Genomic DNA, 57,671 nt, shown 5'->3' on the forward strand with positions numbered 1-57,671 from the left:
TCGAAGGCTGAGTCAATTCATGAAGAACTGGAAAGTTATTTTCAAAGAAAACAAGATGTCGGAAATATTTGGTTATTAGAGAAGTCGCTCGCTCCTGGAGGCCATTCACTTCCGGAACTGTCCTACCCCTATAATGCACTTGAGCCATATATTTCTGAAGAGATTATGAGGCTGCATCATGGAAAGCATCATCTATCATATGTGAATGGCTTAAATAACGCTGAATTAAATCTAAAAAAAGCACGGGAAAGCAATGAGTTTTCTCTAATTAAGCATTGGTCAAGAGAACTTGCCTTTCATGGTTCGGGGCATTATCTTCATACGATTTTTTGGAAGAATATGAGACCGAATGGTGGGGGTACACCACAGGGACCTCTAAAGGATGAGATTGAGAACTATTTTGGGAGTTTTTCAAGCTTCCAGAAACATTTTAGCGAGGCAGCAAAACAGGTTGAGGGATCAGGTTGGACCTTGCTCGTTTGGTCCCCGATGGCAAGGCATCTCGAAGTACTGCAAACTGAAAGACACATGCTTTTAACTCAATGGAATACCATTCCATTGCTCGTTCTTGATGTATGGGAGCATGCATATTATCTACAGTATAAAAATAACCGTGCTGAGTATGTGGAAAACTGGTGGAACATCGTAAACTGGCATGATGTAGGAATGCGCTTCGAAAAAGCGGCAGATATTAAATGGACAGCAATTTAATTTATAGAAGCAATCGCTTAATCCAGCGATTGCTTTCGTTTTTTTTCTCATTAATGCATAACAAGCCTTGTCCTGCATAAAATTGTAAAAGAAATAAGGAAAAGCGGAAGCGCCCTGATCAGCCAAAGGCAAGTGCTTTAGGTCCTGACAGTGAAGTCGTTCTTTGACTTCAGTGGCATGCCCACATCACTGCTAATCATCCTTGCAGGCATGCGACGAGGTGAACAGTACTTCTTCGAATTTGCTTTGACGCAGGAGCAGATTGGAAACCTAGAGGAGCTAGGCGCTGGAGCTGGACAGTTCTCAAAGTTCAAGGGATATAATTTTTGATTCAGAAGGGGACGAGGTAAATCTAATGAGAATGATATGGAAGCTAGTTATTTTTTCCCTCGTGGTCACACTATTCATTGCTAACATTCCTCAAAAGGTGGATGCTTCCGTTTCCGTAGGTGCTGCCAGTGCGGTTTTAATGGAACAAAAAACGGGTCGAGTCCTTTATGAAAAGGATGCACACACAAAGAGAAGGATTGCCAGTATAACCAAGATTATGACGGCGATTCTAGCGATCGAATCAGGAAAAATGGATAAATATGTGAAGATAAGTGATCAGGCTGTAAGGACAGAAGGATCATCTGTTTACCTAAAACCGGGCGAAAAAATAAAATTAAAGGATTTAGTCTATGGTTTAATGCTTAGGTCCGGGAATGACACAGCTGTAGCAATTGCAGAGAATGTTGGTGGGAGCGTTGAAGGCTTTTCACTCTTAATGAACGAAAAAGCAAGAGAAATCGGCATGTATGATTCCCATTTTTCGAATCCACATGGACTCGATAATTCTCCAGAACATTATTCATCTGCCTACGATATGGCATTGCTTATGCGATACGCAATGAACAATAAACAGTTCAGAGAAATTTCCGGTACAAAGGTACATCGGGCGCCCAATCCAACAGAAGACTGGGACCGCGTATGGAAAAACAAAAATCGTTTGTTAACAAAATACAAATATTGCACAGGAGGAAAAACCGGGTATACAAAGCTCGCGAAAAGAACGCTGGTTACATCCGCAACAAAAGGAGATATGGACCTCATTGCAGTAACATTGAATGACTCAAATGACTGGAACGATCATATCGCCATGTATGAGAGTGGTTTTAAAGGCTTTGATATGGCAGAGGTTATCTCTAAAGGCAAGCTTGATATTTCTACTAATAAAATCTACAAGAACCATTTGTATATAAAAAATTCAGTTGTCTATCCAGCTACAAGTGAAGAAATGGATTTATTTAGTGTTAAATATAAATTGAACAAGCCATCTAAAAAATGGGGAGATTCGAAGAAAACCAGGAAGGTTGGTAAAGCGATGGTTTTTTTGGATGGCAAGGTTGTCAAAGAAGTACCAATCTATTATAAGGGTATCAAGGTTAATAAGGATGGTTTATTCGAATTTGTGAAAGAAATCTTTCTCTCGATTATTGGTGTGAAAACTAATGGTTAATTATATATGGGTTGGTATGACCATCATTGGTATTGTGTTTGCTTTGATCAACGGGAAAATGGAAGATGTAAATAAGGCGATCTTTTCAGGTGCGCAAGATGCTGTAACTCTTTGTATTGGTCTAATTAGTATCCTCGTGTTTTGGCTCGGAATGATGCGGATTGCACAGGAAGCAGGACTTCTAGAGAAGCTTTCTAAATTATTCCGGCCGTTGGTAAAACGCTTGTTTCCCGAGGTTCCAGTTAATCACCCGGCGATGGGATATATATTGTCCAATATGATTTCCAATATGTTTGGACTGGGCAATGCGGCTACTCCCCTTGGAATTAAAGCAATGGAGGAGCTAAAGAAGTTAAATGGCGGCAAGAATTCAGCCAGCAGGTCTATGGTTACCTTTTTAGCAATAAATACAGCAAGTATCACGATTATACCCACCACAGTTATTGCCATCAGAATGACCTACAACTCAGCATCCCCTACGGAAATAGTTGTTCCAACATTAATTGCCACTATTCTATCAGCATTAGGTGCAATCCTGATTGACCGTTATTTTTATTATCGAAGAAGCCGAAAAGGATGAAAAGAACATGGAGCTGATCTCTGGTATCTCTCTTGGTTTTATTCCTATTTTAATAGGTTTTATTTTACTCTATGCAACATTCAAACAGGTTCCTACCTATGAAAGCTTTGTAGAAGGGGGAAAGGAAGGAATCAAAATTGCTGTTTCAATTATTCCTTTCCTCGTAGGGATGCTCGTTGCCATTACGGTATTCCGGGCATCAGGTGCACTGGATGCCTTAATGAAATGGATTCGACCGGCGATGGAAGCAATCGGAATCCCTGCCGAGATTGTTCCCTTATTGTTTATCAGACCCATTTCGGGAACAGCAGCGCTGGGAATGACAAGTGATTTGATTAAAGTTTACGGTCCTGATTCCTTTATTGGCAGACTGGCATCCGTATTGCAAGGAAGTACGGATACTACTTTTTACGTTTTAACCGTCTATTTCGGTGCGGTTGGGATTAAAAAAATGGGGGATGCCTTAAAGGTCGGTCTATTAGCGGATATAGTTGGAATTGTTGTCGCCATCATTGTGGTTGCTTTTGTTTTTGGAGCAAAATAGGAATAAAATAAAAATAAAGAAAGCAAGTTCCTACGAGAGGAGCTTGCTTTCTTTATTTTGGTATATCATTAGCTTTGAAAAATGTCGAAGTTATGTCATAATTCATTAGGATGGAATAAAACTAATTGTTTTCTTATTTAATGTTTTGGCTGTGTTAAAGGACAATGTTGATTTTTTAACCCAGTTGATTGGAGCGGAAGGCGCGAAGACTCCTCGAAAATGCTATCGCATTTTCTTCGTGCGTGGGCGGATTCAAGGAAGCAATTCACTGTCCTGCGGGAGTACGGGGCAGGGGAGACCCCACAGGAGCGAAGCGACGAGGAGGCTCCCCGGCACGCCCGCGAACCGCTCGCGCCTGGAGCGGAAATCAACAGACAAATTTAACAAAACCAATGTTTAAAAGAAAAATCCCCGAGGTGAAATATAAAATGGAACGATTGCAAAAAGTAATGGCCGCAGCAGGCATCGCATCAAGAAGGAAATCGGAAGAATTAATCAAAGAAGGAAAAGTGAAGGTAAATGGGAAAATTGTTACCGAGCTTGGTTTAAAGGTCTCAGCAAACGATAAAGTAGAAGTTAATGAAATACCGATTGAAAGAGAAGAACCAGTTTATTTTCTATTGTACAAACCGCGCGGAGTAATCTCAAGCGTAAGTGATGATAAAGGAAGGAAAGTGGTTACCGACTTCTTTTCAGAATTTAAAGAAAGAATTTATCCTGTCGGGCGGTTAGATTATGATACATCTGGTCTTTTGCTAATGACGAATGATGGGGAATTTGCTAATTTATTGATGCATCCGAGGAATGAAATTGAAAAAGTATATGTTGCAAAAGTAAAAGGGATTCCACAAAAAGAAAGTTTAAGAAAATTGGAAAAAGGCATTCGGCTTGAGGATGGAAAAACCGCACCTGCAAAGGTAAAAATGCTCTCATTGGATAAAAAGAAACAAACAGCCATTGTTGAAATTATTATCCATGAAGGCAGAAATCGCCAAGTTAAAAGAATGTTCGAAGCCATTGGCCATGAGGTAATAAAATTGAAGCGTGAACGTTATGGCTTTCTAACATTAAATGGACTAAGTGCTGGTGATGCAAGAGAATTAACTCCGCATGAAGTTAAGCAGTTAAGAGCACTTGCGATGGAATCTACCAAAAAAAATTCATAGAAGTTTCACAATTGCCCGTTTTTGTTAATAATATGGCGGTGTTGGAAAATGGTATAATTTAGACAAACTGTGTTAAAAGGGGTTTTCTGGAGGGGTATAAATGAAAAAACGGCGTTTAGTGATGAGAACGATTATATTGCTTGTACTTGGGTTAGCTGTTGCTTATACGCTATATCAAAATTTAACTAAGGATGATCAGCAAAAAGTAGCAATCGGAAAACCGGCACCGGATTTTGTTTTAACCGATATGCAGGGGAAAAAGCATCGTTTATCCGATTATAAAGGACAGGGAGTATTTCTAAATTTCTGGGGAACTTGGTGCAAACCCTGTGAAAAAGAAATGCCTTACATAAATAATCAATACCAGCAATTTAAGGATAAAGGTGTGCAGGTTCTCGCGGTTGATATTAACGAGTCAAATATTGCCGTTAACCAATTTGTGGACCGATATAGTCTTGATTTCCCAATTGTCATTGATAAGGATAAACAAGTGATGAATGTCTACGGTATTGATCCGCTTCCAGCGACATTTTTAATTGATAAAAATGGCAATGTAGTAAAATATTTTACTGGTCAATTAACGGAAGACAGGGTAAGGGAATTTATGGAGAAAATTAAACCTTAAGGTTGTTGGGAGTTTTTATCATGAAAGATGCAAAATGTGAATGTGGACATGTGAATCCCCATGGAACCGTGCTATGTGAAGCGTGTGGAAAGGTATTGGATGAACAGGAGAAAGAAAAACAATTAGTTGACATGCGCTATGAGGGAAGTGCACGACGTTCACAAACCTATAATAAAACCATTATTGATAAAATATGGAATTTTTTCTCTTCTGTAAAGGTTGGGGTGTGGCTAATTGTCATAACCTTAATAGCCTCTGCAGTAGGGACGATTTTTCCACAGGAAGAATATATACCGCAAATAATGCCTGCAGACGAGTATTATCAGAAGGAATATGGCTGGTTGGGGAAATTATATTACCAGCTTGGCTTTAATGATTTATATGGTTCATGGTGGTATTTATTATTGATTGCGATGATTGGAATTTCCTTGGTTATTTGCAGTCTTGACAGGGTTGTGCCTTTATATAAAGCTTTAAAAGCTCAAAATGTTACAAGACATGAAGGTTTTTTAAAACGTCAGCGTGTTTTCGGAGTCAATCCATCCATTAATACAGATGATTTCACAAAGGTAAAAGAACATTTAAAGGCGAAGCGCTATCATGTTCGTGAAGAAAATGGGGATTTGTTAGCGGAAAAGGGTCGTTTTTCCCGCTGGGGCCCATATGTAAACCATGTAGGTTTGATCATTTTTTTAATTGGTGCAATGCTTCGTTTTGTTCCTGGAATGTATATTGATAAATCCTTGTGGATTCGTGAAGGAGAAACTGCTGTTATTCCTGAAACTAATGGTAAATACTACCTGAAGAATGAAAGATTTATCTTACAGCTATATGATAAGGACAAAGACAAAAAATTTGATCAGGCTCTTAATAGAGTCAACCAAGTGGCTAAAAATTATCAATCTAATGTTGTTCTCTACGAAAGAGTCGGCGAAAACATTCCTGGTGAAAAGCCGAAGCTAAAAAAGGTTAAAGACTATGGTATTCGTGTTAACGATCCATTATCCTTTAACGGGTATTCAGTCTATCAAGTCGATTACAAGCTTGATGAACTGCAGTCTATGTCTTTTGCGTTGACGAATAAAACGACTGGAAAATCCTATGGGGATTTAAAAATCAATCTTTATAATCCTAAGCCTGTTTATGATCTTGGTAATGGGTATTCTGTGAAAGTTCTAAGCTATTTTCCCGATTTTGAGTTTGAAAAAGGCGGAGAACCTACTACAAAATCGAGAGTACCCAACAATCCTGCATTTGTATTTCGAATGATTACACCAGATAAACCAAAAGGGGAAACGAGTTTTGTTGCAATCCGACAAAATATTGAGCCTTTTGGTAATAATAAGTATAAAATGACATTTAGAGGCATCGAGACAAAAAATGTTTCTGGTTTAACAGTTAGAAAGGATTTAACGATTTGGGCCATCATCTTGGGCGGTATTGTTTTTATGATTGGGGTTGTCCAAGGCGCTTATTGGAATCATCGTAGAATCTGGATTCAACATAAAAATGGCGAGGTATGGGTTGCAGCCCATACAAATAAAAACTGGTACGGTCTGAAACGAGAAATGGAAACGGTTTTAGCGGATACGCATTTTACCATGCCTGAGGATCAGCTGCAAAAAGATAGGACGGAGAAGGAGGAAGCATAGTTGGTATCACTTAGTAGTAATTTGCTGTTTATTGCTTTTATTCTTTACTTAATTGCTACCTTATTTTATGGAGGAGCGATTAAAGCGAAAAAAAATATAGATGAGAAAAAAGGAACCAACAAGTGGGGGAAAATTGCTGTATTTTTAACGATTATTGGTTTCATCTCTCAATTGGGTTACTTTATTCTAAGATGGATTGCTTCTGGACATGCACCAGTAAGTAATATGTTTGAGTTTACAACCTTTTTTGGTATGGCTCTTGTCGGGGCATTTATTGTTATCTATTTTATTTATCGAGCCGTCCTTCTTGGATTGTTTACCATGCCCGTAGCTATTCTAGTCATTGCTTACGCAAGTATGTTTCCGCGTGATATAACGCCATTAATACCAGCATTGCAAAGTTATTGGCTCTATATCCATGTGACCACTGCTGCAATTGGTGAAGCGATATTAGCCATTAGCTTTGCGGCAGGTTTAATCTATCTTGTAAAGGCGGTTAATCAATCGAAATCTAGTAAACAAACCTTTTGGCTTGAAATTGTCATGTTTGGTCTTGTTACCACATTGGGATTTGTTTTAGTTTCTTCCATTTTTTCCGGAATCGGTTATCATGAGAAATTCAACTGGGTTGATAAAAATAAAAATCAAGTGCAAGTTGAATACACAATGCCCGCTGTTATTGGGCCTCATAAAGGAGAATTAGTAACAAAGGGTGGTTTTGAACCGGTTGTGGAAATGCCGGCAATGATCAATGCTAAAAAAATGAACACGGTCATGTGGTCCTTTGTTGGAGGACTGATTCTTTACGGTATCATTCGCTTAGTGCTTCGAAAACGAATTGCCGCAGCTCTTCAGCCGTTTGTAAGAAATATTAAACTCGATTTTGTTGACGAAATTAGTTATCGGTCTGTAATAATCGGTTTTCCTGTATTTACACTTGGTGCTCTCATCTTTGCAATGATTTGGGCGCAGGTTGCATGGACAAGATTCTGGGGCTGGGACCCTAAGGAAGTATGGGCTCTAATTACCTGGTTGTTCTATGCCGCCTTTTTACATCTCCGTCTGTCAAAAGGCTGGCATGGTGAAAAATCAGCATGGCTTGCAGTCATCGGCTTTGTAATTATCATGTTTAATCTAGTTGCGGTTAACTTAGTCATTGCTGGTCTTCATTCATATGCTGGATAATAGATAAGAATAGATTTAATCTTATAGCCTTCACAATTGGTTAGTGAAGGCTATTTTTAATAATAATTATTATACCCTGTCATAATTTTGACACTTTTAGGAAAGCATTTCTTTTGAAAATATAGCAAAAAATAAACTCATTTTGTAAAATAACAACATGGGGGGATTATTTAATGGAAAAAGACGTAAAAATCTTAGTTGTAGATGATGAGGAAAGAATTCGCCGACTTTTAAAAATGTATTTAGAGCGTGAAAATTATATGATTGACGAAGCTGAAGATGGAGAAGAAGCTTTATCTAAAGCGATAGAGAATGATTATGACTTAATTCTTTTGGACCTTATGATGCCTGGTAAGGATGGTATCGAGGTCTGCCGTGAACTGCGGGAAAAGAAAGCGACCCCTATCATTATGTTAACGGCGAAAGGTGAAGAGATCAATCGAGTGCAAGGCTTTGAGGTTGGTACAGATGACTATATTGTAAAACCTTTTAGCCCTAGGGAAGTTGTCCTGCGTGTAAAAGCTTTATTGAGAAGATCGTCTCAAACAAGTTTTTTACAAACTGAAACGACGACAAAAGACGTTATCGTATTTCCATTTTTAACAATTGATAATGATGCACATAGAGTTACTGCAGAGGGAAAAGAAGTAAGTTTAACACCAAAAGAGTATGAATTGCTATATTTCCTGGCAAAAGCTCCCGATAAAGTTTTTGACCGAGAACAATTATTAAAAGAAGTATGGCATTATGAATTTTTTGGAGATTTGAGGACGGTAGATACCCACGTAAAACGTCTTCGAGAGAAATTAAACAAAGTATCTGAACAGGCTGCCAGAATGATTGTAACCGTTTGGGGTGTCGGATATAAATTTGAGGTTGTAAATGGATGACCTTTCTACGAAGTGTAGTAGGTAAACTATGGATTACCATTCTATTACTGGTATCAGTTGTACTGTTTATTCTAACAGTGATGCTCCTCGAATTTTTTCAAAACCAAAACATTCTTGAAACAAAAGATAAATTAACTCATTCTGCAGAAAAAATTGCCCGTGTGTTGGAAGAGCATCCGAATGATCAATTTTCGCTTGCATTGGAGATATCATGGGAAATAATCGATGACGTTACAAAAGTAGTCATTGTTAAAAATGACGATGAGATTTACTACTCACCAAATACAAAAAAAGCAACGAAATTGACCATTTCAGATATTAAAAAAGACACTGAATTGGCAAAGGTTTTTAAAGAAAATAAAACGGTAGAAAAGGTTTCGGATTTTGCAGTAGACCAAAGTGACGGTAATCAAGAAGCAAGCTATTCTATTATTGGAGTGCCGCTTCATTTACCAAATGGAAAAATGGGCGCAGTTTTCATCTATCAGTCCTTAAAGGACATGCAGGAAACAACCCATTCGACAACACGATTTATTTTACTTGTCGCTGGAGTTGCTATTATCTTAACTACTATATTTGCCTTCTTTTTATCAACGCGAATTACAGCGCCACTACGAAAGATGCGAGAGGCGGCATTTGAAGTGGCGAGAGGGAAGTTTGATACAAAGGTTCCAATACTCACCCATGATGAAATTGGTGAGTTAGCAACGGCTTTTAATCAGATGGGAAGACAATTAAAATTCAACATGAATGCACTTAACCAAGAAAAAGAACAGCTTGCAAGCATCCTGAGCAGTATGGCAGACGGGGTTATTACCTTTAATCGTGATGGTACCATCTTAATTACTAATCCACCTGCAGATCGGTTTCTTCAATATTGGTACTATGAAAAAGGCCTATCGTCCCATTCAGAGGCAATTCCATCGAAAGTCATGGAACTATTCCAACAAGCTGTTGATACCGAAAAAGAGAAAATTGGTGAAATTTCTCTTCAGGGGCGTCATTGGGTCATTTTAGTGAGTCCGCTTTACAGCAACCGGTTTATACGGGGGGCTGTCGCGGTTTTACGTGATATGACGGAAGAACGGCTGCTTGAAAAAATGCGAAGAGATTTTATTGCCAATGTATCACATGAACTAAGAACACCTATTTCGATGCTGCAAGGATATAGTGAAGCAATTGTCGATGATATTGCGGAAACACAGGAAGAGAAAAAAGAGATGGCAAAAGTAATCTATGACGAATCATTAAGAATGGGACGCCTTGTGAATGAACTTCTTGATTTGGCAAGGATGGAAGCGGGACATATTCAATTAACGGTGGAGGAAGTTAATCTTTCTTCCTTTATAAATAGGATTATTCATAAATTCCAAGGTCTTGCCAAAGAGCATGAAATCTTATTAAGTTCATATATCGGGAATATAGTCAGTCCAATTTCTTTCGACCCAGATCGCATTGAACAGGTGTTGACCAATCTGATTGATAATGCCATTAGGCATACCCCAAAGGATGGAAGAGTGACATTAAAAGTTTCCGAGGAGAATAATAGAATTGTCATGGAAGTTGCTGATTCAGGTTCTGGTATTCCTGAGGAAGATTTACCGTTTGTATTTGAACGTTTTTATAAGGCAGATAAAGCCCGTACTCGGGGAAGGTCTGGGACTGGTTTAGGACTTGCTATTGCCAAGAATATTATTGAAGCCCATCGCGGACATATTTCCGTTCATAGTAAAATCGGTCAAGGAACGACATTTTCCTTCTTTCTTCCTCGAAAACAGGGAAAAGAGTGAATATTTTGACGATTGTTCTTGATACACAAGAAACATTTCAACTCATCCAATCAAAAATGGATGAGTTTTTTGTTTTAGGCAATGTTGTTAATTTCTTACCTATAAAGATTGGAGCGCAAATCAACCGAAATCACCTCTAAGAAATTCCTTCCTTTTTAACGGAAAAAAGTCTATATTTAGAGGAATAGAAAAATATTTTGGACTTTGAGAATTGTCCAGCTCCAGCGCCTAGCCCCTATAGGATGCTTCAGCCCTGCCGATGAAGTCAAAGAGCGACTTCACCGTCAGGGCCTCCAGCACTTGTCGGGGCTTACCAAGGCGCTTATGCTTTTCTAATAAAGTTGAAACTTTTTATACATAAATGTCGACTAATCTTTTGAACGGGGAGGGGAATAGATGGACTCCGTTTTCGATGAGTTATATCATAAATATCATCATGACGTATTTCAATTTCTATTTTATATGGTTAGAAATAAAGAACATGCCGAGGATCTTGTCCAAGAGGTCTATATTCGCGTATATAAATCTTATAGCCATTTTGAGGGGAAAAGCAGTGAAAAGACATGGCTATATTCAATTGCCAGAAATGTTGCCATCGACTTTTTCCGTAAGCAAAAAGGTTGGAAGGACCGTTTATTAGAAAAGTTTGATTGGTCCACAAGTCAAGTGAGGGACGAATACCCTATTCCAGAGGAAATAACGGTTCAAAAAGAAGAAATTATGAGTGTATACAAATGTTTGGAATATTGCACTGTAGATCAAAGAGCTGTTATTATTCTTCGTTATATCCACGATTTATCAATTGCAGAGACCGCCGAAACACTTGGCTGGACGGAAAGCAAGGTCAAAACTACCCAGCACCGTTCCTTAAAGATATTAAAGAAACAGATGGATTTACTTTCTGAAAAGGAGGGATTAAAAAGTGAAAAAGTCAGAGTGGAGCGATAAGCAGCTCGAAGAACTACTACGGCAAATGCCTAAAATTAAAGATCATCGCAATCCTCGTGACATTTATCAAAACCTTTCTTTAAAAAGGCGGAAGAAGCCAGCTTGGATTTTACCCGCAATAGCTTCAGCAGCTGCAGTACTTCTCATCGTAATTTTAATTCCAAAAATTCTTGTTAGTAATCAGATTTTCATGGATCAAGCAGATGAAAAGTCTAACAAAAAAATGGAACTTTTATCAGATAAACAAGAAAAAACAATAGAGATGAAAAAAGGCGAATCTTCTTCGAAAGCATTAGATTCATCAGGGACAGAGAAGTATGGACTTATGAGAGGGATGAATCAGAATACAGCTGCATATGAAGGGGATGTTGGAAATAGAAAGGTTTTAACCTATTGGATACCAGACCATCAAGGTCAGATTTTGATTCCTGTTTCCACGATCGTCAATCGAAAGAATAATCAATCATGGATGAGCCTATTCAATGAATATATGGTTCAGTTAAAAGAGGAAAAATGGGGGTTAAGTGATTTTTACCCTATGAATGCAACGCTATCCTTAAATGCAAAGGGCGATAGTGTGAATGTAGACGTTCCGAAAGACCATCCATATGGCCAAGGGGCAAATGAAACTATTTTTGTAAACGCAATAAAAAAGGATATTTCCACGAACAGTCATGTAAAAAGAATAAGGTTTTCAACCAATCGTCAACCCGGCATTGAATTAGGGGATTATGGTCATTTGGAAGAACTTAATGCTGAAAATGAAAGGCAAAGGGCTTTTTTCCTTTTTGTTCCCAGAAATCAGGATAAACCTTTTTTAGTTCCGTCACAAGATAAATATAATACCTTAAAAGCGGCCTTTGTGGCAATGAAAAAGGATCAATCTGAAGGGGGATTAAAAGCTTCTATTTTACCTGCAATAAAATTTAAGAAGATGTTAATAAGAAAGAATACCCTTTTTCTAACCCTAAAAGAAAAATCAATGATGGAGGATTCACAGAATACGATTTATTCGATTGAGGCTTTATTATTAACGGCAAAAGAGTTTGGAATAAAATCCGTTTTCATTCTTAATGCGCCATTAAAACGGGTAGGCAACTTTGATTTAACAAAAGAAATTAAAGTGCCCCTGGCACCCAATCTCCGATCTACCCCTTAATGTATGAAAGATCAACCCAATAGGTTGATCTTTTTCAATGTATAAAAAGATAAACCAATCCAAATTATAACAAGTATGCTTTACCATTCCTCTCCCAAGGAGGTTCTAAATGGAATCTAAATAACATATGGTGTGTTGGAGAGGAACAGATTTAAGGAGGAAAGTTAGTAATGTTGGATTATGTTAAAAGGTTTTTGATTGCTGCTATTTTGGCGGTTTGTGTCAGTTTGTTATTTTTAGGGGGAAGGCATACTGAAGCTAGCATGCTAAAGGCAAACGAAGTAAAAATTGATTGGATTTGGCCAGCAGATGGTGTTATTTCTGATACATATGGAACAAGATTTGGGAAACATAAAGGGATTGATATAGCAGGAAAATTAAATTCTCCTGTTTTAGCTGTTGACGATGGAGTAGTGGTCAAATCCTACTACTCTAATACATATGGAAATGTGGTTTTTATTAAACACCCAAATCAATTTGTTACCGTTTATGCTCATTTATTACAGCGTTTTGTAACAGAAGGACAAGCGGTCAAACAAGGAAAAATGCTTGGGAAAATGGGTAGAACGGGGCAGGCTACTGGTGTTCACCTTCATTTTGAAACACATGAATCAGCCTGGACCTATGATAAAAAAAATGCTTTTGACCCTGAAAGGCTATTAGGAAAGGCGGAGGTAGGGGAAACCGTCCAAGGGGGAATTGCAAGCAGTCGGGACAGTATCGTAGCCGCAAGCTCGAATTATCTGCGTGAATCACGGATAAATGTAAATCAATATATTGTTAAGAAAGGTGACACCTTGACCTCGATTGCCAAGAAAAGCAACCTTTCCATTGAAAAAATTAAAAATCTGAATCGGCTTAAATCTGATTTAATTAAACCAAAACAAATATTGATTGTTCCTGAATAAAAAAAACCCGCAAACCAGCGGGTTTTTTTTATGCATTAAACCCTCTCTGTTCTAAAGAGGGTTAGTAGCTTAACCAATGTTAGCTGGTTTATTCAAATTTAGTTGGATTACCATCGAATGGCTCTTCAGCAACCTTGATTGAATCAGTTGGACAGCCTTCAAATGCATCCATCATGTCATCGATTAATACGTCCGGAATTTCAACAATCCCTTCGTTATCGTCAAGAGTTACAAATGCAATGCCTTCATCATCATAATCATAAATGTCTGGTGCAGCTGCCCCGCAAGCACCACAAGCAATGCAAGTCTCTTTGTCAACAATTGTGTACTTCGCCATGAAAAAAAACCTCCCAAAAAATAACAAAAATTAATATTACTCTTTTCCACTATAAATGGAAAAGCATTTCTCTTACCTATTGTAAAACTGTATGTGTAACTTTTCAATAGAAAAATGGTTACAAATCAATGGCTGTTTTAGCATGCCCAATATTCTTCAACATTTTCATGAAACCAGATTGTTCATTTCATGGTAGAATATAATAGAAAAATGACTGAAATTGTCGATGAATTCAAAAAAGTGGTGGAGCCGGATGCAATCCTTAGAAAACATTATTCTTTATTGCCTAAAGCAATTAAATGGGGAACGGACAATTTATTCCATTTACCATCTGTTAAATGGAAAAAAATCGTCACAAACTATCCAAGATGCACACCTATATTCACTTAAAAATTTTTTTCGGATTATTGAACCTTTCCCAAGAGAATCCTTTGAAAGCATCATTCAAAGGATTCTTGAAACAGGATGGATTAATCCCAGTGGCGACCATCATTTTTTACTTACACCCACAGGTGAACTTCATTTGAATAATCATCCCTTGCCTCGCTATTTGAAAGGCTGGGAATATCAACATTTTGCTAATCCTTTTTGGGAAAGACTTTCTTTACTTGTTCAGGTTATTTCCAATTTAGTTCATCAAGAAAGCCGGTATATTCCTATACAAAAAAACAAAGATACTCATTTATGGTTGAAAGAGGTTGTAAAAAAATTCAAACATTCTCGAGATGACTTAGGAAGATTGCTTTTTATAGAATTAACCGATGTCTTTGATACAACGCCGGACGTCAATCCCGATGTACTGATATATCGATTAACTGGTTATCGGCAAATTGGTTTAACAGAGGGACAAAACGCAAAAATGTTAAATATGGAAAACCCTGAGTATCATATTGAATTTATCAATATCATTCATTATTTAATCCAAACGATAGAGGCCAATTTTGAACGTTATCCACTTTTATCATCCATTTTTCATGGACGTAGGAAAAATGATTCATTAACAATCTCTGCACGAAAAACTTGGGACTTATTGAAAAAAGGGTATAGCATCGAAGAAATTGTACAGATGCGCCATTTAAAACAAAGTACAATAGAAGACCATCTTGTGGAATTTGCCTTAAATATAGATGATTTTTCAATCGAAAAATATGTAGATAAAGAATTGCAAAATAAAATCATGAATCTTGCTTTTCAATTGCACACAAGGCAATTGAAAATAATCAGGAATAGTTTGACTCAGGCAAGTTATTTTCAAATTCGCCTTGTGTTGGCAAAGTATGGTGAATTGCGATGGAATTAGAAACATTATTAAAAAAGCATTTTGGGTTTGATACTTTTAAAAACGGACAAAAGGAAGTTATTTCATCGATTTTAGCCGGCAATGATACTTTAGCTATTCTTCCTACTGGTACGGGAAAATCTCTTTGCTACCAGTTCCCAGGATATGTCCTACACGGACAAATTATTATTATTTCGCCGCTTTTATCGCTTATGCAGGATCAGGTAGAACAGTTAATGCAGATGGGTGAAAAACGTGTAGTAGCTTTAAATTCCTTTCTTTCCTCTGAAGAGAGAAAAAATGTTCTGCAAAACCTAAGGAAATACAAGTATATTTTTATTTCACCGGAGATGCTCGGTATTGATTTTATGATTCGTAAACTTCAAGAACTTTCGATTTCGCTGTTCGTTATTGATGAAGCACATTGTATTTCCCAATGGGGCTATGATTTTCGACCTGATTACTCAAGAATAGGTTATATTCGTAAGAGATTAGGAAACCCCCTTACGCTTGCCCTCACTGCTACTGCTACCAGGAAGGTTAAGGAAGATATCGTCCAATCCCTGAATCTTCAAGAGGTTGAAATAATTGAGTCCACCGTAGATCGCCCTAATATTGCCTATTATGTAGAAAAACTAGCAGATATCCCCGAAAAACAACGGCGGGTTCTGGAGCTCGTTTCAAAACTGCAAACACCAGGTATCATTTATTTTTCAAGTAAAAAAGCTGCAGAAAAAATGGCGTCATATTTGGTGGAGAATGGTGTATCAAAAGTGATGGCTTACCACGGTGGACTGGATCACGAGCAGAGAATTTTAATACAACAGCAATTTATTTACGGTCAATTAGATGTCATCTGTGCTACGAGTGCATTTGGAATGGGAGTAAATAAAGAAAATATTCGGTTTATTATACACTTTCATATGCCTATGCAGCTTGAGTCGTACCTGCAGGAAATCGGCAGGGCAGGGAGAGACGGTTTACCAAGTGTTGCGATATTTTTATACTCCCCTTGGGATGAACAGCTTCCGTTACAGCTCGCAGAAGGTGAACTTCCTTCAGAACAGCAGCTGGACTGGCTGTTCACCAGAATAAGACAAGATTTTAATACTTATCAAGATTTTTCCGATAAGAGTCATCAATTTATTGAAAATGGCGGATTTTCAGAAATTCAGTGGCGAATCATTCAAACCTTCATTAAGCAATACAAGGAAGTAACAGGACCGGAAGAATTAAAGGAAATCATCTCGGATTATGTAATGGAAAGACGTTCAATTAAAAAAAGTAATATTTACTTAATGAAAAAATGGGTGGAAACCGACACCTGCAGAAGGGAATTTATTTTAAACTATTTTGAGGAGACATCGATTCAAAACAATGTAAAGCTTTGTTGTGATTGTTGTGGGATGGATCTTTTTAATTATCAATCCTTTAATAAAAAGGATTCTAAGGACAAAAACCCAAAGAAATGGAAAGAATATCTTGAGAAAATTTTAATCAATTGTGAGATGAGTGAATGAAAAATAAGTATAATGATTTAATTAGGGGGTTAACAGATCGAGAATTATTATTCCATCTGTATATGACTCAAATTATTCTAATAACCATTTCTATTATTTTAGGTATTTTATTATTTGATCATTTTTCTTTTTTACGCTATTTCCGCCTGAATGATATTAGGATTGTAAATATAGGCCTGCCTGCCGGAATCCTGGTTGTAATCGTAGATATTACCTTAATGAAATGGCTGCCATCTTCTTTTTATGACGATGGCGGGCTCAATGAGCGTATATTTAAAAATAAAAATATACTTCAGATTATCTGGATTGCCGCACTTGTGGCTTTTAGTGAGGAATTATTATTCAGAGGGATCATTCAAACAAAGATTGGATTGATTTTTGCAAGTGTTATTTTTGCCGTGATTCACTATCGGTATCTATTTAATTGGTATTTGTTTTTTAATATAGTATTGTTAAGCTTTTTTATTGGATTTATATATGAGTGGACAAATAATTTTGCGGTTACAATTGTGATGCATTTCGTAATCGATTTTTTATTGGGGATGTATATAAAAATTAGACAAAAGAAGTATGACGAATGGGAAGGGGACGCACCATGAATCCAGAGGAACCATATAGAGATCAGGCTGAGCGATTAAAACGCCGAATTGAAAAAATAAATGAAAAGCCGGAAAATGGTGAACGGTTACCTCCAAGAGGCCAGCTTCACCGTCAAAAACCGAAAAAAACCAAGGTGAAATTAAAATATCCGATCATCCGACTATTGGTTTTATTGTTTATCCTTCTGCCAATCACCTGTTTCAGCATCATCTCTTACTATCATGGAAAAAAGATAACCGGAGCAGAGAAAGTCTCAGGGAATCAATCAGGGTATGAATCCATCAAACTGGAAACGTCACAGCAAGATAAAGAGGCTGGCTCGGACATTTCTGAGTCTGAAAAGAAGGAAGTAAAACAAGATAGCAGTGACTTAAATGCTAAAAGTGATGATAATAAAACGGAACCAGCATCCAGCCAGCTGCCGGAAAAAAGTGAAGAGCCCAAAAAACCTGAACAGAACAAAACAGTCAAGCGTCAAACTGGGCAAAATGAAATGGAAAAAAGTAAAACCGATCAGCTTAAAACGGCTGCTCCAGCTGAGAAACGTAAATTAGTTTATCATACCGTTCAACCAAAGGAAACATTATTTAGAATTGCGATGAACTATTATCATTCTAAGTCCGGGATTAACATCATTCGAGATGCAAATCATCTTCAGAATAATCAAATTTATACGGGACAGGTTCTAAAAATCCCCTTAAATAACTAACCGATCAGACAAAAAGTGATCGGTTTTTTAATATTTTAAACATAATTCACCGGACAAGTTCATATCGTTATAAGGAGAAATGGAGGGGGATGAATGGATACTCCAATCCTTAAATTACAATATACGGATGAAACCACGAAACATATTCTAGAAAATGTCCGAAAAAGAAAGAAAAAGTTTGACGATGCAAAAAAACTGCATAATTATTGGATCATGGCAACCCTTGTCGTGTCATTTATATATCTGTATTACTTCTATATTACGATAGGAAAACAATATTCTTATTCCTTTTTTGCCATGTTTTCTGTTTCAGTGAGCGATTTAAAAAATTTAATTTTATTAGCCATGACCATCTTAATGTATGGGTGGATGAATGTATTAAAGCAAAAAAAAGACAAGTTCGAGAAAGAATATCATGATTTACGATGTGAAATTGTAGATAGAAGTAAGGATTTATGGAAAAAGGAAGAACAATGGAAAAATCGCCATGTTGATTTTGAAATCATAAAAAAAACCTATGACATTAATCTCTATCATGCGAAAAAATAAGAAGCAGCCTATTGGCTGCTTCTACTAGATTAGAAAATCTTCTTACGGTCACGTTCTTCTTTAAGGATTTCTACTGCTTCTCGGAAACGCTGGGAGTGCACAATTTCCCGTTCACGCAGAAAACGAAGACTGTCGTTAATATCCGGGTCATCACTTAAATTAATTAACCATTGATAGGTAGCCCGGGCTTTTTCTTCTGCAGCAATGTCTTCATACAAATCTGCAATTGGATCTCCTTTTGCTTGGATATATTGAGTGGTAAAAGGTATCCCTGCAGCATTATGGTAGAATAATGCCCCGTCGTGATCCGCATAATGAGCACCGAGCCCGGCTGCTTTTAATTGTTCAGGTGTGGCATCTTTTGTTAATTTATACACCATTGTGGCAATCATTTCAAGATGGGCAAATTCCTCTGTTCCAATATCCGTTAAGAGGCCAATTACTTTATCGGGAATGGTATACCGTTGATTTAAGTATCTTAAGGCAGCAGCTAATTCCCCATCAGCGCCTCCGTATTGTTCAATTAAGTACTTTGCTAATGTTGGATTACAGGTACTTACTCTTACGGGGTATTGTAATTTTTTCTCATAAATCCACATGTAATCACCCTCTCTTTATCTGTTCTAAACCTGCCAAGGCCAAGGTGTATCATCCCAATTCCAAGGGTGACTGGAGTAGCTGTTGCCAAATTGCAATAGTGGGCCAAACTGGCTTTCGAAGGCTTTTTTCAAACGCTTCCTTTCTTTTGCATAGTGATTAAATTGGTTAATGGCCTCAAGATCGTCATTGTGTGTATCAAGGTAAAGTGTGAGCTCTACTAAAACAAAATCCACTGCTTGCAGCTGCTCCATCAATTGATAGTATTCAGGAGGAACCTGTTTCATGAAGGTAAGCCTCCTTTAGATTTTTCATAAGAGTTATAGTATGGGTCATAAAAATCTTTCCATAATGTCCCTGCCCTAAGGGCCTCCATGGGTGAAAATTGTGGTAAATTTGGCGGTTGAAATCCCATATATAAATGGGGAGGGGTCGAATAAGTTTTTACTGTAATCGGCTTACAAGGGTCGAATGGGCTTGCATAAGGATGATAGGTTTTGTTATGAGTATTCATATTAAACCTCCTTGTTTTAACATCATAGATAAATATATGATGTTAATTGGGAAACATGACACTAAACTTTAACAACAAAGTGGGGTTTTGGACGAGATTGTTGAACTATAATAAGGATGTAGGATTAAAAGTCTAGAGGTGATGGAATTGTTCGTAAAAAACATGATGATACCTAAGCACGAGTGTTTTACAGTTCAACATAATCAAACATTGAAACAAGCATTGACACAATTAGAAGAACACCAAATTGATGGTTTACCGGTACTCAATGGAGCAAAGTATGTAGGTGTTGTCACTCGATATGGGATATACGAAAACTTTTTTAAATCCAATCAACAGCGTGATGACTTTCTATCTACCACAACCGTAAATGAAGTTGCAACACACCATGATGATTTCTTAGAAGGTGGGGAAGTATTTGAAAAGACACTTCTGGAACTTAAAGATTTTCCACTGCTGGCAGTTGTAGATTCAAGTGGTAACTTTCTTGGTGTCGTAACACGTTCAGATGTGTTAAGTGCATTTGAAAGTGCATTTGGCGTACATCGCCCAGGTGTCCGAATAGCCTTTACTTCGGTTGAAACGGAGGGCCGAATCGCCCGCCTTTCGGAAATTGCCCATCATTTCCACGAGCACATTATCTCTCTGGTTACATTTGATGAAACCGATAAACTTGTTCGTAGAATAGTAATGAAGGTTGAAAAGAAGGATAATATAGATAAGTTTACAAAGAAACTGGAAGAGCATGGGTTTAGAATTTTAAATATTCAAGAAGATGAATAATATGGTCTTAGGAAAGAAATTATTTCCCTCTCATACATTTGTATGGGAGGGATTTTTTTGGCAGCGAGTATTTGGAAACTTTGCATAGTCTTTTTATGTGGATACCTTATAAATAAATGGATTCCAATCAACCACCCTTTTATTTTAACTGATTTCCTTATTCGATTTATCGTTAAGCCATTAGAATTTTTTGCGGGATCGATTGCATTTTTTATTGGGCTCGTTGTGAATGCTCGATACATACGTGAAACTATTTTGAAGAAAAAACATCTTCAAGAGCAAAAGCGCCGGGGATGGGAAGTACTTGCTGCATTATCAGGCTTACTACTGATTTTTTCAGTGCATTTTTATATAGGACCTGAATTGACACTTCTCTTTTTTAGTTTAAGTTTTCTTTATGGTATTATTTCCGTAGAACGTTAGAACGTGTAAAGGGGAAACTTTGAAAATGGTTATAATCATCATTGTTTTATTGGTAGGTATTTGCCTTTTGTTTTATATGATCAGAGAAGCATTTCTAAATCAAGTAAGGGAAGAGGAAATTGAATTTAGTGATTTTCCAAAATCATTTGGTAAGGTTTCTCTTTTTTTTATCTCCGATATACACCGGCGCAGTATTTCGGACAAAATTATTCATGCAGTAAAAGGTAGAACCGATATCGTCATTATCGGAGGGGATTTAACAGAAAAAGGTGTACCATTTTCAAAAGTAAAGGAAAATCTGAAAAAATTAAAAAGCCTTGGACCTGTTTATTTTGTTTGGGGAAATAATGATTATGAAGTGGATTATCATGAGTTAGATGCGATCTTCTTGGACTTTGGGGTTAAGGTTCTCGATAATACAGCTGTAACCTTTGAATCAGGGGAAGGCGATAAATTATGTTTATTAGGAGTTGATGATTTAAGTCAAGATCGGGACCGGCTCGATTTCGCGCTTATGGATGCGGATCCAAATAGCTTTAAAATTCTTGCCAGTCATTATCCTAATATAACAGATAAAATTAAAGCCCAAGATGAAATTAGGCTGGTGTTAAGCGGACACACACATGGAGGGCAAATTCATATTCTTGGATATAGTCCATTCAAAAAAGGGCAATTGAAAAAGTTAGAGAATACCACGCTCCTGATCAGTAACGGTTACGGGACAACAACTGTTCCGTTAAGGCTGGGGGCACCTGCAGAAAGCCATTTAATTACACTGAAAAAAGGAATCTAAGCGATTGGTGAGGTAGACAATTCACCATTAAACGGCGATGACATACACTAAACACAAGAGTTAGGTCACGGCAGGGGGCAAAAGCATGCGCTTAGAACGCTTAACAGCCAATAAAATTAAAATTTTCTTAACCTCTGATGATTTATTTGAAAGAGGCCTCTCCAAGGAGGATATTTGGAAGGATTCGATAAAATGGCATCAGCTCTTTCATGATATGCTGGAAGAGGCAAGTGAGGAATTTGATGTTGAGATACAGGGTTCAGTTGCAGTGGAAATTTTTTCTTTACAGGCTCAGGGAATGATTATGATTATTACCGTCGATGAAACGGCTGAAGATGAGGAATCCTTATTCGATGGCTTTATTGAAATGCAGGTTAGGGTTGAAGGTTCTGAAGATCTTTTGTATGAGTTTGCAAGTTTTGAAGATATCATAAATCTTTCGAAAAGGCTTAGTTTAATTAATATTTTGGCTGGTACATTGTTTTCGATGAATGACCGTTATTATTTACTTATCAATAAATTGGATGCTATAACAAACGAACGAGCAGCATCTCTGCTATCTGAATATGGGGAGCCTTCTATACTTAGTCCATACATGCTTGAGGAATATGGCAAAAAAATAATTGAAAAAAAAGCGGTGGAAACCATCCTCCATTTTTTTAAATAGGTTTTTAGCCTGTTTAGGAGGGGGCCACCGCTTCTTTCTGCCCAAATTATGAATTGGATATTCAGATTCCAGAGAATCCCTTATACATAAGAGTGGCAGCGTTTACACAAAATTTTTTTAAGAAAAAGGAAAAGTATATTTTTCTTCTTGCATTAATCATTTAAAAGTGTATACTTGTGTCTGAAAGCGGACAACATTCGTAAAAGAGATATCTTAGGAGGTTTACAAATGGTAGCCGAAAATGGTACTGAAAAGACTAATCAAGAGGAAACGAATAATGTGTTAAAATCTACACAAACCGTTATTCATAAAGCCCTTGAAAAATTAGGTTATCCTGAAGAGGTATATGAACTATTAAAAGAACCGTTACGCATGATGACAGTGAAAATTCCAGTTCGTATGGATGACGGTTCAATAAAAATATTTACTGGCCATCGTGCCCAGCATAATGATGCTGTTGGTCCTACAAAGGGCGGTATTCGTTTCCATCCTGGTGTGACAGAGACAGAAGTAAAAGCCCTTTCGATTTGGATGAGTTTGAAATGCGGTATTGTTGACCTTCCATATGGCGGCGGTAAAGGCGGAATCGTCTGTGACCCTCGCGATATGTCTTTTAGAGAGCTTGAAAGATTAAGCCGTGGCTACGTGCGTGCTATCAGTCAAATCGTTGGACCTACTAAAGATATTCCTGCTCCAGACGTATTTACAAATTCGCAAATTATGGCTTGGATGATGGATGAATATAGCCGAATTGATGAATTTAACTCACCTGGATTTATTACAGGAAAGCCACTTGTTCTAGGAGGATCCCATGGCCGTGATTCTGCTACAGCGAAGGGCGTAACAATCTGTATTCGCGAAGCTGCGAAAAAGAAAGGTATCCAAATCGAGGGTGCAAGGGTTGTCGTTCAGGGCTTTGGTAATGCAGGAAGCTATTTGTCTAAATTTATGCATGATGCGGGTGCAAAAGTAGTAGGGATTTCAGATGCATATGGAGCACTTTACGATCCAAATGGACTTGATATTGACTATTTATTGGATCGCCGTGACAGCTTTGGAACAGTGACTAAATTATTTAATAATACGATTTCAAATAAAGAATTGCTTGAACTTGAATGTGATATTCTTGTTCCTGCTGCAATTGAAAATCAAATTACCAAGGATAATGCACACGATATTCGTGCTAAGATTGTTGTTGAGGCAGCAAACGGTCCGACAACACTTGAAGCAACTGAAATCCTTACAGAGCGCGGTATCCTGCTTGTACCTGACGTATTGGCATCTGCCGGCGGTGTAACAGTTTCTTACTTTGAGTGGGTGCAGAATAACCAAGGTTACTACTGGTCTGAAGAAGAAGTAGAAGAAAAACTTGAAAAAATAATGGTAAAATCATTTAACAGTATTTATGATACAGCACAAACACGCCGCGTCGATATGCGCCTTGCAGCCTATATGGTTGGCGTAAGAAAAATGGCAGAGGCAAGCCGTTTCAGAGGCTGGATTTAAGTTAAAACATTGAAACCTTATAAAAAAACTCCTATCATAGTGGTGGGAGTTTTTTTTTATTTATAAATCATTGTTGAATTTCAAAACTAGTTGATTGGAGAGGAAGGCGCGAAGACTCATGCGGGGGGACGGGAAAGGGAAGACCCCACAGGCGCTTAAGCGCCGAGGAGGCTCCCCAGACCGCCCGCGAACCGCTCGCGCCTGGAGCGGAAATCAATAGCCATGTATAAACATATACAATTCATTAAGGAGTGCATTCGTTATGCAAAATGAAGATATAATCATTGTCGGAGGCGGACCATGCGGCCTAGCTGCAGCCATCTCTTTAAAAGAAATAGGAAAAAACCCACTTGTTATTGAAAAGGGAAATGTTGTGAATGCTATTTATCATTATCCAACACATCAGACTTTTTTTAGTACGAGTGAGAAATTAGAAATTGGAGAAGTCCCTTTTTTAACAGAAAATTATAAGCCTCGCCGTAATCAAGCATTGGTTTATTACCGGGAGGTTGTAAAAAGAAAAAAATTACGTGTTCATGCATACGAAAAAGTAGTGGAAGTAATGAAACAGGGGGAAAGGTTTGTCGTAAAGACGGATAAACGCACCTACGAGGCTCCTTACGTAATAATTGCAACGGGGTATTACGATCACCCCAACTATATGAATGTGCCTGGTGAAGATCTTTCAAAGGTTTTTCATTATTTTAAAGAAGCACATCCTTATTTTGATAAAGATGTTTGCGTAATCGGTGGTAAAAATTCCAGTGTGGACGCTGCGATTGAACTTGAAAAGGCTGGGGCAAGAGTTACGGTTTTGTACAGAGGGAATGAATATTCTCCAAGTATTAAACCCTGGATACTTCCTGAATTCGAAGCATTGGTTCGTAATGAAATGATTTCGATGGAATTTAGGGCACATGTAAAAGAAATTACTGAAAAGCAAGTGACCTATGTAAAGGATGGGGTAGAGCATACAATAGACAATGATTTTGTTTTTGCTATGACCGGTTACCATCCGGACCATCATTTTCTAAAAACGATGGGGATTGATATTGATCGGGAATCTGGGAGGCCTTGCTATAATCCAGATACGATGGAAACAAACATAAGCGGTATTTTTATCGCTGGAGTTATTGCTGCGGGTAACAATGCAAATGAAATATTTATTGAAAATGGACGTTTCCACGGGGGTCTCATTGCAAAATCCATCATGGAAAAAGAAAACAAATAATTATATTTAACTAGAAGAATCTTTCATTTCATTTAAGTTCGTTACATGATACGATATAAAAAACGGATTGAAAAGAGGATCCTAGATGCTGGCAATTTTATCAGCGGGAATTGCTCCCGGGTTAGCCTTATTAAGTTATTTTTATTTAAAAGATGAATATGAAACGGAACCTATTTCTGTTGTTCTGAGAACCTTTATGTATGGAGCCCTTCTTGTTTTCCCAATTATGTTTATCCAGCATGTATTTGAAACGGAACACCTCATAAAGTCTGAAGTGATTGATGCTTTCTTGACCTCAAGCCTATTGGAGGAATTCTTCAAGTGGTTTATTCTTTTTTATGCCATATACTCACATGTTGAATTTGATGAACCCTTTGATGGAATTGTTTATGGAGCTGCAGCTTCTTTAGGGTTTGCCACTGTAGAAAATATTTTTTATTTAGTTGCTAATGGAATTGAGCATGCTGTAACAAGGGCATTACTCCCCGTTTCAAGCCATGCCCTTTTTGGTGTTATTATGGGTTTTTATATTGGAAAGGCAAAATTTACAGAAGGTTTAAAGATGAAATGGATCATTCTTTCACTGCTCTTACCTTTTATTCTCCATGGTGTTTATGATTATATTCTAATAACCCAAGAAAATTGGATTTATATTATTTTCCCTTTTATGATTTTTCTTTGGTGGTTTGGATTAAGGAAGGTTAAAACGGCGAAAATACTTAGTGCAAATCATTTTAAAAAGAAATACTCTGTTGAAAAATCCCTTCAGTCTTAATGAAGGGATTTTTTTTGCATAGGCTTTGTTAAAGAACAATGTTGATTTTTAAACAGCGTTGATTGGAGCGGAAGGTGCGAGACTCCTGCGGGAGCAGCGGGACAGGTGAGACCCCACAGGCGCTTTAAGCGCCGAGGAGGCTCACCGCCCGCCCCGCGGAAAGCGAGCATCCTGGAGCGGAAATCAACAACCAAGTTTAACACAGCCTTTGCATAAAAGTAGCCAAACAATTGTATGAATAAAATTTCCATGAAAACAAAAAATAGGGTTACTGTAAAAAGATTTACATCTGGGGGTTACAATTCCATGAAAAAGAAAAAAATCCTAATGAAAATTTTCATTTTTAGCTCTTTTTTGATGATGATATTTTCGTTGGTGGAACCGAACAAAACGAAAGCTTTTAGCAACCAAGTCATCCAGCGAGGAGCGGTAGGCGAAGATGTAATTGAGCTTCAATCACGGCTTAAATATATCGGTTTCTACCATGGAAAGATTGATGGGGTTTTTGGATGGAGTACATATTGGGCATTAAGGAATTATCAATATGAATTCGGGCTTCCTATTGATGGGTTTGCAGGTGAATCAACGAAGGCTAAATTGCTCAAATCAACCAAATATAATCGATCGAATGTTTCTCAGAATAATACACCAGCCAAAAAAGCTGCTTCCAAAAAGCCAGCTGCATCGAATACTCCAAGTGGATTTTCTCAAAATGATATACAGTTGATGGCGAATGCTGTACATGGCGAATCACGGGGAGAACCCTATATAGGTCAGGTTGCAGTTGCGGCTGTCATATTAAATCGAGTGAACAGTGCGAATTTCCCTAATACGGTTTCAGGGGTAATATTTGAACCCGGGGCCTTTACGGCAGTAGCAGATGGCCAGATCTGGCTAACCCCGAATGAAACATCGAAAAAAGCGGTTATCGATGCAATCAATGGCTGGGACCCAACAGGCGAAGCTTTGTATTATTTTAATCCTGCAACGGCAACGAGTCCGTGGATTTGGTCTCGGCCACAAATTAAGAGAATTGGGAAACATATTTTTTGCAAATAAGGAGGTGTAGAGATGATTAGAGGAATCTTAATCGGGGTTTTGACCATTGGTGTTGCCGGAACCGCCTTTTGGGGGTATCAAGAACACCAAGAAAAAAATGCAGTCCTTTTAAATGCTGAAAACAACTACCAACGAGCATTTCATGGTCTTACCTATCAAGTAGATTTATTGCACGATAAAATCGGAACCACACTGGCGATGAATTCAAGACACTCATTATCACCATCTCTTGCAGAGGTATGGAGAATTACTTCAGAGGCCCATAATGATGTTGGTCAATTGCCGCTAACATTGCTTCCCTTCAATAAAACGGAGGAATTCTTAGCGAATATTGGGAATTTTAGTTATCGTACAGCGATAAGAGATTTAGATAAGGAACCGCTGACGGATAAAGAATATAACTCCTTGAAGGTTCTTTATAAACAGTCAGGAGAAATTCAAAACGAACTTCGGAATGTTCAAGCAATGGTATTAAAAAATAACCTACGCTGGATGGATGTTGAACTCGCATTAGCTTCAGGCAAGGAAATGACAGACAATACCATTATTGATGGTTTTAAAACGGTAGAAAAAACGGTAACAGGCTACGACGAAACGGACTTTGGGCCAACCTTTGCCAATATGCAAAAAAAAGATGAAAACTTTAAAAATATTAAAGGAAAGAAAATTACACGGACTGAAGCAGTAAGCGAAGCAAAAAAATATATGAAGTTTGATGGGGATTCTAAAGTAAAGGTTACTGAAAATGGAAAAGGTTCGGATTATGGATTTTATAGTGTTTCGATTAAAAATAGCAAAACAGGTCAAGAGGCAAGTATGGATGTTACCAAAAAAGGCGGATTTCCAATTTGGTTTATTAATCACCGGGATGTAAAAAAACAAACGATCAGCTTAAATGATGCGGGAAATCGAGCAGCAAAATTTTTAAAGGATCAGGGCTTTGAAGATCTAGAGTTGTTTGAAAGCACACAATATGATAATATCGGTGTTTTAAATTTTGTAACAACTCTTAACAAGGTTAGGGTTTATCCAGAATCCATTAAAGTTAAGGTTGCTCTTGATAATGGTGATATTATCGGTGTTTCTGCTGAAGAGTATTTAAAGACACATCATGATTGGAAAATCCCTTCACCTGTGATTACAATGAAACAGGCCCGTTCAAAGGTCAATCCTAAATTTAAAGTAATGGAAGACCGTGAGGCAATTATAGTGAACGATCTAAATAAAGAGGTATTGTGTTATGAGTTCCTCGGCACCATTGGGGAAGACACGTACCGAATTTTCATCAATGCGCAAAATGGAATTGAGGAAGATGTAGAAAAGCTCAAAAATGCTGAAGCCATTTATAGCGATGTTCTTTGAGTTCGTGAATAAAAATTAAAAATCGCTCCAATAATAGGAATAATTTATTATTGGAGTGATCCTATGAAAGTGTTAGAAAGAGTACTTATAAAAATGGTGATAATCCAATTTGTTTTTCTCATTTTAACTCAGATTTTATTACATCAACATGGTATTTTTCCAGAGTTAACACAATTAACAAAATATGAAGGTGTTAGTGAAAATTCATTTACTGAAATCATCCAAACCCTTTCCGGAAAATGAAAGCAGGTTGACTTTCTTCTCAGGCTGTCGAAAAATATTCGATAGTCTTTTATTTTATTCCTCTTATTTAATAATACACCGCGTTAATTTGTTATATTTTTATTAATATATGAGCTGTTTAACAGGTGTTAGCATGTACATATATTTATTAAAATTACGTTAGTTTGGATTCAAACATAATAAAAAATTCCCTTTCTCGAAACTCTGTGAAAGCAGGTTTACCAGCTTTCTTTTTCTTTTTTATAAGAATAGCTCTAATAAGAAATTCAAATATTAAGGAGTAAAAAAGGGAAGTATCCCAATTTCTTATGGTAAAATAAATAATAGAAGAGGTCCTAACGGATCATGAAGTTTTAGGAGGATTTATGGACAATAAGAAGATTTCAATCGCAATTGACGGTCCTGCTGCAGCCGGAAAAAGTACAGTAGCAAAAATTGCAGCGGAAAAATTATCGTATATATACATAGATACGGGAGCAATGTACCGGGCTTTAACATATAAAGCAATCCAGAAAAAATTAAATTTGGAAGATGAAGAAGCCCTATACGATACACTTCTCACAACCGAAATTGTATTGGCGCCGTCTGAAAATGGACAATTAGTTTATCTTGACCAAAGCGACGTTACAACCGCCATTCGTTCTGCCGAAGTAACTAACTCGGTTTCAATCGTTGCGAAACAACAAAAAATTCGTGAAGAAATGGTAAAAAGACAACAGGCACTTGCTTCAAATGGCGGTGTTGTGATGGACGGAAGAGATATAGGAACACATGTATTGCCCCACGCAGAAGTAAAAGTATTTTTACTGGCAAGTGTGGATGAAAGAGCTGAAAGACGTCATGCTGAAAATCTTGAAAAGGGATTTCCTTCCGATTTGGAAAAATTAAAGCAAGAAATTGCTCGTCGAGATAAAATTGATTCTGAAAGAGAGATTGCACCACTGAAAAAAGCGGATGATGCAGTTGAAATAGATACGACCTCAATGACCATTCCTGAAGTAGTTGAAAAAATAATGGAACTAGTGCAGGAGAGGGTTGGTTAAAAGTGAAATTTTATACTTTCGCTAAGTCTGTCGCCTATTCAATTTTAAAGCCTTTATATCGGATAGAAGCGATTGGGACCGAAAACTTTCCTAAAGAGGGTGGTGTTCTTTTATGTTCTAATCATATTAATAACTTTGACCCACCCGTTGTCGGTATTATGATTCCTAGAACGGTTTATTTTATGGCAAAGGAAGAATTATTTGCGGTTCCAATATTAGGGGATATTATTAGGAGATGTAATGCCTTTCCGGTGAAAAGAGGTATGAGTGATCGAGATGCCTTAAGAAAAGGGTTAAGTGTTTTAAAAGACGGTCATATTCTAGGGATTTTCCCTGAGGGTACAAGGAGTAAAACAGGGGAATTAGGAAAAGGTCTGGCTGGAGTCGGTTTTTTTGCCCTAAGATCGAATGCACAGGTTGTGCCATGTGCGGTAATTGGTCCATATAAAGCCTTTCGGAAATTAAAAGTTGTTTATGGAAAACCAATGCAAATGGATGAACTCAGAAAGGCAAAAGCATCCCCAGAAGAAGTGACTGATTTGATTATGGCGGAAATTCAGAAACTTATTACAGAGTACCGATAGGTTCTACTTGACAAAACAAGCTATTTATAAGAAGTTAAATAAAAGAGATTTTTTTAGAATATTCTCAAGCTTATCTTATGAAGTGTTTTTTTAATGGGATGGAGTAAACACCCCAATCTATAGATTTTTGCAGTAATTGGATTAAGGAGGAATACATATGTCGGAAGAAATGAATCAAGTAGAAGTAAGATCTTTTGAAGTTGGTGATAAAGTTACAGGACAAGTTTCAAAAGTAGAAGAAAAGCAGGTAGTGGTAAATCTTCAGGACAGTAAACTTGATGGAATTATTCCAATAAGTGAGCTCTCTAGCCTGCATATTGAAAAAGCTTCAGATGTTGTTTCAGAAGGCGATGAACTCGAACTAGAGGTACTGAAAGTGGAAGAGGATGCCTTGATTCTCTCCAAAAGAAAAGTAGATGCTCTGAAAGCCTGGGATCAACTCGAAAAGCAATTCCAAAATGGCGAAATTATTGAAACCGAGGTTAAAGATGTTGTTAAGGGTGGACTTGTTGTTGACCTTGGAGTTCGTGGTTTTGTACCAGCTTCATTAGTAGAGGCTTACTTCGTAGAAGATTTTTCGGATTATAAAGGAAAAAATCTAACCTTTAAAATTGTTGAACTTGATAAAGAAAAGAACCGCTTAATCCTTTCCCATCGTGCTGTGGTAGAGGAAGAAAAAGGGAAGAAAAAGCAAAATCTTCTTGACTCCTTAACTGCAGGACAAGTGATTGATGGAACAGTTCAAAGAATTACTGATTTCGGGGCTTTTGTTGATATCGGTGGTATTGATGGACTTGTTCATATTTCACAATTGTCGCACGAACATGTTGACAGACCAACAGATGTTGTTCAGGAAGGGCAAAAGGTCCAAGTTAAGGTACTAAACGTTGATCGTGATAATGAACGAATTTCTTTATCCATTAAAGAAACATTGCCTGGACCTTGGGCTAATATTTCAGAAAGAGCGCCAAAAGGTAGTGTTTTTGAAGGTATAGTGAAGAGAATTGTATCTTATGGTGCATTTGTGGAAGTTTTTCCTGGGGTGGAAGGCCTTGTCCATATCTCCCAGATTGCCCATAAGCATATCGCCACACCACATGAAGTATTAAAAGAAGGCCAAGAAGTGAAAGTTAAGGTTCTTGAAGTAAATGAACAAGAACAGCGTCTATCTTTAAGTATTAAAGAACTTCTTGAGAAAGATGTAGAAGAAAACTTCGACTATGAACTTCCTGAGGAGTCAAAAGGTTTTCAGCTTGGAGAAGTAATTGGTGAACAATTAAAGAATCTTAGAAAATAATGGTGATTTTACGTGTCTAGATTTGAACGAAAATGGGACCACATACGCTACGCCTTAGATAACAGGCAGGAACGCTCAGCAGCATTTGAAGATATTCATTTTATTCACCAGAGCTTACCGGATATTAATGTGTCCGATGTTCGAATAGACCATTCAATTGGCGAACTTTCTTTAAGTTCGCCAATTTTTATCAACGCAATGACGGGCGGCGGCGGTGAAAAAACCTTTGAAATTAATAAAGAGCTCGCTGCTGTTGCAAAAAATACTGGTATTGCAATGGCTGTAGGATCGCAAATGTCTGCGTTAAAAGACAAACAGCAGCAATACACGTATGAGGTTGTTCGAAGGGAAAATCCAACAGGGATTATTATTGCCAATCTTGGCAGTGAAGCTACACCGGAACAGGCAAAAGAAGCTGTTGAAATGATTGATGCAAATGCCTTGCAAATTCATTTAAATGTTATCCAGGAATTAGCCATGCCTGAAGGAGACCGGGATTTTTCTGGTGCAATGAAACGGATTGAAATGATCGTGGATGCGGTTGATGTACCTGTTATTGCAAAAGAAGTTGGCTTTGGAATGTGTAAAGAAACAGTTGAAAGGCTTTCATCTATCGGGGTTTCAGCTGTAGATGTAGGCGGTTTTGGCGGGACAAATTTTGCAGAAATCGAAAATAAGCGTAATAGGAAGCCGCTTGCTTTTTTTAATGAATGGGGGATTCCTACGGCTATCTCAATCCTTGAAGCATCAAACCATTCAAATCCAATTTCTATTATTGGCTCGGGTGGTTTTCGTACCAGTCATGACATTGCAAAAGGGCTGGCCATTGGAGCTAATGCAGTAGGGATGTCAGGTCATTTTTTGCGATTACTCGTAAAGAACGGAAGAGATGCATTACAAGAAGAGATTCATCGCTTTCACCAGGATTTAGTGATGATTATGACCGCAATAGGGGCAAAATCTATTTCAGAATTACAACGTGCTCCTGTGATGATTACCGGGTATACCTACCATTGGTTAAACCAAAGAGGATTTGATACAAAAATATTTAGTCAGCGCCGAATAAAATAAAGCTCTCGCTTTTCAGCGAGAGCTCAGACTGTCGACAAATCCGAAGAATTTTGGGTTTATCAACAGTCTTTTTTGTTTGGCTGCGTTATACTCGTCTGTTGATTTCCGTTCCAGGCGCTTCGCTTTCCGCGGGGCGGGCGGTGAGCCTCCTCGTCGCTAAAGCTCCTGCGGGGTCTCACCTGTCCCGCTGCTCCCGCAGGAGTCTTCGCGCCTTCCACTCCAATCAACAGTGTGTAAATATAAATATAGTACATTAACACAGCCCTTTATATAATTTAGGTAAAAGGTTTAAATGAGGTATATGAAATGCTTACTAAAAATACACAGATCAATCGTGATCAAGTAGAGATGATAGCCCTAGATCAACTTGTACCTGCTGATCATTTAGTTTGTAAAATGGAGGCTACAATAGATTTTTCATTTATCTATTCGATGGTTGAAGATTTATATTCAACTGAACCTGGACGCTCAAGTATTGACCCTGTGAAAGGCAGCCAATTATATCCTGAATCAACATGCAGGGAACTATGTGAAAAATTAGGAAAATTCTATAAAATTGATCCTGGACAATTTCTAATAGCAAACGGTGCCGGATAATATCATTTCTTTGATTGGTAATGCCTATATTAACCCTGGTGATGAAATTATCTATTGTACCCCTACTTCCCCCCATATAGAACTATTACTTTGCTTATGGAAGGAACTACTATTGAGGTCCCATTGCTTGAGAATCATACCTATAATCTCGAAGGAATTCTTACAGCAATAAATGAAAATACTAAACTTATTTTTATTTGTAATCCCAATAACCCGACTGGTACGATTTTGGCAGAAAATGAATTGGAATTATTTCTAAAAAGCATTCCACCACATGTGATTGTGGTGTTAGATGAAGCATATGTCGAATTTATTGATCGTGAAAGGTATCGGACTGGAATCGATTATGTAAAGGAAGGTTACCCTGTTATTTTTGTTCGGACTTTTTCAAAATTGTACGGATTGGCGGGTACTAGAATTGGATATGCAGCTGCACGTGTTGAATATATAGAAACTATCCAAGCGGTAAGGGAACCTTTTTCTGCTAATCGTATTGCTCATGCAGGTGCTTTAGCTGCACTTGATGATCAAGAGTATATAAATAAAAGTTTAAGAGAAAATAAGCGTGAGATGCTTGAGCTTACAAATAAACTAAAGACTTTGGGGTTTGATGTGATTGAATCACACGCTAACTTTCTGTTCGTGGATATGAAAGAACATGTTATGGTGCTTTCCCAGGCACTGATGCAAGAGGGAATTCTTATACGCCCATGTATTGCTTGGGGGTTACAATCACATGCCCGTATTTCAATTGGTACTTCGGAACAAAATAAACTTTTAATAAAATCATTAAAAAAATTAGAAAAAATCTAACTTTTATAGTAGCAAAAGGAGAGAAGTAGAGTGAGAGCAGGCAAGTACTTAGTTTGGATATTAGATGATGAATGGAATGATCATAATTTAGAAATGAATATGTATCAACAACATGATATAGAAGTAAAAGTTACCCGTTCAGAAACGCTAGAGGAAGATTTACCGATTTTTGCTCCTATCGCTGATGGAGTGGTAGCACAGGTGGGTTTTCAATGCCGAGCTAATATCATTGAAAAGTTAGATTCTTGTAAAGTTATCTCTATACCTGGAGTTGGCTATGATCATGTTGATGTGGACGCAGCTACTAAAAAAGGGATAGTTGTTTCACATGTTCCTGATTATTGTGCTGAGGAGGTTTCTGATCATACGGTTGCCCTAATTCTTGCGGTTACTCGTAGATTATCAGCGTATAGTCGTAAAGTAAAAGAAGGAAAATGGGATCCGATGGATACCCTTCCGATTCAGCGCTTTAGTACAAATACTGTAGGCTTTCTCGGGTTTGGCAAAATTGCCCGCAGAGTGGCTGAAAAACTAAAGCCGTTTGGAGTTCGCTTGATTACCTATGCTCCAAGTGTGCCTAAAGAAATATTTTCAAAATACACGGTGGAATCGGTTTCGTTTAACGAATTGTTAAGGCAATCGACTATCTTAAGTTTGCATATACCTTTAAGACCGGAAAATAAGAACATCATTGGGTACGAACAACTAAAACAGATGCCTAAGGGGTCTTTTATTGTCAACACCAGCCGGGGCGGGCTTATTAATGAAGAAGATTTGTATCAGGCTATAGTGGAAGGACATATTGCCGGTGCTGGCTTGGATGTACTGTTGAATGAACCACCTGATCCAAACGATCCATTGCTAAGTTTGGATCAGGTTTATATTACTCCGCATTCCGGATATATTTCGGATGATGCTCTTAGGGAATTAAAACATAAAACATGCCAAAATATTATCGATGGTGTAGCCGGCAGGCCTTTAGTTAAAGTCTTAAACCAAGAAGCATTAAACAATTTTAATCGTGTAGTTTAAAAATTCAATAATAAAGGAAAGCATCATCGGACAAGAAAATGTCCATTGATGCTTTTTTACTTTGGCTCTATAAACTTTGTTGTTGATTTCCACTCCAGGCACAAGCGGTTCGTGGGCGGTCTGGGGAGCCTCCTCGTTGCTTTGCTCCTGCGGGGTCTCCCTTTCACCGTACTCCCACAGGACACTGAATTGCTCCCTTGAATCCGCCCACGCACGAAGAAAATGCGTTAGCATTTTCGAGGAGTCTACGTGCCTTCCGCTCCAATCACCTTTGTTTATTAATCAACATTGTTCTTTAACATTGCCATTACTTTAAATTAATCATATTTGGAGTCGTTTAAACTCCTAGCCTCTTCAGGGCTTTGTAATTTGGTGGCACCTGGGTAATGCAATGCTTGATCCCTGTCAGATTCCACTCTTCTGCTTGCCTTTAGTTTTTTTTCTTGACGGTCTTTTCCCATTCTTTCTACACCTCCTCTTAATAAGATGAATCATCAGGTAAAGATTATGCAGGTTAGTATGAAAATACATAGTATTAACCAATAATGAAGATAATAGGAGGTGGTAAAGGTGGAAGGCTCCATATTTTATTGGATTTGTTGGTCTTTTTGGGTCTATCTAACTTTCTTTTTAAAAAAGCAGAATCCATATCGTTTAAAATTAGCTGCAGCCATTTTACTCGTCATTATTCTTTCACCTACTCATTATAAGCTTGGAAATATCGAAATATATGCAAGCGGTGTATTCATTTTAAGTCTTACCTTTATAATGATTAGTAAGGAAAAGCTTAGAGCAATCATCTATTATTTTATTTGTTCCTATATTATGGGAATTGCGTATGTTACCTTTCATTTGTTTGAAATTTTCGATCCGATTTGGATTATTATTAAAAAGGAATGGATGATGGGAATTCTATTGGGGTATTTAGCCATAATTCTGCAAAAAACACTCAGAGGAAGATTATTAATTGTTATAAATGGAACGATGCAAGGAGAATTCTTATATGCGTTTATTTTAAATAAATATCATTTTCCATACTCAATTGGTGCATTAGCCTATCTTGATGTTTGTACATTAATCAGCTTTTTGCTTGTTGGATGGAGCTTTTTTGAAAATGCAGGTGCGATATTTCAAAATCATTTTAACTTTACTGAAAAAGCAAAGCAAAAATCATCTTGACTTCGGAGGTTTCCATTGCGGGAAAGGATTAACATTTGTTAAACTAATTAAGTTGGCCCTTCTTATGGATAGAAGGGTTTTATCATTAGCACTTATTACTGAATGATTTGGCCTGAGTATATTGCTTAGAGAATTAAACATAAATAAGTTGTTGATTATATATTGGAAAGGATGGGAATGTAAATGGTAAAACCAGTTATTGCCATTGTGGGCCGTCCAAATGTAGGTAAGTCCACTATTTTTAACCGCATTGTCGGTGAACGTGTTTCGATTGTAGAAGATATCCCAGGCGTGACAAGGGACCGTATATATAGTTCCGGTGAATGGCTGAATCATGATTTTAATGTGATTGATACTGGAGGGATTGACATCGGTGATGAGCCTTTCTTGGAGCAAATTCGCCAACAGGCAGAAGTAGCGATTGATGAAGCCGATGTTATCATTTTTTTAACTAACGGAAGAGAAGGGGTAACTGCTGCGGATGAAGAAGTAGCGAAAATCCTCTATAAATCAAAAAAACCGATTGTTTTAGGAGTAAATAAAATTGATAATCCCGAAATGCGGGAACAAATTTATGATTTTTATGCATTGGGTTTTGGTGAACCTATTCCAGTTTCCGGGTCACATGGTCTTGGACTTGGTGATTTGTTAGACGCTGCTGCGAAACACTTTCCAAAAGACAGCGGAGATGATTATGATGCGGATGTCATTAAGTTTTCATTAATTGGACGTCCTAATGTTGGGAAATCCTCCTTGGTTAATGCTATATTAGGAGAAGACCGTGTTATTGTCAGCGATATTGCTGGTACAACACGGGATGCAGTAGATTCACCCTATACATATAACGACGAGAAATATGTCATTATTGATACGGCGGGTATGCGTAAAAAAGGTAAGGTTTATGAAAGTACCGAGAAATACAGTGTCCTAAGGGCATTAAGGGCGATTGAACGTTCCGATGTTGTCTTAGTCGTTTTAAATGCGGAAGAAGGAATCATTGAACAGGACAAAAAAATTGCCGGGTATGCTCATGAAGCGGGAAGAGCAGTTGTTATTGTCGTCAATAAATGGGACGCTGTTGAAAAAGATGAAAAGACTATGAAGGAGCTTGAACAAAAAATAAGGGAACATTTCCTATTCTTAAGTTATGCGCCAATCGTCTTTTTATCTGCTAAAACCAAAAAGCGGATCCATACCTTGCTGCCAATGATTAATTTGGCCAGTGAAAATCATTCAATGCGCGTTGATACTAGTGTGTTAAATGATATTATCATGGATGCAGTTGCGATGAATCCAACCCCAACAGACAAAGGCAGACGCCTGAAAATATATTATGCAACCCAGGTTGCTGTTAAGCCGCCGACCTTTGTTATCTTTGTCAACGAACCCGAGCTATTGCATTTTTCGTATGAGCGTTTTCTGGAGAATCGAATTCGCGATGCTTTTGGATTCGAAGGAACCCCGATAAAAATCTTTGCCAGAGAAAGAAAATAAGAAAGGCCGGTGTAGTAAATGGGGCAAAAATCTGAAACCATCGCTGTTTTAGGTGCAGGCAGCTGGGGAACAGCCTTGGCATTGGTTCTAGCCGATAATGGTCACCATGTCCGTTTGTGGAGTCATAACGAAAATCAAGTCACAGAAATCAATCAATTTCATACAAATAAAAAGTATTTACCGGGTATCAATCTGCCGGAGTTGATTGTAGGTTATGCCTCTTTAAGTGACTCATTATCAGGTGTAGAAACAATTATTTTAGCTGTGCCAACAAAGGCAATTCGCGAAGTCATTGGAAAAATCGCTTCGGTTGCAAAAAATCCATTTATTATTGCCCATGTAAGCAAAGGGATTGAACCTGGCTCGCTAATGAGAATAACTGAAATAATTGAAGAAGAAATGCCCAAAGAGTTTTTAAGCGATGTTGTGGTACTTTCCGGTCCAAGCCATGCTGAGGAAGTTAGTTTACGCCATCCAACAACCGTAACCGTATCGTCGAAAAATATGGAGGCGGCCGGAAAAATTCAAGATTTATTTATCAATAATAATTTTAGGGTCTACACCAATTCCGATTTAATTGGTGTAGAAATAGGCGGCGCCTTAAAAAATATTATTGCGCTCGCGGCAGGGATTACGGACGGACTAGGTTATGGAGATAATGCCAAAGCAGCATTAATCACCAGAGGCCTTGCGGAAATTGCACGTTTAGGAACGAAAATGGGGGCAAATCCACTAACATTTTCCGGTTTAGCGGGTATTGGAGATTTAATCGTAACTTGTACAAGTGTTCATTCGAGGAATTGGCGTGCTGGGAATCTTCTTGGTAAGGGGAAAACACTTGATGAAGTTCTCGACAATATGGGAATGGTGGTAGAAGGAGTAAGAACAACAAAAGCAGCGTATCAGCTCGCAAAAAAATACGATGTCGTTATGCCAATCACCTTCGCATTATATGATGTCTTGTTCAACGGTAAAAACGCCAAGGACGGCGTTGATATCTTAATGGGCCGTGGAAAAAAACCGGAAATGGAAGACCTGACAAATATTTTAGACGAAAGACATGATTAAAACTAAAAATGTGCATTTTTGACTAAAAAAATAGGTGTTCGATGATACGCTTTTTAATATGTCAGCATACAATGCAACGAAGAACAATGATAGTATGAAGCTGGAGTATGGGTTATTTTAGTCTAAATGACTGAAGTAAAGAATTCGCCCCTCTTTACTTCAGTTTTTTTATTGGACTATGGTATAATAACCTACGGTAAAAGGGGGAGTTATTTTTGTCACCTGGAATGCTTAAAATGTGGATTTCTGTTGCCGGAATCGCCTTAATGTTCTTAGCGATTTTCACCATTTATCTTAGCCGCTATAAATTAAAAGGGATTTTTCGGGCAATTACAGCAATTATAGCTTATTTATTTATGATTATTGCGGGAATTATTTTATTTATCGTTTTATTTACTTAAATTATTCTTATTACATAAAATAAAGGTGATTGTATGAAACGGCTCATGCTAGGCTGCGTTTTTGTGTTTACGGCTATTTTTTTATCAGGGTGCATGTACCCAAATGAAAAACTAGCAAAGAATCAAATCCCTTATAAAGATCAAATTCAGGCAGTTCAATCAGCTGTGGATTCTTTTCAGAAGGAAAATGGCGGCATTCTGCCGATTAAAACAAGGGAAGCCAATACTCCAATATATTTAAAATATCCGATTGACTTTAAAAAAATTTCACCGAAGTACATGGCGGAGCCTCCGGGAAATGCTTTTGAAAATGGCGGGATTTTTCAGTATGTGCTCGTGGATGTTGAAAAGAATCCAACCGTAAAATTGTTGGATTTAAGGATGGCAGAAACTCTTCGGGACATTAATCTAAGAATTAAAACAAAGGGATATCCGCCCTATAAAGATAGTATTGCAAATAACGTGTATACCCTGGATTATAAAAAGCTGGGTCTTGAAAGTCCGCCATCAGTAGTCAGTCCTTATTCAAATCAAAATCTTCCTCTTGTCATCACCGGAAATGCAGAGGTCTATGTAGATTACCGTGCTGATTTGTATCAGGCGCTGAAGAAAACGAAAAAAAACTTTAAACCCGGGGAGGACATTCGCTCCATTCTCGTGAACAACTCCATGTTTGTTCCGGCCTATTCCTTACCCTATACGGTGGATTCTAAAACAAAAGAGCCTGTTTTTCTGGAAACCAAATTCATGAATAAATAAGATAATATTAAATTGTCATAACCCTTTTCTTGCGAAATATATTGTAGGAGAAGGGTTTTTTAGGTTAATAGGTTAACAAAATCTATCCCAATAAGGATAACACCGAAATAAAAGCTGTGTATCTTTATTCGAAACCCTCACTTGATCCAAACCGTTCAGACACGACACATACCTTTAAAGCACTGAATTTTGAATAGGGGGGTAAAAAATTTTTAAAAAAGTGTCATAACAATATAGGACAACGTCATAAACATATACTGTCCAAAAATACCTAGATGGATAATATTATCCCACTTTAGTCTATGATCGGGAGGGGATCACTTGGAAAAGGTTGATATTTTTAAAGATATTGCCGAGAGAACCGGCGGTGATATTTATTTAGGGGTCGTAGGAGCGGTACGGACAGGGAAATCAACATTCATTAAAAAATTTATGGAACTGGTTGTTTTACCGAATATAAACAATGAGGCTGACAGATCCCGTGCTCAAGATGAACTTCCACAGAGTTCTGCCGGCAAAACAATCATGACAACAGAGCCGAAATTTGTTCCAAATCAAGCAGCGACAGTTCATGTTGATGATGGTTTGGATGTTAATATAAGGCTTGTGGATTGTGTTGGCTATACGGTGCCAGGTGCGAAAGGTTATGAGGATGAAAATGGACCTCGAATGATTACCACTCCTTGGTATGAAGAACCGATTCCATTTCATGAAGCAGCTGAAATTGGAACAAGGAAGGTTATTCAAGAACATTCAACCATCGGGGTTGTTGTCACTACAGATGGAACAATTGGTGAAATCCCAAGAAGCAACTACATCGAGGCGGAAGAAAGAGTCGTTGAGGAATTAAAGGAAGTCGGCAAACCATTTATAATGGTTGTCAACAGTGCTCAGCCATACCACCCGAGTACTGAAACGCTTCGGTCGAGCCTGGCCGAAAAATATGACATTCCTGTCATTGCAATGAGTGTAGAAAGCATGAGGGACAGTGATGTACTCAATGTTCTTCGTGAAGCCTTGTATGAGTTCCCAGTCCTTGAGGTGAATGTAAACCTGCCAAGCTGGGTGATGGTCTTAAGGGAGAATCACTGGCTCCGCGAGAGCTATCAGGAGGCAGTAAAAGATACCGTTAAAGATATCAAGAGATTACGAGATGTTGACAGGGTCGTGCAACAATTCAGTGAATATGATTTTATTGACCGTGCAGGATTAGCGGGGATTGAGATGGGGCAAGGGGTTGCAGAAATTGACTTATTCGCTCCAGATGAGTTATATGATGATATTTTAAAAGAAATCGTCGGTGTAGAAATTAGGGGTAAAGACCATCTTCTTGAACTTATGCAAGATTTTGCACATGCAAAAGCGGAATATGATCATATCTCTGATGCATTGAAAATGGTGAAGCAAACAGGTTATGGTATCGCCTCACCTACACTCTCAGACATGAGTCTTGAAGAGCCGGAAATTATCCGTCAAGGTGCCCGGTTTGGAGTAAGGCTGAGAGCTGTTGCACCTTCTATTCATATGATTAAGGTTGATGTTGAATCTGAGTTTGCCCCAATCATTGGTACCGAAAAGCAAAGTGAAGAGCTGGTCCGTTATCTAATGCAAGACTTTGAGGATGATCCTCTATCGATTTGGAATTCTGATATATTCGGCAGGTCACTAAGCTCTATTGTACGAGAAGGGATTCAAGCAAAGCTTTCACTAATGCCTGAGAATGCAAGGTATAAATTAAAAGAAACATTAGAGAGAATTATTAACGAGGGATCAGGCGGTTTAATTGCCATTATCCTATAGAAGAAGGGACTCCGCATGGGGTCTTTTTTCTTTTTTTGTAGTATTTTGTAAGAAAATAGAGAGAAAAAAGTAGAAATTTGTTGTTTTGAAGAAAAGATTACCATTATTTCATGAAATTTTCTTGATATGCTGAAATGATTATGATAATCTTTTAACAGAATTACGTTATGGTGCTAAAAACCTATATATAATAAGGTTTTTTCAAAAAAATAGATTGTACGACAAGAAAAATTCAATTAAGATTAAATTGTTAATAAAACCGCACTATGACGTATAGAATTTGGAAAATCTGTTTAGAAATGTAGATAAGTATCCTTATTTACGAGTTTTTGAATAATTGCTTTGGGAGGAGGTGAATGGCATGAACAAGACAGAACTAATTAATGCAGTAGCTGAAGCAAGTGAACTTTCTAAAAAAGATGCTACCAAAGCAGTTGATGCTGTTTTTGATTCAATTTTAGATGCTTTGAAAAACGGTGATAAAGTTCAATTAATCGGTTTTGGTAACTTTGAAGTACGCGAGCGTGCAGCACGTAAAGGTCGCAACCCTCAAACTGGTGAGGAAATTGAGATTGGTGCAAGCAAAGTTCCAGCATTTAAGCCAGGGAAGGCGCTTAAAGACGCAGTAAAATAATTACATAATTTATTGCTTTAAGCGAATGCTTAAGAGCTAAGGTCATGGTTAAAGCCATGACCTTTTTTCTTTCAGTAGAATAAATCGCTTCGGTAAATGTCCAGCTCCAGCGCCTAGCCCCTCGAGGGAAAAAATGAACTGCTTTTTTCTTAGGTTGCTTCGGTCCTGACGATAAGATCAAAGAACGACTTCACCGTCAGGACCTCCAGCGCTTTTCGGGGCTGACCAAGGCGCTTCCGCTTTTCTTTTTTGCCTGTAGTGAAAAGGTTGTGCTAATATGTATGTGTCATATATACTTGACAGATATACAGTAGGAGGAATCACCATGTCAGATGTAAATCGTGCCCAAATCGAAGAGGCGGTGCGTTTAATATTAGAAGCAATTGGCGAGGATCCAAACCGTGAAGGCTTGCTTGATACACCTAAACGTGTAGCCAAAATGTATGAAGAAGTATTTAGCGGATTAAATGAGGATCCTAAAAAACATTTTGAAACTATTTTTAGCGAGGATCATGAGGAATTAGTATTAGTTAAAGATATTCCGTTTTATTCTATGTGTGAACATCATCTTGTACCTTTCTTTGGGAAGGCTCACGTTGCCTATATTCCACAAAACGGTCGTGTCACCGGACTAAGTAAATTAGCACGAGCAGTAGAAGCCGTTGCGAAAAGACCGCAGCTTCAGGAAAGGATAACCTCTACCATTGCAGATAGTATTATGGAAAAGCTAGAGCCACATGGTGTAATGGTCGTTGTGGAAGCTGAACATATGTGTATGACGATGAGAGGGGTAAAAAAGCCCGGATCAAAAACAGTAACGACTGCTGTTCGTGGAACACTTGCGAATGATACGATTGCTCGTTCTGAAATTCTTTCATTAATTAAAAATTAGTAAAATCAAAAGCTAGGGGGGATTATAATTGGAAAAACGGCAATCCCAAAATAGTGATTATGTTGTGATAAAAGCCTTAGATGACGGAGTAAATGTGATCGGTCTAACAAGAGGAACGGATACTAGATTCCATCATTCTGAAAAGCTTGACAAGGGTGAGGTGCTAATTGCCCAATTTACGGAGCATACATCTGCAATAAAAATTAGGGGCAACGCAAAGGTTTTAACCCAACTTGGCGAAGTAGAAAGTGAAATAAAAAAATAATCGATGAAAATTGATTATCTTCAAAATCAAAAGGATTAATCCTATTCCCTTTATTGAAGATGTGTTTATTTTGCGAAATTTCGCTCAGGGTAAGTCATTTGTGCTATAATTGTGTCTGTTGTTTAAAAAATGATCGAAAACTATTCCGAAATTAGATGAATAACAGGCATGAATGTTCCTGTTTATTATAAAATAACAGAATAAAGATATAAACTTTTTGGGGAAGCAAGGGTGATTAGGGTGTCAGACATTCGACAAAAATTTACAGATATTCTAGAGCAGGTTGAACAAAGGGTATTGGACCCTTACTTGCTCAAATATATTGAAACCCCCATTATTGACGAAGATAAACTTCTTATCCTTTTATCAATTATGGATGGACTCGAATTGTCTTACAGGGAAGTCAAAAACTACTGTTTATCTACAATGTTAATTCAAATTGCCCTTGATACCCATGAACAAAATTCGATTTCCTCCGATGATGAAAAAAGCCGTCAATTAACTGTTTTAGCAGGGGATTATTTCAGTGGTCTATATTATAAACTTCTTGCTGAATCAGAAGATATTTTGGTTATAAAAGCACTATCAGAAGGAATTAAGGAAATTAATGAAAATAAAATATCGGTTTACCATAGTGAAGCGGATACAATTGACAAGCTGATGATGAGTATAAAAAGGATTGAAAGTTCTTTACTAATCAAGCTCACTGAATATTTTCAAGGGGATGCTTGGACTGAGTTTTTCGAAAATCTATTCTTCATTAAGCGCCTATTAACGGAGAAAAAACAATATCTTCAATACGGCAGTTCATTATTATTTGAAGGACTAAAAAATATTATTTTTCCGTATAATGAACAGCAATCATCAAATTTATCGAGCGATCAGCAGCAGGACCTGCTAATGGTTTGTGATCGCTATATTAATAAAACAAAACAATTGATTGAAAAAGGAAAAAATCAGTTTCCTTATTTAAATGAATTACTTGAACAGCGAATTTCCTTTATTTTAGATCGAGCACAACCAATGGCAAAAACTTTTGTGGAGGAAGGGTAATCATGCAGCAATCGAAAGAACAGCGGGTTCATAAGGTTTTTGAAAAGATTTCTGATGACTATGACAAGATGAACTCTGTGATAAGTTTTCAACAGCATATAAAGTGGCGGAAGGACACAATGAATAGGATGAAAGTTAAACCTGGTTCAAAAGCCCTTGATGTTTGCTGTGGAACGGGAGACTGGACGATTGCACTAGCTGAAGCAGTAGGCCCTTCCGGTGAAGTGGTTGGGTTGGATTTCAGCAAAAACATGCTTAAGGTAGGCCAGGAAAAAGTTAATCATTTAGGTTTGAATCAAATTAAATTAATTCACGGTAATGCGATGGAACTTCCATTTCCAGACCAAAGTTTTGATTATGTGACCATTGGCTTTGGTTTAAGGAATGTACCGGATTACTTACAGGTTTTAAAAGAGATGAATCGTGTTTTAAAACCTGGTGGGGTTGCAGTATGTCTTGAAACTTCACAGCCCACATTGATTGGATATCGACAGCTATTTTATTTTTATTTTCACTATATTATGCCTTTATTTGGAAAGTTATTTGCAAAAAGCTATAATGAGTATTCATGGCTTCATGAATCTGCAAGGGATTTTCCGGGCATGAGGGAGCTTGCCCGCATGTTTGAGAATGCAGGCTTTATGAATGTTTTCTATAAACCCTATAGCGGGGGCGCAGCTGCCGTTCATTTTGGGTATAAGAACTGATAGATTATATGTAGACGGGATGAAAAGCTGGTGAATACAAATGAAATTAAAAATGATGTATTCATTTTTGAATTCGGATATAAACATAATTGAAAAGAAGCTTGAGGAAACGATTCAGTCAGACTCGTTTCTTTTAAAGCAGGCTTCGATGCATACACTTCAAGCTGGAGGAAAAAGAATTCGTCCTATTTTTGTTTTGCTTGCAGGAAAATTTGGTCATTATGATATTGAGGTAATGAAAGACGTTGCAGTTGCTTTAGAACTTATCCATATGGCTTCACTTGTTCATGATGATGTAATTGATGATGCCGATCTCAGGAGAGGGCAGCCAACGGTAAAATCAAAATGGGATAATCAGATTGCCATGTATACAGGTGATTTTGTTTTTGCTCTATCGCTTGAATTAATGTCTAATATTAAAGATCCTGCAGCGCATAAAATTTTGGCCAATACGATTGTAGAGGTTACAATTGGCGAAATCCAACAAATCAAGGATAAGTACCGTTTTAATCAAAATTTCCGTGATTATTTCCGAAGGATAAAGCGGAAAACTGCCTTATTAATTGCTGCAAGCTGTCAATTAGGGGCTATTGCCGCAGGTGCCAGCGAGTCTGTCCATAAAAACTTATACCGTTTTGGGTATTATGTAGGGATGTCTTTTCAAATAACCGATGATATTTTGGATTTTACTGCTTCTGAGGCAGAGTTAGGCAAACCGGCAGGTAGTGATTTATTGCAAGGAAACATCACAGCCCCGGTTTTGTATGCATTGGAAAATGAGAAAATTCGTGAGGAAATCATCAAAGTGAATGAGAACACTCAGCCAAATCAGATAAGCGAAATCATTTCCCTGATTAAACAGTCAGGAGCGATTGAAAAATCGATAGCATTAAGTGATCTTTATCTTGATAAAGCATTGGCTGTTCTTGAAGAACTGCCTACGAATAAAGCAAAGAAAACCCTTCGAGATATTGCGAAGTATATTGGAAGGCGCAAGTTCTAGATTTTCCGGTCTTGCGAAATTACCCAAAAAATGATACTATTTTCGTTGATTGCTTTATCATAACAATCATATACATAATGATTTAGGAGTGGGATTATGGAAAGAACATATTTAATGGTAAAACCTGATGGCGTACAACGTAACCTAATTGGCGAAATCGTTGCACGTTTCGAAAAAAAAGGATTCCAACTTGTTGGAGCAAAATTAATGAGCATTCCAAAAGAAGTTGCTGAAGAGCATTATGGTGAGCACAAAGAACGCCCTTTCTTTGGCGAATTAGTTGATTTTATTACATCTAGTCCAGTTTTTGCAATGGTTTGGCAAGGTGAAAACGTGATTGCAACTGCACGTCAAATGATGGGTTCTACTAATCCAAAAGATGCAGCTCCTGGAACAATCCGCGGCGATTTCGGTATAACAGTTGGTAAAAACGTTATCCATGGTTCTGATTCACCTGCAAGTGCAGAACGCGAAATCGGCATTTTCTTTAAAGAAAATGAATTGGTTGAATACACTAAGCCTGTAAATGAATGGATTTATTAAAATAGTTGTAAAAAGGGCACTTGTATAACTTTTATACAAGTGCCCTTTTTGTATGCGATTTCAAATATTTTTTGCCTATTTTCGGAATAGTTTTACTATGTTTATTGATCAGGATATGTTATATTGATAAATAATTCTTTAATGAGTTGAAGGGAGAAAGAACAAATGGGAATGAGATATTTAACAGCAGGAGAATCCCATGGACCTCAATTAACTACTATCATCGAAGGTCTTCCTGCGGGTATGCCGTTGTTAGCCAATGACATAAATGAGGAATTAGCAAGAAGACAAAAAGGTTATGGCCGTGGCCGAAGAATGCAAATTGAAAAAGATACGGTGGAAATCGCATCAGGAATTCGTCATGGGTATACCCTTGGTTCACCAGTTGCTTTAGTGGTGAAAAATAATGACTGGAAGCACTGGACGAATATAATGGGTGCAGATCCGCTTCTTGAAGGGGAAGAGGATGAGATTAAAAGAAAAATTACACGGCCCCGTCCTGGACATGCCGATTTAAACGGGGCAATTAAATATGGTCATGGTGATATGAGAAATGTTCTTGAACGCTCATCTGCACGTGAAACAACAGTAAGAGTTGCAGCCGGTGCTGTGGCAAAGAAGCTTTTGTCATTAGTAGGGATTGAGCTTATTTCGCATGTCGTTGAAATTGCAGGAATTAAGGCAGAAGTTGACCCATCATTATCCTATGAGGCCCTTAAGGAAACGACGGAACAATCGCCTGTTCGTTGTGCAGATGCGGATGCAGCACAGAAAATGATGGCTGCGATAGATGATGCAAAGAAAAATGGCGATTCCATCGGTGGAGTTGTAGAGGTTATTGCAACAGGTATGCCGACAGGGGTTGGAAGCTATGTACATTATGATCGAAAATTAGACTCAAAATTAGCCGCTGCAATTGTTGGAATCAATGCATTTAAAGGGGTCGAAATTGGTATTGGCTTTGAGGCGGCAAGAAAGCCTGGCAGTGAGGTTCATGATGAGATTGCATGGAGCGAGGAAAAGGGCTATTACCGAAAAACCAATCGTCTTGGAGGCTTTGAAGGCGGTATGACGACAGGGATGCCGATTGTTGTCCGCGGAGTTATGAAACCAATCCCAACTCTTTATAAGCCGCTGATGAGTGTTGACATCGAATCAAAGGAGCCTTTCACTGCAAGCATTGAACGGTCTGACAGCTGTGCAGTACCTGCTGCAGCTGTAGTAGCAGAAAATGCGGTGGCTTGGGAGCTTGCGAGTGCACTTGTTGAGCAATTCTATAGCGATCGCTTTGATACGTTTGCTGAGGAAATTAACAGACAGCGGGAATTTGCGAGGGAATTCTAATGCAAATTATTCCAATTCAAACGGAGTCAAAAAGCTATCAAGTTTTTGTTGGTGAAGGGATTCGAAGAGAAATTGGTTCATTTTTAGACAAGCATTTTACCAATTTGACCAAAGTCTTAATCATTACAGATGAGACTGTTGGCAGTCTTCATCTGGAAAACCTAGTAGACTGTCTTAAGCCTTGGGAGCCGGTAATCTTTACTGCGCCTAGCGGGGAGAAGGCTAAAACCTTCGATGTTTATTATTCGGCTTTAGGGACAGCTTTAGAAAATCGGTTAGACCGAAAATCTTTAATCCTTGCTTTAGGTGGTGGAGCAGTTGGGGATTTATCTGGGTTTGTTGCTGCCTCTTTTATGAGGGGGATCCCATTTATTCAAATTCCAACAACCATTTTAGCTCATGATAGTGCGGTGGGTGGGAAGGTTGCCATTAACCATCCATTGGGAAAGAATATGATTGGTGCTTTTCATCAGCCTGAAGCGGTTTTTTATGACCTTGAACTACTCTCTACATTGCCTGAGCGGGAAATCCGCTCTGGATTTGCAGAGGTCATTAAACACTCGCTCATTCATGATCCTGACTTTTATCTTTGGCTTAAAACCAATATAAGTGATCTTACCACCATCACAACCGAGCAATTAACCTATTCATTAACAAAAGGGATTGCCATCAAAAACGAATTTGTTTCAAAGGATGAAAAAGAAACAGGGATTCGTGCTTATTTGAATTTTGGACATACCCTTGGACATGCCATTGAATCAGAAATGGGCTATGGTAATTTTACCCATGGTGAAGCGGTTATGATTGGGATGGTATTTGCGTTAAAACTCAGTAATGAAATCAACGATCTTTCATTTAATTTACATGAATTTATCACATGGGTTGAAAATCTCGGCTATGAGACCAAAATACCAGATGGTTTAATGATTGAAAAATTAATCGGAAAAATGAAACAAGATAAAAAAACAATCGGTGAAACGATCCGATTTGTTTTACTAGAACAAATTGGCAATCCAAATCTCCAGGAAATTCCTGAAGATATATTATTAAAAGAACTTAATAGTTTTTAATCAAGGGGGAACTTTTCATGATTAGAGGGGTGAGGGGAGCAATTACAGTTAGTAGAAATACAGAGGATGAGATTGTTTCTGCAACTGAAGAGCTCGTCAAAGAGGTCATTGATAGCAATCAGATTCACCCAACTTCTGTTGCATCTGTTTTTATCTCAACAACTGAGGACGTGGATGCAGCATTTCCAGCAAAGGCATTACGGAAATTTTCCGGATGGACCTATGTACCTGTAATGTGTATGCGGGAATTACCCGTCCCAAATTCGTTAAAAATGTGTGTGAGAATTATGATGCATGTGAATACGGAAAAATTACAAGAAGAAATCAACCATGTCTATTTAAGAGGTGCAAAAGTTTTAAGACCTGACTTATGATAGCAGCAGTGAACTTTAAAGTCTTACAAAATTTTTACAATGGGGTGGAGAAAAATGAGATGGAAAGAACAATTATTAACGTTGACTCCGTACCAGCCGGGAAAATCGATAGATTCAGTAAAAAGACAATATAATCTTGACCAAATTGTTAAACTTGCATCAAATGAAAACCCATTCGGTTGTTCAAAAAAGGTGCTTTCTGCGCTTCAATCACATGAGGTTGGTTTTGCTATTTATCCAGATGGATACGCAACCAATTTAAGGGAATCTTTGGCTGCTTTTTTACGGGTTGAACAGGAAGAACTAATCTTTGGTAATGGTTCTGATAATCTTATTCAAATAATCTCAAGAGCATTGCTTCATCCTGATGCCAGTACAGTTATGGCAGCCCCAACTTTTTCGCAGTACAAACATAATGCAGTGATAGAAGGGGCCGTTATTAAGGAAGTTCCATTAGTCAATGGGGATCATGATTTAGATGGAATGCTTCAGGCTATAGATGAAAAAACAAACATTGTTTGGTTATGCAGTCCAAACAACCCTACAGGTACATATATTCCTGAAAATAATTTAGTTTCATTTCTAGATAGTGTTCCGCCTGAAGTTCTGGTAGTACTTGATGAGGCTTACTTTGAATATGCTGTAGCAGTTGATTATTATGATTCAATTGTATTAACGAGAAAATATCAAAATTTAATTGTGTTAAGAACTTTTTCAAAAATTTATGGACTAGCATCGCTGCGGATTGGTTATGGTGTTGCCAACCCTAAAATTATTGCAGCTTTAGAACCTGCCAGAGAGCCATTTAATGTAAGTTCCTTTGGACAGCTAGCAGCCGTAGCGGCACTTTCCGATAAGGAATTTGTTGAGGAATGTCAAATGGTAAATAGAAAAGGTCTCGAGCAGTATTATCAATTTTGTGAGCAAAATCAACTTACCTATTATCCATCACAAACAAACTTTATTTTGATTGATTTTAATGAGGATGGAGACAAAGTCTTTCAATATTTACTTGAGCGTGGGTATATAGTTCGTTCCGGAAAGGCACTGGGATTCCCAACCTCCGTTAGGATTACAGTTGGTTCTTTTGAACAAAATGAAGGTTTACTAAAGGTGCTGAAGGAGTTCCTGCGTGAAAGCCGTGTGGAACAGCACCAGGGGAAGTAGGAGGAGTTTTTTTGAAAGGCCGTGTTTTTGTCATTGGATTAGGGCTAATTGGCGGTTCCCTAGCGTTATGTATAAAAAAGGAACATAAAGAATCAACGATAATCGGATTTGATATAAATTCTGAGCAGGCACGCTTGGCAAAAATGCTGGGTGTAATTGATACCGCAGCCGAAAGCATCCAAGAAGGTGCTCTTTCAGCTGATTTAATTATTATTTCAGCACCTGTAAACGAAACAAAAGCAATCATTGAACTTCTGTCTGATTTACCATTGAATCCAGAAGTTATTGTGACAGACACTGGAAGTACAAAAAGAAAAATTGTTGCGAGTGCAGACAGTTTAAGAGAAAAAGGTATTACTTTCATTGGTGGCCATCCGATGGCTGGTTCTCATAAAAGTGGTGTTACAGCTGCTAAAGAAATTTTATTTGAAAATGCATTTTATTTATTTACTCCTGAAGGGCATATCGAAAATACCAGGTTGGAAAAATTAAAAATTTGGCTTAAAGGTACTAGAGCCAAATTTTTAACGATATCACCTGAAAACCATGATTTCCTTACCGGAGTCGTCAGTCATTTTCCACATATTATTGCTGCATCGATCGTGCGTCAGACTGAAAAATTGGCGTCAGAAGAGACGCTGATTCCGCGGTTGGCAGCTGGGGGCTTCAGAGATATAACCAGGATAGCCTCAAGCAGTCCGGAAATGTGGAAGGATATCTTATTGAATAATCGGGAGATACTAATTGGTCTTCTCGATCAATGGCAAGCAGAAATGAATGGGGTTAAAAATTTGCTGGACGAAGAAAACTCTCAGGCCATTTTTCAATACTTTCAACAAGCGAAACAATTTCGCGACCGCCTCCCTGTTAGCGAAAAGGGAGCTATTCCGGCTTTTTATGATTTGTATGTGGATGTCCCTGACTATCCTGGGGTTATTTCAGAAGTGACTGGTTATCTTGCCAAGGAAAAAATCAGTATTACCAATATTCGGATCATTGAAACTAGAGAAGAAATATATGGGATTCTTGTCATCAGCTTTCAAACAGAAGAAGATCGTGAAAGAGCTGAACAATGTATTGCCACTTATTCTAGCTACGAAACATCTATAGGGTAAAAAAGGTGATGTTATGAAAGATATACAATTACAAACGAACATAAAAGGCTTAATAGGGGAAATTAAGATTCCGGGAGATAAATCAATCTCCCACCGCTCCGTAATGTTTGGAGCAATTGCCCATGGAGAAACAAAGGTAACGAATTTCTTACTTGGTGAGGACTGTTTAAGTACAATTTCTTGCTTTAGAAAGCTAGGTGTGACCATTTCTGTTAAGGGTAACGAATTACAGATCATTGGAAAAGGCTTTGAAGGGTTAAATGAGCCAAACGAACTATTAGATGTAGGAAACTCCGGAACGACGATTCGCTTGCTAATGGGAATTCTTGCCGGCAGACCTTTTTTTAATTCGCTAATTGGTGATAAATCAATTGGGAAAAGACCAATGACAAGGGTAACCAATCCACTAAAGCAAATGGGTGCACAAATAGACGGGCGCGAGAACGGTGCTTACACGCCTTTATCACTTCGTGGTGGTAATCTTAAGTCATTTACCTATGAATTGCCAGTTGCGAGTGCACAAGTGAAGTCTGCGCTTATTTTAGCCGGGCTTCAAGCTAAAGGGGAAACAACCCTTATTGAACAGGCAGAAACGAGGGATCATACAGAAAGAATGATCCGGAAGTTTGGCGGAGAAATTGAAAAAGACAATCTCACCATTAGGGTAAAGGGCGGTCAACAGCTAAAAGCAGCAACGATTCACGTTCCGGGTGATATTTCATCTGCAGCCTTTTTCCTTGTTGCCGGTGTGATTGTAGAAGGTAGTGAAATTACCTTAAGAAATGTCGGGTTAAATCCTACCCGAACGGGTATTATTGAGGTTATGCAAGCAATGGGCGCGGATATACAAATTCATGTGCAGGATGAAAGTTCTTTTGAACCTGTGGGGGATATTGTTATTAAAACCTCTAAACTTAAAGGGACGGTCGTGCAAGGAGAGATTATTCCAAGATTAATCGATGAAATTCCGATTATCGCCCTATTGGCTACTCAAGCTGAAGGTATTACAATCATTAAGGATGCGGAAGAACTGAAGGTGAAGGAAACAAACCGTATTGACACTGTTGTTAATGAGTTAAATAAATTAGGTGCCTCCATTGAAGCAACGGATGATGGCATGATAATTCATGGGAAATCTGAGCTTAAGGGTGGAAAAGTGTCCAGCCATGGTGACCACCGAATCGGTATGATGCTGGCAATTGCTTCGCTGTTATGTAAAGAAGAAGTGATTCTTGAAAATCCGGAAGCAATCTCCGTTTCCTATCCAAACTTTTTTGACCATTTAGATTCACTTATCAAGTAAAAAGCTGCACTTGTGCAGCTTTTTTATTTAGTAAAATTTGGCTGGAATATTTCTCTAAATCCCACATAGCTTGTCTTAAAGACAAGTAAAAGGGTGATTTTATGGCCTATATAATCGAAAACGCCAATATTTTAAAGGATAACCAATTGCAAAAACGCTCCCTACTTATTAAAGAAAATAAAATTGCCTCAGTTCGAACAGATGTTATCCAATACAAATGGATGAAAATGAATGCAGAACCCTACATTATGACCCCTACCTTTGTCCTGCTAAACAATCGAATCCCTTATAAGGGAACCTTTCAAGAAATAAAAAAATATATGACCGAAGAATTTTTATTAAAAGGCTGTACCACACTCCTAACCTGCGCAAATGTTTCCTACGAAAGAGAAATACCTGAAAAAGTACGAGAAATCAAAACTGCCCTTATAGGAAGTCCCGTAGACTTTATTATCGGTGTGAAAATCCCAATAAAAAAACTCACACAATCATTTATCAGAATCTGTAAAAGAGAAAGGATACCGGCTATTTTTGTAGAAATAAATAATACAGAAGAGCTGGAGAAAATTCCGTGGGGATGGATAAGGGATGCTTTATTTCCATTTAATAGTCCCTTAATCCCGGTAGTATCTTCACCTGCTAAAAAAGAAGCCGAGAATTACTTGAGTAAATGGAAAATGATGATGATTAAAGAGAAAATCCCATGTCTTTTTGATGAATTGGCTGAAAATGAACCACTTACAGCCGTGGTTTTAAATAAAATAGGTTTATATCCACAAAAAGCATGTTTAATGCATGGGGCTGAGGTAAGCTATAATCTATATTTAAAGGCTCGAGAAATCAAGAATGTTGATGAAGTGAGTTTATTTCATTATCATGGTGATAGACTTGTAGTGACAATTCATAAAGGAAAGGTGATTCGTTCAGGGGTAGAGGTTTTATATAGACCGGGGAATGGTGAATATGTTAAAGTGAAAACCCCATCTTTTTTTACTATTTAACTGAACAGCCTTGGAACGAGAGGATAAGAGAATGGACCGCATAAATAAAATTATTCAAATGTTGGAAAAAGGTCAACATAAAGAAGCATTAACTGAATATAATGTTGTATTAAACAGCGGCATGTCTGACGAAAAATTCCTTTTAGCAGAGGAGTTATACCAATTTGGGTTTTTAGAAGAAGCACAAGCTCTAGTTGAAAATCTTTTAGAGATTTATCCCGAAGAAGGTGAACTACTGGTTCTTCTTGGTGAGATCCTAGTTGAAGCTGGTGAAGAGGAAAGAGCGATTCTTGTTCTTGAAAGAATAACCGAACAGGATCCAAATTATGGACAATCGTTATTATTACTTGCCGACTTGTACCAAGTTCAGGGGCTTTACGAGGTTTGTGAAAGAAAGCTGTTAGAAGCAAAGAAAATTTTACCTGAAGAAGTGATAATCGATTTTGCACTAGGAGAGCTATATAGCGAACAGGGTGAAATCATCAAGGCAATGGCCGCATATGAAATTGTATTAAAAGAAAACAGTATGATTGCCGGTGTTAATATTTATCAACGGATGGCTGAGCTGTTAAGCTCCTCAGGTGCTTTTGAAGAAGCTTTGACCTACTATGATAAGGCACTCGATGAAAAGTTAGAAATTAATACCCTTTTTGGTTATGCATTCACTGCACTCCAGGCAGATTACAATCGTACAGCAATCGAGAAGTTTGAGGAATTAAAAGTGCTTGACCCCGAGTACCACTCCTTATATTTACATCTTGCAAAAGCATACGAACGTGAAGAAGAACTGGAAAATAGCTTTCGCACCATTCATGAGGGAATTAAACAGGACGAATTTAACAAGGACCTCTATTTTTATGGAGGGAAAATAGCGATTAAACTGGGTAAAACAGACAAGGCCGAGCAACTATTTCGGGAGGCGCTTGCATTAGATCCTGGTTTTATAGAAGCAGCCCTTACGTTAAATAAACTGTTTATTCAACAAGAGCAATATGAGGATGTAATTGATTTAATTTCCCAGTTGGATTTTGAGGAAGACGAAGAACCCCAGTTTTTATGGGATGCCGCCCTAAGCTTTCATAGATTAGAGGAATTTTCATATGCATTAGACAAATATGAAGCAGCATATACTTTTTATAAAAACAATCCAGACTTCCTTCGAGATTACGGATATTTTTTAATTGAAGAAGGAAAAACGGACACTGCTGCCGAAATTTTTAAACAGCTGCAAAAACATGATCCAACAAATGAAGAGTACATCGATTTACTTGAACGTTTCAAAGGTACAGAAGAATACTAATAAAGCTGAAAAGCGCAGAGGAGGGAAACTTTTATGGCAACCCCTGTATCTGTCAACGAGAAAAAGGACTTTATTCGCTGGTTTTTAAATCATTATCAACTAAAGAGAAGAGAATGTGTGTGGATCCTCAACTATTTAATGAGCCACGATCAATTAATGGAAAAGGTTCATTTTGTCGAGCAAGCCCAGTATTGCCCACGAGGATTGATTATGTCTACCCATTGTGTTGATAAAGTACCGTTTCGCTTTTATAAAGAAAATGTGATGACAACAGATGCTGAGAAGTCTTTTCACGATATTCGCTTAAATCGTGACGAAGAAATTTTTATTCAATTGAACTTTCATGCATCGAATCAGGCACATCAATATGCAGCTGTACTGGAAGAAAACCCTTTTGTACCGAAACACCTTCAGGAAAATGAAAAAGACGGGATAATCGCAGAACAATTTCTTCAAAAAAGTATCGAACGCTTTCAGAGGGAGAAACTGCTCCAATTAATTGACGAAGCGTTAGACAAACAGGATCAAGCAGCTTTTCATGAGTTAACCGGAAAATTAAATAACCTGAAAAAAATCGAGCAAAAAGGTGGCTTGCTATAAGCAGGCCTTCTTTTTTTGTCATTCATCGTAAAATGTTGATGTTGATGTTGAAAATGGTATGATGGTAATAGTGAGATTAAAGGCTGGTGTAAAAAAATGAAATGGATACCGAAAGACATTGAAACATTTTTAGGCGCAAAAGAATACATAGACACGGCGATTATTCCGATTTACTCTGTTTCCTTGGGGGATGAAATGAAAGACTCAGCAGCAAGGCACGAGTTTATTACCTTGCTTACAGGTTATTTGGAAAGACAGTTTACCGGAAGAATTTTATTATTTCCTCCATATACATACTTAAAAAATGAAAAAAGTGAAAATACTATGAAAGAATTAAAAAAATGGGAGGAAAATATCAAAAATAGTGAAATAAAACATATTTTTTTCATTACATCTGAAATTGAATGGAAATCGCAAGAAGAAAAACTTAATGGTTCGTTAATTTGGCTTCCGTCGATTCCACTCGAACATATGGACGAGACTCAGAAGGTATCGATCATTGATTCACAGGTCAAACAGCTGGTAAATCTATTTACTGAAAAGTGGCACAAAAAAGACTAATTCTTTACGGTAATAATATGTTTTTAAAATAGTATGATATTGACCTTGCTTGAAGATTGATATATCATGGTTATGTCCTAGTTTTATATGTGTTTAATAAATGTCCGTGTGGACTAAAACTTTAGAAATAGAGGGGGGATATGAATGAGTAAGAATCGCGTTACAAGACGCCAATTTTTAAGCTACACATTAACCGGTGTAGGTGGTTTCATGGCAGCGGGGATGTTAATGCCAATGGTCCGTTTTGCTGTGGATCCTGTTTTAAAAGCCGATGCAGGCGGTGAATTCATACCAACAAAGCAAAAGGCGGCTGATTTAACAAGCGAGCCTGTTCGTGTAGACTTTACCTTTAAGGAAAAGGATGCATGGTATGAGTCCGAGGTTACCAATACTGCCTGGATTTATAAGGACGATAGTGGGAAAATTGTTGCTCTTTCACCAATTTGTAAACATTTAGGCTGTACGGTTAACTGGAATACGGATAAAGCACATCCAAACCAATTCTTTTGTCCATGCCATTTTGGACGATATGAAAAGAATGGTAAAAACATTCCTGGAACACCGCCGCCACAACCGCTTGATCTTTATCCTGTAAAGGAAAAAGACGGGTTTATTCTTTTAGGTAAAGCACAACCACGGACGGAGGTGTAATAATTGTTAAACAAAATTTACGATTGGGTAGATGAACGTTTAGATATTGCGCCTTTGTGGCGGGATATTGCAGACCATGAAGTACCTGAGCATGTAAACCCAGCGCATCATTTTTCTGCGTTTGTCTATTGCTTTGGAGGTCTAACGTTTTTTGTAACCGTAATTCAAATTCTCTCTGGTATGTTTTTAACAATGTATTACGTACCGGATATTAAAAATGCTTGGGAGTCCGTTTATTACCTTCAAAATGAAGTAGCATTCGGACAAATCGTACGCGGAATGCACCACTGGGGAGCTAGTTTAGTCCTTGTAATGATGTTCTTACATACGTTACGTGTCTTTTTCCA

At 37.8% G+C, this 57,671-nt stretch carries 64 protein-coding genes and 2 pseudogenes (2 of these 66 cut by a window edge); 60 read left to right on the forward strand and 6 right to left on the reverse strand.

The features are described 5' to 3' along the window. The 13 genes from E2K98_RS16010 to E2K98_RS16070 form a co-directional block, all read left to right on the forward strand. On the forward strand, positions 1-711 hold the 3' portion of the coding sequence (locus E2K98_RS16010; protein ID WP_133335819.1) for a superoxide dismutase. It extends 180 nt beyond the left edge of the window; the window shows 711 of its 891 coding nt (coding positions 181-891); its start codon lies off the left edge, out of view; it ends in the stop codon at positions 709-711. Between the two features lie 355 nt (positions 712-1,066). After that, positions 1,067-2,209, forward strand: a complete 1,143-nt coding sequence (locus E2K98_RS16015) for a D-alanyl-D-alanine carboxypeptidase family protein (protein ID WP_208025373.1) — start codon at positions 1,067-1,069, stop codon at positions 2,207-2,209. Further along, positions 2,202-2,789: a nucleoside recognition domain-containing protein gene (locus E2K98_RS16020; RefSeq protein ID WP_133335821.1), complete on the forward strand. Its 588-nt coding sequence runs from the start codon at positions 2,202-2,204 to the stop codon at positions 2,787-2,789. Before E2K98_RS16015 ends, E2K98_RS16020 begins: the two co-directional genes overlap by 8 nt. Positions 2,790-2,796: 7 nt before the next feature. Further along, positions 2,797-3,333 (forward strand): spore maturation protein, encoded by a 537-nt coding sequence (locus tag E2K98_RS16025; protein WP_026573338.1) that lies wholly within the window; start codon positions 2,797-2,799, stop codon positions 3,331-3,333. A gap of 428 nt (positions 3,334-3,761) precedes the next feature. Continuing rightward, a complete protein-coding gene (gene rluB, locus E2K98_RS16030) occupies positions 3,762-4,499 on the forward strand; it encodes a 23S rRNA pseudouridine(2605) synthase RluB (RefSeq protein WP_133335823.1) in 738 nt (245 codons plus the stop codon). Positions 4,500-4,599: 100 nt separating this feature from the next. After that, positions 4,600-5,124: a thiol-disulfide oxidoreductase ResA gene (resA, locus tag E2K98_RS16035; protein ID WP_026573336.1), complete on the forward strand. Its 525-nt coding sequence runs from the start codon at positions 4,600-4,602 to the stop codon at positions 5,122-5,124. A 20-nt stretch (positions 5,125-5,144) separates the two neighbouring features. Next, positions 5,145-6,776: a cytochrome c biogenesis protein ResB gene (resB, locus tag E2K98_RS16040; RefSeq protein WP_133335825.1), complete on the forward strand. Its 1,632-nt coding sequence runs from the start codon at positions 5,145-5,147 to the stop codon at positions 6,774-6,776. After that, positions 6,777-7,961, forward strand: coding sequence for a c-type cytochrome biogenesis protein CcsB (gene ccsB, locus E2K98_RS16045; protein ID WP_133335827.1), 1,185 nt, complete (start codon positions 6,777-6,779; stop codon positions 7,959-7,961). It abuts the gene before it with no gap. Between the two features lie 173 nt (positions 7,962-8,134). Further along, complete coding sequence (locus E2K98_RS16050) at positions 8,135-8,851, forward strand: response regulator transcription factor (protein WP_133335829.1); 717 nt, start codon at positions 8,135-8,137, stop codon at positions 8,849-8,851. Continuing rightward, positions 8,848-10,641 (forward strand): ATP-binding protein, encoded by a 1,794-nt coding sequence (locus E2K98_RS16055; protein WP_133335831.1) that lies wholly within the window; start codon positions 8,848-8,850, stop codon positions 10,639-10,641. Before E2K98_RS16050 ends, E2K98_RS16055 begins: the two co-directional genes overlap by 4 nt. Positions 10,642-11,037: 396 nt before the next feature. Further along, positions 11,038-11,589, forward strand: coding sequence for an RNA polymerase sigma factor SigX (sigX, locus tag E2K98_RS16060; protein ID WP_133335833.1), 552 nt, complete (start codon positions 11,038-11,040; stop codon positions 11,587-11,589). Then, complete coding sequence (locus E2K98_RS16065; protein ID WP_133335835.1) at positions 11,564-12,748, forward strand: hypothetical protein; 1,185 nt, start codon at positions 11,564-11,566, stop codon at positions 12,746-12,748. Before sigX ends, E2K98_RS16065 begins: the two co-directional genes overlap by 26 nt. A gap of 170 nt (positions 12,749-12,918) precedes the next feature. Further along, positions 12,919-13,656, forward strand: coding sequence for a peptidoglycan DD-metalloendopeptidase family protein (locus E2K98_RS16070; RefSeq protein WP_133335837.1), 738 nt, complete (start codon positions 12,919-12,921; stop codon positions 13,654-13,656). An 88-nt stretch (positions 13,657-13,744) separates the two neighbouring features. On the opposite strand, the gene E2K98_RS16075 is transcribed toward E2K98_RS16070, so the two are convergent. After that, positions 13,745-13,993: a ferredoxin gene (locus E2K98_RS16075; protein ID WP_026573327.1), complete on the reverse strand. Its 249-nt coding sequence runs from the start codon at positions 13,991-13,993 to the stop codon at positions 13,745-13,747. A gap of 253 nt (positions 13,994-14,246) precedes the next feature. Here E2K98_RS16075 and E2K98_RS16080 point away from each other — a divergent pair, with 253 nt between their 5' ends. The 5 genes from E2K98_RS16080 to E2K98_RS16100 all read left to right on the forward strand — a co-directional run bounded on the left by E2K98_RS16080 (position 14,247) and on the right by E2K98_RS16100 (position 18,650). Continuing rightward, positions 14,247-15,293, forward strand: coding sequence for a helix-turn-helix domain-containing protein (locus E2K98_RS16080; RefSeq protein ID WP_165976298.1), 1,047 nt, complete (start codon positions 14,247-14,249; stop codon positions 15,291-15,293). Further along, positions 15,284-16,792, forward strand: coding sequence for a RecQ family ATP-dependent DNA helicase (locus E2K98_RS16085; RefSeq protein ID WP_133335841.1), 1,509 nt, complete (start codon positions 15,284-15,286; stop codon positions 16,790-16,792). Before E2K98_RS16080 ends, E2K98_RS16085 begins: the two co-directional genes overlap by 10 nt. After that, the gene (locus tag E2K98_RS16090) at positions 16,789-17,391 is read left to right on the forward strand and encodes a CPBP family intramembrane glutamic endopeptidase (RefSeq protein ID WP_026573324.1); all 603 of its coding nucleotides are present in this window, start codon (positions 16,789-16,791) and stop codon (positions 17,389-17,391) included. The genes E2K98_RS16085 and E2K98_RS16090 overlap by 4 nt, the downstream gene beginning before the upstream one ends. Beyond that, on the forward strand, positions 17,388-18,101 hold the full coding sequence (locus E2K98_RS16095; RefSeq protein WP_133335843.1) for a LysM peptidoglycan-binding domain-containing protein: 714 nt from the start codon (positions 17,388-17,390) through the stop codon (positions 18,099-18,101). The genes E2K98_RS16090 and E2K98_RS16095 overlap by 4 nt, the downstream gene beginning before the upstream one ends. Before the next feature lie 93 nt (positions 18,102-18,194). Next, complete coding sequence (locus E2K98_RS16100; protein ID WP_026573322.1) at positions 18,195-18,650, forward strand: YpbF family protein; 456 nt, start codon at positions 18,195-18,197, stop codon at positions 18,648-18,650. A 29-nt stretch (positions 18,651-18,679) separates the two neighbouring features. On the opposite strand, the gene cotJC is transcribed toward E2K98_RS16100, so the two are convergent. Genes cotJC through E2K98_RS16115 form a run of 3 tightly spaced genes read right to left on the reverse strand, consistent with a single transcriptional unit; the run spans position 18,680 to position 19,761 of the window. Further along, positions 18,680-19,249: a spore coat protein CotJC gene (gene cotJC, locus E2K98_RS16105; RefSeq protein ID WP_026573321.1), complete on the reverse strand. Its 570-nt coding sequence runs from the start codon at positions 19,247-19,249 to the stop codon at positions 18,680-18,682. 24 nt (positions 19,250-19,273) lie between these two features. Next, positions 19,274-19,534 carry a spore coat protein CotJB gene (locus E2K98_RS16110; protein WP_026573320.1) on the reverse strand — a complete coding sequence of 87 codons (261 nt, stop codon included), beginning with the start codon at positions 19,532-19,534 and terminating at the stop codon, positions 19,274-19,276. Beyond that, a complete protein-coding gene (locus E2K98_RS16115) occupies positions 19,531-19,761 on the reverse strand; it encodes a spore coat associated protein CotJA (RefSeq protein ID WP_026573319.1) in 231 nt (76 codons plus the stop codon). The genes E2K98_RS16110 and E2K98_RS16115 overlap by 4 nt, the downstream gene beginning before the upstream one ends. A gap of 147 nt (positions 19,762-19,908) precedes the next feature. Here E2K98_RS16115 and E2K98_RS16120 point away from each other — a divergent pair, with 147 nt between their 5' ends. The 14 genes from E2K98_RS16120 (at position 19,909) to fni (ending at position 32,598) form a co-directional block, all read left to right on the forward strand. After that, the gene (locus E2K98_RS16120) at positions 19,909-20,544 is read left to right on the forward strand and encodes a CBS domain-containing protein (RefSeq protein ID WP_133335845.1); all 636 of its coding nucleotides are present in this window, start codon (positions 19,909-19,911) and stop codon (positions 20,542-20,544) included. A 57-nt stretch (positions 20,545-20,601) separates the two neighbouring features. Further along, positions 20,602-20,967, forward strand: coding sequence for a hypothetical protein (locus E2K98_RS16125; RefSeq protein WP_133335847.1), 366 nt, complete (start codon positions 20,602-20,604; stop codon positions 20,965-20,967). Between the two features lie 25 nt (positions 20,968-20,992). Further along, complete coding sequence (locus tag E2K98_RS16130; RefSeq protein WP_133335849.1) at positions 20,993-21,760, forward strand: metallophosphoesterase; 768 nt, start codon at positions 20,993-20,995, stop codon at positions 21,758-21,760. Positions 21,761-21,845: 85 nt separating this feature from the next. Further along, on the forward strand, positions 21,846-22,427 hold the full coding sequence (locus E2K98_RS16135; RefSeq protein ID WP_133335851.1) for a genetic competence negative regulator: 582 nt from the start codon (positions 21,846-21,848) through the stop codon (positions 22,425-22,427). 228 nt (positions 22,428-22,655) lie between these two features. Further along, the gene (locus E2K98_RS16140; protein WP_133335853.1) at positions 22,656-23,933 is read left to right on the forward strand and encodes a Glu/Leu/Phe/Val family dehydrogenase; all 1,278 of its coding nucleotides are present in this window, start codon (positions 22,656-22,658) and stop codon (positions 23,931-23,933) included. A gap of 262 nt (positions 23,934-24,195) precedes the next feature. Next, positions 24,196-25,164, forward strand: coding sequence for a YpdA family putative bacillithiol disulfide reductase (locus tag E2K98_RS16145; RefSeq protein WP_133335855.1), 969 nt, complete (start codon positions 24,196-24,198; stop codon positions 25,162-25,164). 85 nt (positions 25,165-25,249) lie between these two features. Beyond that, positions 25,250-25,939 carry a glutamic-type intramembrane protease PrsW gene (gene prsW / locus E2K98_RS16150; RefSeq protein WP_133335857.1) on the forward strand — a complete coding sequence of 230 codons (690 nt, stop codon included), beginning with the start codon at positions 25,250-25,252 and terminating at the stop codon, positions 25,937-25,939. Between the two features lie 357 nt (positions 25,940-26,296). Beyond that, positions 26,297-26,998, forward strand: coding sequence for a spore cortex-lytic enzyme (gene sleB, locus E2K98_RS16155; RefSeq protein WP_235824836.1), 702 nt, complete (start codon positions 26,297-26,299; stop codon positions 26,996-26,998). A gap of 12 nt (positions 26,999-27,010) precedes the next feature. Further along, on the forward strand, positions 27,011-28,360 hold the full coding sequence (gene ypeB / locus E2K98_RS16160; RefSeq protein WP_133335861.1) for a germination protein YpeB: 1,350 nt from the start codon (positions 27,011-27,013) through the stop codon (positions 28,358-28,360). A 63-nt stretch (positions 28,361-28,423) separates the two neighbouring features. Next, positions 28,424-28,603, forward strand: coding sequence for a YpfB family protein (locus tag E2K98_RS16165; protein WP_133335863.1), 180 nt, complete (start codon positions 28,424-28,426; stop codon positions 28,601-28,603). Between the two features lie 365 nt (positions 28,604-28,968). Continuing rightward, positions 28,969-29,646, forward strand: a complete 678-nt coding sequence (gene cmk, locus E2K98_RS16170) for a (d)CMP kinase (protein ID WP_133335865.1) — start codon at positions 28,969-28,971, stop codon at positions 29,644-29,646. Between the two features lie 2 nt (positions 29,647-29,648). After that, positions 29,649-30,230: a lysophospholipid acyltransferase family protein gene (locus E2K98_RS16175; RefSeq protein ID WP_133335867.1), complete on the forward strand. Its 582-nt coding sequence runs from the start codon at positions 29,649-29,651 to the stop codon at positions 30,228-30,230. A 157-nt stretch (positions 30,231-30,387) separates the two neighbouring features. Beyond that, positions 30,388-31,527, forward strand: coding sequence for a 30S ribosomal protein S1 (gene rpsA, locus E2K98_RS16180; protein WP_133335869.1), 1,140 nt, complete (start codon positions 30,388-30,390; stop codon positions 31,525-31,527). Between the two features lie 12 nt (positions 31,528-31,539). Then, positions 31,540-32,598 (forward strand): type 2 isopentenyl-diphosphate Delta-isomerase, encoded by a 1,059-nt coding sequence (gene fni, locus E2K98_RS16185; RefSeq protein WP_133335871.1) that lies wholly within the window; start codon positions 31,540-31,542, stop codon positions 32,596-32,598. Between the two features lie 12 nt (positions 32,599-32,610). Here fni and E2K98_RS31710 read toward each other — a convergent pair. Continuing rightward, positions 32,611-32,868, reverse strand: a pseudogene (locus E2K98_RS31710) (hypothetical protein). Between the two features lie 36 nt (positions 32,869-32,904). Here E2K98_RS31710 and E2K98_RS31715 point away from each other — a divergent pair. The 3 genes and pseudogenes from E2K98_RS31715 to E2K98_RS16200 form a co-directional block, all read left to right on the forward strand. Continuing rightward, positions 32,905-33,084: pseudogene (locus E2K98_RS31715) on the forward strand (IS5/IS1182 family transposase); the annotation flags it as partial. A gap of 165 nt (positions 33,085-33,249) precedes the next feature. Then, positions 33,250-34,008, forward strand: a complete 759-nt coding sequence (locus tag E2K98_RS16195) for a pyridoxal phosphate-dependent aminotransferase (protein WP_268884105.1) — start codon at positions 33,250-33,252, stop codon at positions 34,006-34,008. 30 nt (positions 34,009-34,038) lie between these two features. Further along, the gene (locus tag E2K98_RS16200; RefSeq protein ID WP_133335875.1) at positions 34,039-35,040 is read left to right on the forward strand and encodes a C-terminal binding protein; all 1,002 of its coding nucleotides are present in this window, start codon (positions 34,039-34,041) and stop codon (positions 35,038-35,040) included. 317 nt (positions 35,041-35,357) lie between these two features. Here E2K98_RS16200 and E2K98_RS16205 read toward each other — a convergent pair whose 3' ends face one another. Further along, positions 35,358-35,501 carry a YpzI family protein gene (locus E2K98_RS16205; protein ID WP_081810677.1) on the reverse strand — a complete coding sequence of 48 codons (144 nt, stop codon included), beginning with the start codon at positions 35,499-35,501 and terminating at the stop codon, positions 35,358-35,360. Between the two features lie 109 nt (positions 35,502-35,610). Here E2K98_RS16205 and E2K98_RS16210 point away from each other — a divergent pair, with 109 nt between their 5' ends. The 25 genes from E2K98_RS16210 to qcrB form a co-directional block, all read left to right on the forward strand. Continuing rightward, on the forward strand, positions 35,611-36,219 hold the full coding sequence (locus E2K98_RS16210; protein WP_133335877.1) for a YphA family membrane protein: 609 nt from the start codon (positions 35,611-35,613) through the stop codon (positions 36,217-36,219). A 183-nt stretch (positions 36,220-36,402) separates the two neighbouring features. Further along, entirely contained in the window at positions 36,403-37,713 is a 1,311-nt protein-coding gene (der, locus tag E2K98_RS16215; RefSeq protein ID WP_133335879.1) for a ribosome biogenesis GTPase Der, read from the forward strand. A gap of 18 nt (positions 37,714-37,731) precedes the next feature. Next, the gene (locus E2K98_RS16220; protein WP_133335881.1) at positions 37,732-38,781 is read left to right on the forward strand and encodes an NAD(P)H-dependent glycerol-3-phosphate dehydrogenase; all 1,050 of its coding nucleotides are present in this window, start codon (positions 37,732-37,734) and stop codon (positions 38,779-38,781) included. Between the two features lie 215 nt (positions 38,782-38,996). Beyond that, positions 38,997-39,182: a DUF2768 domain-containing protein gene (locus tag E2K98_RS16225; protein WP_133335883.1), complete on the forward strand. Its 186-nt coding sequence runs from the start codon at positions 38,997-38,999 to the stop codon at positions 39,180-39,182. A gap of 33 nt (positions 39,183-39,215) precedes the next feature. Then, the gene (locus tag E2K98_RS16230) at positions 39,216-39,941 is read left to right on the forward strand and encodes a hypothetical protein (protein WP_133335885.1); all 726 of its coding nucleotides are present in this window, start codon (positions 39,216-39,218) and stop codon (positions 39,939-39,941) included. Between the two features lie 321 nt (positions 39,942-40,262). Beyond that, on the forward strand, positions 40,263-41,741 hold the full coding sequence (gene spoIVA / locus E2K98_RS16235; RefSeq protein ID WP_026573284.1) for a stage IV sporulation protein A: 1,479 nt from the start codon (positions 40,263-40,265) through the stop codon (positions 41,739-41,741). Between the two features lie 361 nt (positions 41,742-42,102). Next, positions 42,103-42,375 carry a non-specific DNA-binding protein Hbs gene (gene hbs / locus E2K98_RS16240; RefSeq protein WP_034676225.1) on the forward strand — a complete coding sequence of 91 codons (273 nt, stop codon included), beginning with the start codon at positions 42,103-42,105 and terminating at the stop codon, positions 42,373-42,375. A 325-nt stretch (positions 42,376-42,700) separates the two neighbouring features. After that, positions 42,701-43,267, forward strand: a complete 567-nt coding sequence (gene folE / locus E2K98_RS16245; RefSeq protein WP_133335887.1) for a GTP cyclohydrolase I FolE — start codon at positions 42,701-42,703, stop codon at positions 43,265-43,267. Positions 43,268-43,295: 28 nt separating this feature from the next. Next, complete coding sequence (mtrB, locus tag E2K98_RS16250; RefSeq protein ID WP_133335889.1) at positions 43,296-43,532, forward strand: trp RNA-binding attenuation protein MtrB; 237 nt, start codon at positions 43,296-43,298, stop codon at positions 43,530-43,532. A gap of 240 nt (positions 43,533-43,772) precedes the next feature. After that, positions 43,773-44,585, forward strand: a complete 813-nt coding sequence (locus tag E2K98_RS16255) for a heptaprenyl diphosphate synthase component 1 (RefSeq protein WP_133335891.1) — start codon at positions 43,773-43,775, stop codon at positions 44,583-44,585. 2 nt (positions 44,586-44,587) lie between these two features. Further along, complete coding sequence (locus E2K98_RS16260; protein WP_133335893.1) at positions 44,588-45,292, forward strand: demethylmenaquinone methyltransferase; 705 nt, start codon at positions 44,588-44,590, stop codon at positions 45,290-45,292. A 40-nt stretch (positions 45,293-45,332) separates the two neighbouring features. Next, positions 45,333-46,295 carry a heptaprenyl diphosphate synthase component II gene (gene hepT, locus E2K98_RS16265; RefSeq protein WP_133335895.1) on the forward strand — a complete coding sequence of 321 codons (963 nt, stop codon included), beginning with the start codon at positions 45,333-45,335 and terminating at the stop codon, positions 46,293-46,295. Positions 46,296-46,391: 96 nt separating this feature from the next. Next, positions 46,392-46,838, forward strand: coding sequence for a nucleoside-diphosphate kinase (ndk, locus tag E2K98_RS16270; protein WP_026573277.1), 447 nt, complete (start codon positions 46,392-46,394; stop codon positions 46,836-46,838). Positions 46,839-47,009: 171 nt separating this feature from the next. Then, entirely contained in the window at positions 47,010-48,182 is a 1,173-nt protein-coding gene (gene aroC / locus E2K98_RS16275; RefSeq protein WP_133336201.1) for a chorismate synthase, read from the forward strand. Further along, positions 48,182-49,252, forward strand: coding sequence for a 3-dehydroquinate synthase (gene aroB / locus E2K98_RS16280; protein WP_133335897.1), 1,071 nt, complete (start codon positions 48,182-48,184; stop codon positions 49,250-49,252). The genes aroC and aroB overlap by 1 nt, the downstream gene beginning before the upstream one ends. 17 nt (positions 49,253-49,269) lie before the next feature. Beyond that, the gene (gene aroH / locus E2K98_RS16285; protein ID WP_133335899.1) at positions 49,270-49,626 is read left to right on the forward strand and encodes a chorismate mutase; all 357 of its coding nucleotides are present in this window, start codon (positions 49,270-49,272) and stop codon (positions 49,624-49,626) included. Between the two features lie 54 nt (positions 49,627-49,680). After that, positions 49,681-50,793, forward strand: coding sequence for a histidinol-phosphate transaminase (gene hisC, locus E2K98_RS16290; RefSeq protein ID WP_133335902.1), 1,113 nt, complete (start codon positions 49,681-49,683; stop codon positions 50,791-50,793). A gap of 11 nt (positions 50,794-50,804) precedes the next feature. Next, a complete protein-coding gene (locus E2K98_RS16295) occupies positions 50,805-51,908 on the forward strand; it encodes a prephenate dehydrogenase (protein ID WP_133335904.1) in 1,104 nt (367 codons plus the stop codon). A 13-nt stretch (positions 51,909-51,921) separates the two neighbouring features. After that, positions 51,922-53,211: a 3-phosphoshikimate 1-carboxyvinyltransferase gene (gene aroA, locus E2K98_RS16300; protein ID WP_133335906.1), complete on the forward strand. Its 1,290-nt coding sequence runs from the start codon at positions 51,922-51,924 to the stop codon at positions 53,209-53,211. A 101-nt stretch (positions 53,212-53,312) separates the two neighbouring features. Next, the gene (locus tag E2K98_RS16305; RefSeq protein ID WP_133335908.1) at positions 53,313-54,212 is read left to right on the forward strand and encodes a hypothetical protein; all 900 of its coding nucleotides are present in this window, start codon (positions 53,313-53,315) and stop codon (positions 54,210-54,212) included. A 31-nt stretch (positions 54,213-54,243) separates the two neighbouring features. Beyond that, positions 54,244-55,512, forward strand: a complete 1,269-nt coding sequence (locus E2K98_RS16310; protein ID WP_133335911.1) for a tetratricopeptide repeat protein — start codon at positions 54,244-54,246, stop codon at positions 55,510-55,512. A 33-nt stretch (positions 55,513-55,545) separates the two neighbouring features. Further along, positions 55,546-56,112 carry a ReoY family proteolytic degradation factor gene (locus E2K98_RS16315; RefSeq protein WP_026573268.1) on the forward strand — a complete coding sequence of 189 codons (567 nt, stop codon included), beginning with the start codon at positions 55,546-55,548 and terminating at the stop codon, positions 56,110-56,112. 96 nt (positions 56,113-56,208) lie between these two features. Beyond that, on the forward strand, positions 56,209-56,673 hold the full coding sequence (locus E2K98_RS16320; RefSeq protein ID WP_133335913.1) for a YpiF family protein: 465 nt from the start codon (positions 56,209-56,211) through the stop codon (positions 56,671-56,673). Between the two features lie 144 nt (positions 56,674-56,817). Then, entirely contained in the window at positions 56,818-57,324 is a 507-nt protein-coding gene (locus E2K98_RS16325) for a QcrA and Rieske domain-containing protein (RefSeq protein WP_026573266.1), read from the forward strand. Positions 57,325-57,327: 3 nt separating this feature from the next. Further along, on the forward strand, positions 57,328-57,671 hold the 5' portion of the coding sequence (gene qcrB, locus E2K98_RS16330; RefSeq protein ID WP_026573265.1) for a menaquinol-cytochrome c reductase cytochrome b subunit. The gene runs 331 nt beyond the window's last position; only the first 344 of its 675 coding nucleotides appear in the window; its start codon is at positions 57,328-57,330; its stop codon lies off the right edge, out of view.

Source organism: Bacillus salipaludis (assembly GCF_004358205.1).

What these genes read in the sequence shown, in the direction of transcription:
- E2K98_RS16015 (WP_208025373.1), top strand. Translation starts at nt 1,067, where the DNA reads ATGAGAATGATATGGAAGCTAGTTATTTTTTCCCTCGTGGTCACACTA.
- E2K98_RS16020 (WP_133335821.1), top strand. Translation starts at nt 2,202, where the DNA reads ATGGTTAATTATATATGGGTTGGTATGACCATCATTGGTATTGTGTTT.
- E2K98_RS16025 (WP_026573338.1), top strand. Translation starts at nt 2,797, where the DNA reads ATGGAGCTGATCTCTGGTATCTCTCTTGGTTTTATTCCTATTTTAATA.
- rluB (WP_133335823.1), top strand. Translation starts at nt 3,762, where the DNA reads ATGGAACGATTGCAAAAAGTAATGGCCGCAGCAGGCATCGCATCAAGA.
- resA (WP_026573336.1), top strand. Translation starts at nt 4,600, where the DNA reads ATGAAAAAACGGCGTTTAGTGATGAGAACGATTATATTGCTTGTACTT.
- resB (WP_133335825.1), top strand. Translation starts at nt 5,145, where the DNA reads ATGAAAGATGCAAAATGTGAATGTGGACATGTGAATCCCCATGGAACC.
- E2K98_RS16050 (WP_133335829.1), top strand. Translation starts at nt 8,135, where the DNA reads ATGGAAAAAGACGTAAAAATCTTAGTTGTAGATGATGAGGAAAGAATT.
- E2K98_RS16055 (WP_133335831.1), top strand. Translation starts at nt 8,848, where the DNA reads ATGACCTTTCTACGAAGTGTAGTAGGTAAACTATGGATTACCATTCTA.
- sigX (WP_133335833.1), top strand. Translation starts at nt 11,038, where the DNA reads ATGGACTCCGTTTTCGATGAGTTATATCATAAATATCATCATGACGTA.
- E2K98_RS16070 (WP_133335837.1), top strand. Translation starts at nt 12,919, where the DNA reads ATGTTGGATTATGTTAAAAGGTTTTTGATTGCTGCTATTTTGGCGGTT.
- E2K98_RS16075 (WP_026573327.1), bottom strand. Translation starts at nt 13,993, where the DNA reads ATGGCGAAGTACACAATTGTTGACAAAGAGACTTGCATTGCTTGTGGT.
- E2K98_RS16080 (WP_165976298.1), top strand. Translation starts at nt 14,247, where the DNA reads ATGCAATCCTTAGAAAACATTATTCTTTATTGCCTAAAGCAATTAAAT.
- E2K98_RS16085 (WP_133335841.1), top strand. Translation starts at nt 15,284, where the DNA reads ATGGAATTAGAAACATTATTAAAAAAGCATTTTGGGTTTGATACTTTT.
- E2K98_RS16090 (WP_026573324.1), top strand. Translation starts at nt 16,789, where the DNA reads ATGAAAAATAAGTATAATGATTTAATTAGGGGGTTAACAGATCGAGAA.
- E2K98_RS16095 (WP_133335843.1), top strand. Translation starts at nt 17,388, where the DNA reads ATGAATCCAGAGGAACCATATAGAGATCAGGCTGAGCGATTAAAACGC.
- E2K98_RS16100 (WP_026573322.1), top strand. Translation starts at nt 18,195, where the DNA reads ATGGATACTCCAATCCTTAAATTACAATATACGGATGAAACCACGAAA.
- cotJC (WP_026573321.1), bottom strand. Translation starts at nt 19,249, where the DNA reads ATGTGGATTTATGAGAAAAAATTACAATACCCCGTAAGAGTAAGTACC.
- E2K98_RS16110 (WP_026573320.1), bottom strand. Translation starts at nt 19,534, where the DNA reads ATGAAACAGGTTCCTCCTGAATACTATCAATTGATGGAGCAGCTGCAA.
- E2K98_RS16115 (WP_026573319.1), bottom strand. Translation starts at nt 19,761, where the DNA reads ATGAATACTCATAACAAAACCTATCATCCTTATGCAAGCCCATTCGAC.
- E2K98_RS16130 (WP_133335849.1), top strand. Translation starts at nt 20,993, where the DNA reads ATGGTTATAATCATCATTGTTTTATTGGTAGGTATTTGCCTTTTGTTT.
- E2K98_RS16135 (WP_133335851.1), top strand. Translation starts at nt 21,846, where the DNA reads ATGCGCTTAGAACGCTTAACAGCCAATAAAATTAAAATTTTCTTAACC.
- E2K98_RS16140 (WP_133335853.1), top strand. Translation starts at nt 22,656, where the DNA reads ATGGTAGCCGAAAATGGTACTGAAAAGACTAATCAAGAGGAAACGAAT.
- E2K98_RS16145 (WP_133335855.1), top strand. Translation starts at nt 24,196, where the DNA reads ATGCAAAATGAAGATATAATCATTGTCGGAGGCGGACCATGCGGCCTA.
- prsW (WP_133335857.1), top strand. Translation starts at nt 25,250, where the DNA reads ATGCTGGCAATTTTATCAGCGGGAATTGCTCCCGGGTTAGCCTTATTA.
- sleB (WP_235824836.1), top strand. Translation starts at nt 26,297, where the DNA reads ATGATGATATTTTCGTTGGTGGAACCGAACAAAACGAAAGCTTTTAGC.
- ypeB (WP_133335861.1), top strand. Translation starts at nt 27,011, where the DNA reads ATGATTAGAGGAATCTTAATCGGGGTTTTGACCATTGGTGTTGCCGGA.
- E2K98_RS16165 (WP_133335863.1), top strand. Translation starts at nt 28,424, where the DNA reads ATGAAAGTGTTAGAAAGAGTACTTATAAAAATGGTGATAATCCAATTT.
- cmk (WP_133335865.1), top strand. Translation starts at nt 28,969, where the DNA reads ATGGACAATAAGAAGATTTCAATCGCAATTGACGGTCCTGCTGCAGCC.
- rpsA (WP_133335869.1), top strand. Translation starts at nt 30,388, where the DNA reads ATGTCGGAAGAAATGAATCAAGTAGAAGTAAGATCTTTTGAAGTTGGT.
- E2K98_RS16205 (WP_081810677.1), bottom strand. Translation starts at nt 35,501, where the DNA reads ATGGGAAAAGACCGTCAAGAAAAAAAACTAAAGGCAAGCAGAAGAGTG.
- der (WP_133335879.1), top strand. Translation starts at nt 36,403, where the DNA reads ATGGTAAAACCAGTTATTGCCATTGTGGGCCGTCCAAATGTAGGTAAG.
- E2K98_RS16220 (WP_133335881.1), top strand. Translation starts at nt 37,732, where the DNA reads ATGGGGCAAAAATCTGAAACCATCGCTGTTTTAGGTGCAGGCAGCTGG.
- E2K98_RS16230 (WP_133335885.1), top strand. Translation starts at nt 39,216, where the DNA reads ATGAAACGGCTCATGCTAGGCTGCGTTTTTGTGTTTACGGCTATTTTT.
- hbs (WP_034676225.1), top strand. Translation starts at nt 42,103, where the DNA reads ATGAACAAGACAGAACTAATTAATGCAGTAGCTGAAGCAAGTGAACTT.
- folE (WP_133335887.1), top strand. Translation starts at nt 42,701, where the DNA reads ATGTCAGATGTAAATCGTGCCCAAATCGAAGAGGCGGTGCGTTTAATA.
- E2K98_RS16260 (WP_133335893.1), top strand. Translation starts at nt 44,588, where the DNA reads ATGCAGCAATCGAAAGAACAGCGGGTTCATAAGGTTTTTGAAAAGATT.
- hepT (WP_133335895.1), top strand. Translation starts at nt 45,333, where the DNA reads ATGAAATTAAAAATGATGTATTCATTTTTGAATTCGGATATAAACATA.
- ndk (WP_026573277.1), top strand. Translation starts at nt 46,392, where the DNA reads ATGGAAAGAACATATTTAATGGTAAAACCTGATGGCGTACAACGTAAC.
- aroC (WP_133336201.1), top strand. Translation starts at nt 47,010, where the DNA reads ATGAGATATTTAACAGCAGGAGAATCCCATGGACCTCAATTAACTACT.
- aroB (WP_133335897.1), top strand. Translation starts at nt 48,182, where the DNA reads ATGCAAATTATTCCAATTCAAACGGAGTCAAAAAGCTATCAAGTTTTT.
- aroH (WP_133335899.1), top strand. Translation starts at nt 49,270, where the DNA reads ATGATTAGAGGGGTGAGGGGAGCAATTACAGTTAGTAGAAATACAGAG.
- hisC (WP_133335902.1), top strand. Translation starts at nt 49,681, where the DNA reads ATGAGATGGAAAGAACAATTATTAACGTTGACTCCGTACCAGCCGGGA.
- aroA (WP_133335906.1), top strand. Translation starts at nt 51,922, where the DNA reads ATGAAAGATATACAATTACAAACGAACATAAAAGGCTTAATAGGGGAA.
- E2K98_RS16305 (WP_133335908.1), top strand. Translation starts at nt 53,313, where the DNA reads ATGGCCTATATAATCGAAAACGCCAATATTTTAAAGGATAACCAATTG.
- E2K98_RS16310 (WP_133335911.1), top strand. Translation starts at nt 54,244, where the DNA reads ATGGACCGCATAAATAAAATTATTCAAATGTTGGAAAAAGGTCAACAT.
- E2K98_RS16315 (WP_026573268.1), top strand. Translation starts at nt 55,546, where the DNA reads ATGGCAACCCCTGTATCTGTCAACGAGAAAAAGGACTTTATTCGCTGG.
- E2K98_RS16320 (WP_133335913.1), top strand. Translation starts at nt 56,209, where the DNA reads ATGAAATGGATACCGAAAGACATTGAAACATTTTTAGGCGCAAAAGAA.
- E2K98_RS16325 (WP_026573266.1), top strand. Translation starts at nt 56,818, where the DNA reads ATGAGTAAGAATCGCGTTACAAGACGCCAATTTTTAAGCTACACATTA.